Annotated in this window: 57 protein-coding genes (2 of these 57 only partly in view); 14 read left to right on the forward strand and 43 right to left on the reverse strand. The window is 69.6% G+C overall.

The features are described from left to right. The 5 genes from dapF to A5708_RS01110 all read right to left on the reverse strand — a co-directional run. Positions 1–559: the 5' portion of a diaminopimelate epimerase gene (dapF, locus tag A5708_RS01090; protein ID WP_065026852.1), read on the reverse strand. Its footprint begins 314 nt before the window's first position; 559 of the gene's 873 nt are visible here — the first part of the coding sequence; its start codon is at positions 557–559; the stop codon falls past the left edge of the window. A 4-nt stretch (positions 560–563) separates the two neighbouring features. Then, positions 564–1,523: a tRNA (adenosine(37)-N6)-dimethylallyltransferase MiaA gene (miaA, locus tag A5708_RS01095; protein ID WP_065026924.1), complete on the reverse strand. Its 960-nt coding sequence runs from the start codon at positions 1,521–1,523 to the stop codon at positions 564–566. An 8-nt stretch (positions 1,524–1,531) separates the two neighbouring features. Further along, on the reverse strand, positions 1,532–2,224 hold the full coding sequence (locus A5708_RS01100; protein WP_065026853.1) for a hypothetical protein: 693 nt from the start codon (positions 2,222–2,224) through the stop codon (positions 1,532–1,534). A gap of 54 nt (positions 2,225–2,278) precedes the next feature. Further along, positions 2,279–3,256: a DMT family transporter gene (locus A5708_RS01105; RefSeq protein ID WP_065026854.1), complete on the reverse strand. Its 978-nt coding sequence runs from the start codon at positions 3,254–3,256 to the stop codon at positions 2,279–2,281. Between the two features lie 236 nt (positions 3,257–3,492). Then, the gene (locus tag A5708_RS01110; RefSeq protein ID WP_196772488.1) at positions 3,493–4,422 is read right to left on the reverse strand and encodes a DMT family transporter; all 930 of its coding nucleotides are present in this window, start codon (positions 4,420–4,422) and stop codon (positions 3,493–3,495) included. 323 nt (positions 4,423–4,745) lie between these two features. Between A5708_RS01110 and A5708_RS01115 the strand changes: the two genes are divergently transcribed. Next, positions 4,746–6,074, forward strand: a complete 1,329-nt coding sequence (locus A5708_RS01115; RefSeq protein ID WP_081292769.1) for a DUF349 domain-containing protein — start codon at positions 4,746–4,748, stop codon at positions 6,072–6,074. Here A5708_RS01115 and A5708_RS01120 read toward each other — a convergent pair. The 4 genes from A5708_RS01120 to recA all read right to left on the reverse strand — a co-directional run bounded on the left by A5708_RS01120 (position 6,071) and on the right by recA (position 9,806). Next, a complete protein-coding gene (locus tag A5708_RS01120) occupies positions 6,071–6,697 on the reverse strand; it encodes a hypothetical protein (protein WP_081292775.1) in 627 nt (208 codons plus the stop codon). The two genes, A5708_RS01115 and A5708_RS01120, sit on opposite strands and share 4 nt — an antisense overlap. A gap of 8 nt (positions 6,698–6,705) precedes the next feature. After that, the gene (miaB, locus tag A5708_RS01125; protein WP_196772489.1) at positions 6,706–8,217 is read right to left on the reverse strand and encodes a tRNA (N6-isopentenyl adenosine(37)-C2)-methylthiotransferase MiaB; all 1,512 of its coding nucleotides are present in this window, start codon (positions 8,215–8,217) and stop codon (positions 6,706–6,708) included. Between the two features lie 61 nt (positions 8,218–8,278). Then, entirely contained in the window at positions 8,279–8,800 is a 522-nt protein-coding gene (recX, locus tag A5708_RS01130) for a recombination regulator RecX (protein WP_065026858.1), read from the reverse strand. Continuing rightward, positions 8,766–9,806, reverse strand: coding sequence for a recombinase RecA (gene recA, locus A5708_RS01135; RefSeq protein WP_065026859.1), 1,041 nt, complete (start codon positions 9,804–9,806; stop codon positions 8,766–8,768). Before recA ends, recX begins: the two co-directional genes overlap by 35 nt. Before the next feature lie 177 nt (positions 9,807–9,983). Here recA and A5708_RS01140 point away from each other — a divergent pair, with 177 nt between their 5' ends. Continuing rightward, positions 9,984–10,631, forward strand: coding sequence for a (2Fe-2S)-binding protein (locus A5708_RS01140; protein ID WP_065026860.1), 648 nt, complete (start codon positions 9,984–9,986; stop codon positions 10,629–10,631). A gap of 13 nt (positions 10,632–10,644) precedes the next feature. Here the strand turns inward: A5708_RS01140 and A5708_RS01145 are convergent, their stop codons facing one another. From A5708_RS01145 to A5708_RS01155, 3 genes are read right to left on the reverse strand one after another with little or no spacing between them, the layout of a single operon-like run. Next, complete coding sequence (locus tag A5708_RS01145; RefSeq protein ID WP_419538289.1) at positions 10,645–10,839, reverse strand: DUF3046 domain-containing protein; 195 nt, start codon at positions 10,837–10,839, stop codon at positions 10,645–10,647. A gap of 52 nt (positions 10,840–10,891) precedes the next feature. Further along, complete coding sequence (locus tag A5708_RS01150) at positions 10,892–11,164, reverse strand: hypothetical protein (protein ID WP_065026862.1); 273 nt, start codon at positions 11,162–11,164, stop codon at positions 10,892–10,894. 49 nt (positions 11,165–11,213) lie between these two features. Further along, positions 11,214–12,380 (reverse strand): glycosyltransferase, encoded by a 1,167-nt coding sequence (locus A5708_RS01155; RefSeq protein ID WP_065026863.1) that lies wholly within the window; start codon positions 12,378–12,380, stop codon positions 11,214–11,216. Positions 12,381–12,430: 50 nt separating this feature from the next. On the opposite strand from A5708_RS01155, the gene A5708_RS01160 reads away from it, so the two are divergent. Further along, positions 12,431–12,862, forward strand: a complete 432-nt coding sequence (locus A5708_RS01160) for a limonene-1,2-epoxide hydrolase family protein (RefSeq protein WP_065026864.1) — start codon at positions 12,431–12,433, stop codon at positions 12,860–12,862. Between the two features lie 9 nt (positions 12,863–12,871). Here the strand turns inward: A5708_RS01160 and pspM are convergent, their stop codons facing one another. The 4 genes from pspM to pgsA form a co-directional block, all read right to left on the reverse strand. Next, the gene (gene pspM, locus A5708_RS01165; RefSeq protein ID WP_065026865.1) at positions 12,872–13,681 is read right to left on the reverse strand and encodes a phage shock envelope stress response protein PspM; all 810 of its coding nucleotides are present in this window, start codon (positions 13,679–13,681) and stop codon (positions 12,872–12,874) included. Positions 13,682–13,691: 10 nt separating this feature from the next. Next, positions 13,692–14,519, reverse strand: coding sequence for a phage shock protein PspA (gene pspA / locus A5708_RS01170; RefSeq protein ID WP_065026866.1), 828 nt, complete (start codon positions 14,517–14,519; stop codon positions 13,692–13,694). 133 nt (positions 14,520–14,652) lie between these two features. Next, on the reverse strand, positions 14,653–14,979 hold the full coding sequence (gene clgR, locus A5708_RS01175) for a transcriptional regulator ClgR (protein ID WP_065026867.1): 327 nt from the start codon (positions 14,977–14,979) through the stop codon (positions 14,653–14,655). A 116-nt stretch (positions 14,980–15,095) separates the two neighbouring features. Next, entirely contained in the window at positions 15,096–15,668 is a 573-nt protein-coding gene (gene pgsA, locus A5708_RS01180; RefSeq protein WP_065026868.1) for a CDP-diacylglycerol--glycerol-3-phosphate 3-phosphatidyltransferase, read from the reverse strand. 65 nt (positions 15,669–15,733) lie between these two features. On the opposite strand from pgsA, the gene A5708_RS01185 reads away from it, so the two are divergent. Then, the gene (locus A5708_RS01185; protein ID WP_065026869.1) at positions 15,734–16,267 is read left to right on the forward strand and encodes an amino-acid N-acetyltransferase; all 534 of its coding nucleotides are present in this window, start codon (positions 15,734–15,736) and stop codon (positions 16,265–16,267) included. A gap of 79 nt (positions 16,268–16,346) precedes the next feature. On the opposite strand, the gene A5708_RS01190 is transcribed toward A5708_RS01185, so the two are convergent. Next, positions 16,347–19,031 carry a DNA translocase FtsK 4TM domain-containing protein gene (locus tag A5708_RS01190; protein ID WP_419538290.1) on the reverse strand — a complete coding sequence of 895 codons (2,685 nt, stop codon included), beginning with the start codon at positions 19,029–19,031 and terminating at the stop codon, positions 16,347–16,349. A gap of 2 nt (positions 19,032–19,033) precedes the next feature. Here A5708_RS01190 and A5708_RS01195 point away from each other — a divergent pair, with 2 nt between their 5' ends. Genes A5708_RS01195 through A5708_RS01205 form a run of 3 tightly spaced genes read left to right on the forward strand, consistent with a single transcriptional unit; the run spans position 19,034 to position 21,056 of the window. Next, positions 19,034–19,348: a putative quinol monooxygenase gene (locus A5708_RS01195; RefSeq protein WP_044484998.1), complete on the forward strand. Its 315-nt coding sequence runs from the start codon at positions 19,034–19,036 to the stop codon at positions 19,346–19,348. Next, complete coding sequence (locus tag A5708_RS01200; RefSeq protein ID WP_065026870.1) at positions 19,348–20,178, forward strand: mycofactocin-coupled SDR family oxidoreductase; 831 nt, start codon at positions 19,348–19,350, stop codon at positions 20,176–20,178. The genes A5708_RS01195 and A5708_RS01200 overlap by 1 nt, the downstream gene beginning before the upstream one ends. A 5-nt stretch (positions 20,179–20,183) precedes the next feature. Continuing rightward, positions 20,184–21,056, forward strand: coding sequence for an SAM-dependent methyltransferase (locus A5708_RS01205; protein WP_081292770.1), 873 nt, complete (start codon positions 20,184–20,186; stop codon positions 21,054–21,056). Positions 21,057–21,178: 122 nt separating this feature from the next. Here A5708_RS01205 and A5708_RS01210 read toward each other — a convergent pair whose 3' ends face one another. From A5708_RS01210 to A5708_RS01250, 9 genes are all read right to left on the reverse strand, one after another. After that, entirely contained in the window at positions 21,179–22,855 is a 1,677-nt protein-coding gene (locus A5708_RS01210) for a ribonuclease J (RefSeq protein WP_065026872.1), read from the reverse strand. Between the two features lie 19 nt (positions 22,856–22,874). Further along, positions 22,875–23,777: a 4-hydroxy-tetrahydrodipicolinate synthase gene (gene dapA / locus A5708_RS01215; RefSeq protein WP_065026873.1), complete on the reverse strand. Its 903-nt coding sequence runs from the start codon at positions 23,775–23,777 to the stop codon at positions 22,875–22,877. A 71-nt stretch (positions 23,778–23,848) separates the two neighbouring features. After that, entirely contained in the window at positions 23,849–24,601 is a 753-nt protein-coding gene (gene thyX, locus A5708_RS01220; RefSeq protein ID WP_065026927.1) for an FAD-dependent thymidylate synthase, read from the reverse strand. A gap of 10 nt (positions 24,602–24,611) precedes the next feature. Further along, entirely contained in the window at positions 24,612–25,688 is a 1,077-nt protein-coding gene (locus A5708_RS01225) for a restriction endonuclease subunit S (protein WP_065026874.1), read from the reverse strand. Further along, on the reverse strand, positions 25,685–27,091 hold the full coding sequence (locus tag A5708_RS01230) for a type I restriction-modification system subunit M (protein WP_065026875.1): 1,407 nt from the start codon (positions 27,089–27,091) through the stop codon (positions 25,685–25,687). The genes A5708_RS01225 and A5708_RS01230 overlap by 4 nt, the downstream gene beginning before the upstream one ends. Next, entirely contained in the window at positions 27,091–28,344 is a 1,254-nt protein-coding gene (locus tag A5708_RS01235; protein WP_196772485.1) for a winged helix-turn-helix domain-containing protein, read from the reverse strand. Before A5708_RS01235 ends, A5708_RS01230 begins: the two co-directional genes overlap by 1 nt. Before the next feature lie 25 nt (positions 28,345–28,369). Continuing rightward, positions 28,370–29,104, reverse strand: coding sequence for a cell division protein DivIVA (locus tag A5708_RS01240; RefSeq protein ID WP_065026877.1), 735 nt, complete (start codon positions 29,102–29,104; stop codon positions 28,370–28,372). Positions 29,105–29,176: 72 nt separating this feature from the next. Then, positions 29,177–29,701 (reverse strand): dihydrofolate reductase, encoded by a 525-nt coding sequence (locus A5708_RS01245; protein ID WP_065026878.1) that lies wholly within the window; start codon positions 29,699–29,701, stop codon positions 29,177–29,179. A 61-nt stretch (positions 29,702–29,762) separates the two neighbouring features. Next, positions 29,763–30,563 (reverse strand): thymidylate synthase, encoded by an 801-nt coding sequence (locus A5708_RS01250; RefSeq protein WP_065026879.1) that lies wholly within the window; start codon positions 30,561–30,563, stop codon positions 29,763–29,765. 154 nt (positions 30,564–30,717) lie between these two features. Between A5708_RS01250 and A5708_RS01255 the strand changes: the two genes are divergently transcribed. Continuing rightward, on the forward strand, positions 30,718–31,467 hold the full coding sequence (locus A5708_RS01255) for a dienelactone hydrolase family protein (protein ID WP_065026880.1): 750 nt from the start codon (positions 30,718–30,720) through the stop codon (positions 31,465–31,467). Here the strand turns inward: A5708_RS01255 and A5708_RS01260 are convergent. From A5708_RS01260 to A5708_RS01275, 4 genes are all read right to left on the reverse strand, one after another. After that, positions 31,456–32,670: a glycosyltransferase gene (locus A5708_RS01260; RefSeq protein WP_065026881.1), complete on the reverse strand. Its 1,215-nt coding sequence runs from the start codon at positions 32,668–32,670 to the stop codon at positions 31,456–31,458. The genes A5708_RS01255 and A5708_RS01260 overlap by 12 nt on opposite strands. A 153-nt stretch (positions 32,671–32,823) precedes the next feature. After that, positions 32,824–33,927, reverse strand: a complete 1,104-nt coding sequence (locus tag A5708_RS01265) for an acyl-CoA dehydrogenase family protein (protein ID WP_065026882.1) — start codon at positions 33,925–33,927, stop codon at positions 32,824–32,826. Continuing rightward, on the reverse strand, positions 33,924–35,123 hold the full coding sequence (locus A5708_RS01270) for an acyl-CoA dehydrogenase family protein (RefSeq protein WP_065026883.1): 1,200 nt from the start codon (positions 35,121–35,123) through the stop codon (positions 33,924–33,926). Before A5708_RS01270 ends, A5708_RS01265 begins: the two co-directional genes overlap by 4 nt. After that, positions 35,120–35,902, reverse strand: a complete 783-nt coding sequence (locus tag A5708_RS01275) for an SDR family oxidoreductase (protein WP_065026884.1) — start codon at positions 35,900–35,902, stop codon at positions 35,120–35,122. Before A5708_RS01275 ends, A5708_RS01270 begins: the two co-directional genes overlap by 4 nt. A gap of 134 nt (positions 35,903–36,036) precedes the next feature. Here A5708_RS01275 and A5708_RS01280 point away from each other — a divergent pair, with 134 nt between their 5' ends. Further along, complete coding sequence (locus A5708_RS01280) at positions 36,037–36,366, forward strand: hypothetical protein (RefSeq protein ID WP_007775027.1); 330 nt, start codon at positions 36,037–36,039, stop codon at positions 36,364–36,366. A gap of 13 nt (positions 36,367–36,379) precedes the next feature. On the opposite strand, the gene A5708_RS01285 is transcribed toward A5708_RS01280, so the two are convergent. After that, complete coding sequence (locus A5708_RS01285; protein ID WP_065026885.1) at positions 36,380–39,607, reverse strand: carboxyl transferase domain-containing protein; 3,228 nt, start codon at positions 39,605–39,607, stop codon at positions 36,380–36,382. After that, positions 39,604–41,136, reverse strand: coding sequence for a class I adenylate-forming enzyme family protein (locus A5708_RS01290; RefSeq protein WP_196772486.1), 1,533 nt, complete (start codon positions 41,134–41,136; stop codon positions 39,604–39,606). The genes A5708_RS01285 and A5708_RS01290 overlap by 4 nt, the downstream gene beginning before the upstream one ends. Before the next feature lie 39 nt (positions 41,137–41,175). Between A5708_RS01290 and A5708_RS01295 the strand changes: the two genes are divergently transcribed. Together A5708_RS01295 and A5708_RS01300 are read left to right on the forward strand one after the other, a co-directional pair. Then, the gene (locus A5708_RS01295) at positions 41,176–42,009 is read left to right on the forward strand and encodes a thioesterase family protein (RefSeq protein WP_081292771.1); all 834 of its coding nucleotides are present in this window, start codon (positions 41,176–41,178) and stop codon (positions 42,007–42,009) included. A gap of 45 nt (positions 42,010–42,054) precedes the next feature. Then, a complete protein-coding gene (locus A5708_RS01300; RefSeq protein ID WP_065026887.1) occupies positions 42,055–42,552 on the forward strand; it encodes a hypothetical protein in 498 nt (165 codons plus the stop codon). On the opposite strand, the gene A5708_RS01305 is transcribed toward A5708_RS01300, so the two are convergent. From A5708_RS01305 to A5708_RS01320, 4 genes are all read right to left on the reverse strand, one after another. Further along, entirely contained in the window at positions 42,549–42,950 is a 402-nt protein-coding gene (locus tag A5708_RS01305) for a flavodoxin family protein (protein WP_196772490.1), read from the reverse strand. The genes A5708_RS01300 and A5708_RS01305 overlap by 4 nt on opposite strands. Positions 42,951–43,000: 50 nt before the next feature. Next, on the reverse strand, positions 43,001–43,465 hold the full coding sequence (locus A5708_RS01310; RefSeq protein ID WP_065026889.1) for a hypothetical protein: 465 nt from the start codon (positions 43,463–43,465) through the stop codon (positions 43,001–43,003). Then, a complete protein-coding gene (gene dapB, locus A5708_RS01315) occupies positions 43,462–44,199 on the reverse strand; it encodes a 4-hydroxy-tetrahydrodipicolinate reductase (protein ID WP_065026929.1) in 738 nt (245 codons plus the stop codon). The genes A5708_RS01310 and dapB overlap by 4 nt, the downstream gene beginning before the upstream one ends. A gap of 82 nt (positions 44,200–44,281) precedes the next feature. Continuing rightward, positions 44,282–44,821 (reverse strand): hypothetical protein, encoded by a 540-nt coding sequence (locus A5708_RS01320; protein ID WP_065026930.1) that lies wholly within the window; start codon positions 44,819–44,821, stop codon positions 44,282–44,284. A gap of 191 nt (positions 44,822–45,012) precedes the next feature. On the opposite strand from A5708_RS01320, the gene A5708_RS01325 reads away from it, so the two are divergent. After that, the gene (locus A5708_RS01325) at positions 45,013–46,383 is read left to right on the forward strand and encodes an HNH endonuclease signature motif containing protein (protein ID WP_065026890.1); all 1,371 of its coding nucleotides are present in this window, start codon (positions 45,013–45,015) and stop codon (positions 46,381–46,383) included. On the opposite strand, the gene A5708_RS01330 is transcribed toward A5708_RS01325, so the two are convergent. Both A5708_RS01330 and A5708_RS01335 read right to left on the reverse strand, forming a co-directional pair. Beyond that, entirely contained in the window at positions 46,345–47,427 is a 1,083-nt protein-coding gene (locus tag A5708_RS01330; protein ID WP_065026891.1) for a dihydrodipicolinate reductase, read from the reverse strand. The two genes, A5708_RS01325 and A5708_RS01330, sit on opposite strands and share 39 nt — an antisense overlap. Next, on the reverse strand, positions 47,424–48,431 hold the full coding sequence (locus A5708_RS01335; RefSeq protein WP_065026892.1) for a Rieske 2Fe-2S domain-containing protein: 1,008 nt from the start codon (positions 48,429–48,431) through the stop codon (positions 47,424–47,426). Before A5708_RS01335 ends, A5708_RS01330 begins: the two co-directional genes overlap by 4 nt. Positions 48,432–48,552: 121 nt before the next feature. Here A5708_RS01335 and A5708_RS01340 point away from each other — a divergent pair, with 121 nt between their 5' ends. Both A5708_RS01340 and A5708_RS01345 read left to right on the forward strand, forming a co-directional pair. Further along, positions 48,553–49,203: a TetR/AcrR family transcriptional regulator gene (locus A5708_RS01340; RefSeq protein WP_065026893.1), complete on the forward strand. Its 651-nt coding sequence runs from the start codon at positions 48,553–48,555 to the stop codon at positions 49,201–49,203. Further along, on the forward strand, positions 49,203–49,709 hold the full coding sequence (locus A5708_RS01345; RefSeq protein WP_065026894.1) for a GNAT family N-acetyltransferase: 507 nt from the start codon (positions 49,203–49,205) through the stop codon (positions 49,707–49,709). The genes A5708_RS01340 and A5708_RS01345 overlap by 1 nt, the downstream gene beginning before the upstream one ends. On the opposite strand, the gene A5708_RS01350 is transcribed toward A5708_RS01345, so the two are convergent. The 5 genes from A5708_RS01350 to A5708_RS01370 all read right to left on the reverse strand — a co-directional run. After that, positions 49,696–50,772 carry a PDR/VanB family oxidoreductase gene (locus tag A5708_RS01350; RefSeq protein ID WP_065026895.1) on the reverse strand — a complete coding sequence of 359 codons (1,077 nt, stop codon included), beginning with the start codon at positions 50,770–50,772 and terminating at the stop codon, positions 49,696–49,698. The two genes, A5708_RS01345 and A5708_RS01350, sit on opposite strands and share 14 nt — an antisense overlap. Before the next feature lie 12 nt (positions 50,773–50,784). Beyond that, positions 50,785–52,542, reverse strand: a complete 1,758-nt coding sequence (locus A5708_RS01355) for an SDR family oxidoreductase (RefSeq protein WP_065026896.1) — start codon at positions 52,540–52,542, stop codon at positions 50,785–50,787. Then, on the reverse strand, positions 52,542–53,453 hold the full coding sequence (locus A5708_RS01360) for a metal-dependent hydrolase (protein WP_419538291.1): 912 nt from the start codon (positions 53,451–53,453) through the stop codon (positions 52,542–52,544). Before A5708_RS01360 ends, A5708_RS01355 begins: the two co-directional genes overlap by 1 nt. Before the next feature lie 121 nt (positions 53,454–53,574). Beyond that, complete coding sequence (locus A5708_RS01365; protein WP_065026897.1) at positions 53,575–55,038, reverse strand: flavin-containing monooxygenase; 1,464 nt, start codon at positions 55,036–55,038, stop codon at positions 53,575–53,577. A 21-nt stretch (positions 55,039–55,059) separates the two neighbouring features. Continuing rightward, positions 55,060–55,360, reverse strand: partial view of an SRPBCC family protein gene (locus A5708_RS01370; RefSeq protein WP_065026898.1) — the 3' portion only. It continues 161 nt past the right edge of the window; the window shows 301 of its 462 coding nt (coding positions 162–462); its start codon lies off the right edge, out of view; its stop codon occupies positions 55,060–55,062.

Raw genomic sequence — 55,360 nt, forward strand, 5'->3', positions numbered from 1 at the left:
CCGGCGCGGCCACGTCCAGCGCGGCCAGTGCGTCGGCCGTCAGTTGTGGGTCGACACAGGCCAGGTGCGGATTGCCCACGTCGACCGCCAGGCCGGAGAACCGCCGGCCCCCCACGACGGCGTCGCCGGGGCCCAGCGTGTTGGCCTTGCCCATGTCGACGCTGATGTCGGCGGTGGTCGCGTCGGCGCGATGCACTGCGACCGGCCGCGGACCGGCCAGGGATCCGACCACGAATTCGTCGCGGGATTCCATGCCGCTGGCGCGCAGGTAGTGCGCGAAGACCCGCACGCCGTTGCCGCACATCTGGGCGACGGACCCGTCGGCGTTGCGGTAGTCCATGTACCAGTCGCCGGCGTCCACCCCGTCGGGCACCCGGTCGAGCACGCCGGCCGACAGCGCCGCACCGGCGGTGGTGACCCGCAGCACCCCGTCGGCGCCCAGCCCGCGGCGCCGGTCGCACAGCGCGGCGACCCGCGCCTCGGTCAGGCCCAGCTCGGCCTGCGGGTCCGGCAGCACCACGAAGTCGTTTTGGGTGCCGTGACCCTTGGCGAAATTCACCTGCTCAGGATACGTGGCGCCAGGCCCGCACGGCGGCGTCGACGACCGCGGCGCTCTCGGCCGGGGTCGCGGCGCCGACGTCGAGCCACTGCACCCGGTGATCGCGGCGGAACCAGGACCGCTGGCGCCGGACGTAGCGCCGGGTGCCGAAGAAGGTCTGCTCGCGCGCGTCCCGCAGCTGATCGGCGCCGGGGCCCGCCGGACCGCTCTGGTCCAGCGCGGTCAGCACCTGCGCGTAGCCCAGCGCCCGCGACGCGGTGACACCGTCGCGCAGGCCCTTGTCCAGCAGCGCGATCACCTCGCCGACCAGACCCCGGTCGAACATGGCGTCGGTGCGCCGGGCCAGACGATCGTCGAGAAGCGTTGTGTCGCAGTCTAATCCGACGATGACCGTATCCCATCTTGGGGCGCCGATCCGGGGCGCGGAGGCGGCGAACGGCTGACCGGTCAGCTCGACCACTTCCAGGGCACGCACCGTGCGCCGGGCGTCGGTGGGCAGGATGGACGCGGCCGCGGCGGGATCGCGGCGGGCCAGCTCGGCGTGCAGCTCGCCGACCCCGATCTCGGCGAGCCGCTGCTCCCAGCGCGCGCGCACCGCGGGATCGGTGGCCGGAAACGACCAGTCGTCGAGCAGCGACTGGATGTAGAGCATGGAGCCGCCCACGATGATCGGCACCGCGCCCCGGGCCGCGATCGCTTCGACGTCGGCCGCGGCGGCGCCCTGATAGCGGGCGACGGTCGCGGTCTCGGTGACGTCGAGGACGTCGAGCTGGTGATGCGGGATGCCGCGCCGGGCGTCGACGGGCAGCTTGGCGGTGCCGATATCCATGCCGCGGTAGAGCTGCATCGCGTCGGCGTTGACGATCTCGACGCGGACGCCGAGACGCTCGACCCGTTCCGCGAAGTCGAGGGCCAACTGCGACTTGCCGGTGCCGGTGGGGCCGATGATCGCCAGCGGGCGCACGGCGGCCGTCACAGCTGCCAGGCGCCGGCGAAGTAGCCCACCCCGTAGGGCGCTCCGCGGTACAGCTCCTTGGCGGATCGGGGTCCGGGCTCTGCCAGGCCGGCCAGTACCTGAAATGCGACCCGGCCGTGGATCTGCTGCGGCAGGCGGCGCAGCGCGGCGATGTCCCCGCCGGCCAACGCGTCGTCCAGGGCCTGTTGGGCGTCGGTGTTTTCCGGGTCGTATCCGCCGGGGGCAGCCGGTGTCAGCGTGTTCGCGCCGTCGGCCACGACCAGCACCCCGACCGGCTCGGCCAGCAGGTCGACCTCGGCGCGCAGGTGTCTGCCCAGACTCAGCGCGGTGTCGGCGTCGTGGTCGGCGCGGTAGACGCGGACCTGCGCGCTGGCGTTCGGCTGCGCCTGGCCGCGTACCCACCCGGCGAGCAGCGCGCAGATCGGCAGTGTCATCGGCGGGGCGGCCTCGTCCGCCTGCGGGGAGAGCCGAACGCGGACGTCCGCGCCGAAACCCGCGAAGGTGCCGACCGCGTCGGGATCCAGCACGTCGTCGTCGGGTCCCGCCCCGATCACCACCCAGCGGTCGGGCAGCAGCGCGGCCGCGGCAAGCGTCGCCGCGGCCAGGTCGGCGACCTCGGCGACGGCCGTTCCGGCGAGTTCGGGGACAAGGACCGGCGCCGACGGGACGATCGCAATCGCGCTCAGCACGCCACCAAACTAACGTGGCGGCCCGGCGCTAGTGCGGCGTGCCGGGGCCGGACGTCACCGGCGGAAGCTGTCCGCCACGAGCAGACGGTCACTGAAGGGGCCGAAGTCGTCGACTTCGGTCATCTCTGGGGTCGGCATTTCTCGCGGGGCACCACCGGACCTCTGCTCGGCCTGGTCGATGCTGGCGGCTTCGCCGCGGGCCAGCGCGATCGTCGCGATGATGACCACGGCCACCGCCCCGATCAGCACGAACGCCCTGGGACCGCTGGCGTTCATCGTCTCGCCCAGCACCAGGACCCCGAGCAGGCCGGCGACCACCGGCTTGGCCACCGTCATGGTCGGGAGCGACGCGGTCAGCGCGCCGGCACGGAAAGCCGACTGCTGGAAGATCATCCCGACCAGGGCCACCAGCAGCCAGGGGAGGAATTCCGGCGACGTCAGCACGGCCATCGGGCCGTTCTCGGACATCTCCACAATGCCCTTGGTCAGCACCGCGAACAGCGCCAGCGAGGAACCCGCCACCACCGCGAGCAGCACGGCCGAGAACGGGCTGCCGGACCAGCGCCGCGCCGCCACCACGCAGGCCACCAGCAGCGGGATCATGACCATGGCGACGATGAGCCAGGTTCGCAGCAGGCCGCGCTGCTCGCCGGCCGCCGGGTCGCCGACGATGATGACGACCGCCAGCGCGGCGGCCAGGATGAGCGCCCACCCCCATTCGCGGGGCTTCACCCGGTGACCGGCAAGCCGCGCGTAGATGGGCAGCGCGAACAGCAGCGCCGTGACCTGCAGCGCGGTCACCATGACGACCGAGCCCCACGCCAGGGCGGCGGCCTGCAGGCTGTAATTGGTGATCGCGGCCAGGCCGCCCAGCCACCACCGGGTGTCCTTGAGGGACATGCGGAACAGCTCGAGGTGGCCGACCTGTTTGTCGGTGACCTCGTGTGCGGAGCGCTGCCGAACCACGTCGCCCACCGCGGATGCCAGCGCCGCGCACAAAGCTAATAACGCCGCGACATCGACTTTCGACATTTTCGACCCCTCCGCCTCACACCCGTCCGACCAGCTTTCCCCGAGGCGCAGCTAAATACACGCACAATTTGCGTTCAGTTCAACTACAAACTTATGACGTTCCACACGTTGCTAACTGCGCCGCAGGTAACCGTTCAACTAGTACTTCAGCAACCTATGTAACGCGTGGGACAACTCTAAGAGAACTACACAGGTAGCTGTGAGCGACAGCTAAGCCCGTTCGCTGCCAGCCCTTTTCACGCCTCGCCAGCCGTGCGCGATGGGATCAGCGTCACAACATCGCTTTGATCGTCCGGCGCGTCGTCGGCCGCGTTCATGGATGCGGCCTCTCCCCGGGCCAGGGCCGTGGTCGCGACGACGACCACCACCACCGCTGCCACCAGGGCGATTACCGCGGGGCCCTTGGCGCCGAGCGTCTCACCGAGCACGGTGACCCCCAGTACCGACGCGACCAGCGGCTCAGCCACCGTCATCGTCGGCAACGACGCGGTGAGCGCGCTGGCCCGAAATGCCGACTGCTGGAAGATCGTGCCGAGCACCGCGACCAACAGCCAGCCGTACAGCTCCGGGGTGCGCAGTAGCGCCCCCGGCCCGTCCGGGAGCACGTCGACGACCGCCTTGGTGAGCACCGCGAACAACGCCCACGACGACGCCGACACCAGTGCCAGCAGCACCGCGGCCAGCGGGCCCGACCAGAGGCGCGCGCCCAGCACGCAGAACGCCATCGCCGGCCCGATCACCATCGCGACCACCACCCAGGAATCCAGCGACGCCCGCTGGTAACCGGCGGCCGGTTCCCCGACGGTGACGAAGACCGCCACCGCGGCCGCCAGCAGGACCGCCCACACCCACTCGCGGCGGCTCAACCGATGCTTGGTCAGCCAGGCATAGACCGGCAGGGCGAACAGCAGCGCGGTCACCTGCAAGGCCTGCACCAACACCACCGAACCCAGGCTCAGCGCCACCGCCTGCAGCGTGAAGCTGCCCACCGCCGCGATCCCGCCCAGCCACCACCGGACGTCACGCAACGACATCCGCAACAGCTCCAGGTGGCCCACCTGGTCGTCGGTGATTTCCTGCGCGGAGCGCTGCCGGATCACGTCGCCGACGCCCGACATCAGCGCGGCGATCAGCGCGAGGAGCGCAGCAATATCCACCTTGGCGATGGTGACCTCCCATCGACGTGCGACCCCGACGAGAGCCGAAGGACAACGCTCACCAGGGTTCGACGAACTCCGATGCGGTGACGCGATAGCACGACCGTACCCGCCGGTGCGGAGACGGCGACGGTGCCGCGCGGCCGCCGGGCCGGTCGGGAATGGCAAGGTGGCGGCGCATGCCGGAGCAAGCTGCTTGAATATCGTTAAGCAGCTGTTGGGAGAACCCGGCCCCGGGCATCCGACAGAGGCAGGAGACGGTGCCGCTACGCGCGGCAGGCGCGCGGGACACGGACCGCGCGGAAGGGTTGTGAAAGGGTAGTGACGAGCGCATGACGGCTGACGAGCCTCGCGACGATTCAGCTCGGCCCGCGCCGCGTCCGGGACCGCGGCCCGGCCCCCGGCCGACACCGCGGCCCACCACCGCGCACCCGCTGGTGGTGCCGCCGCCCAGCAATCCGCACCAGTTCGGGCGCGTGGACGATGACGGCACGGTATGGCTGATCAGCTCCGCCGGCGAGCGCATCGTCGGCTCCTGGCAGGCCGGCGATCGCGAGGCGGCGTTCGCCCACTTCGGCCGGCGCTTCGACGACCTGGCCACCGAGGTCACCCTGATGGAGGAGCGCCTGGCCTCCGGGTCCGGTGACGCGCGCAAGATCAAGGCGCACGCGGCCGAGCTGGCCGAGTCGCTGCCGACGGCGGCTGTGCTGGGCGATATCGATGCGCTGGCTGCCCGGTTGACCACCATCGCCGAGCACGCCGAGGCGGCCGTCGCCGCAGAGCGCTCCCGGCGCGACGAGCATCGCGCCACCCAGACCGCCCGCAAGGAGGCGCTGGCCGCGGAGGCCGAGGAGTTGGCCGCCAACTCGACGCAGTGGAAGGCCGCGGGTGACCGGTTCCGCGCGATCCTCGACGAGTGGAAGACGATCAGCGGGGTGGACCGCAAGGTCGACGACGCGCTGTGGAAGCGCTACTCCGCGGCCCGGGAGGCGTTCAACCGGCGCCGGGGATCGCACTTCGCGGAGCTGGACCGGGAGCGCTCGGGGATCCGCCAGGCCAAGGAACGCCTGTGCGAGCGGGCCGAAGCGCTGTCCGACTCGACCGACTGGACGGCCACCAGCGCCGAATTCCGCAAGCTGCTGACCGAGTGGAAGGCGGCTGGTCGGGCGACCAGGGAGGTCGACGACGCCCTGTGGCGGCGTTTCAAGGCAGCCCAGGACGTGTTCTTCACCGCCCGCAACGCGGTGACGGCGGAGAAGGACGCGGAGTTCCGGGCCAATGCGACCGCCAAAGAGGCGCTGCTGGCCGAGGCGGAGAAGCTGGACACCAGCAACCACGACGCCGCCCGCGCGGCGCTGCGCACGATCACCGACAAGTGGGACGCGATCGGCAAGGTCCCGCGCGAGCGGTCCGCCGAGTTGGAGCGCCGGCTGCGCGCGGTCGAGAAGAAGGTGCGCGACGCCGGCGACACGGGCTGGTCCGACCCGCAGGCGCAGGCCCGGGCCGAGCAGTTCCAGGCCCGCGCCGAGCAATACGAACAGCAGGCGCAAAAGGCCGCGGCGGCGGGCCGCACCAAGGAAGCCGAAGAGGCCACGGCCAACGCCGAGCAGTGGCGACAGTGGGCGCAGGCGGCAGTCGAGGCGCTGACCCGCAAGCCCTAGCGGCCGTCAGACCCCGTCGTGCCGGGGTCGTCGCGGGTCTCCCCGGCGCTGCGCGTGGCCGGATCGTCCAGGCCGTCCAGCAGGGTGGCCGACTGCTGCGCCGCCGCGACGCGGCGCCGCTGCTCCTCGGCGGCGAGCTGCACGATGGTGCGCGACCAGACCACACGGGCCCAGTGGTAGGTGAGCACGAGCACGGTGAGCCAGGCGATGATCAGGCCCCAGCCCGGCCCCGGGTGCCCCGCGGCCACGGTCTGACGCGACCAGATCGCCAGCATGCCCGCGGCACCCGCGATGGCCGTGCCCGCCAACGCAACCCACGCCAGCGCCCAGCGCCGCGTCACCAGCGCCAGCATCGAGAAGCCGACGCCGAACACCAGCGCCAGCCAGGCGAACACCCGCGACGGCAGGCCGACGGCGGCCGCGCCGGCACCGTGGCTGCCGAACAACACGTCCCAGCCACGCACGTCACCGGTGTGCGGCAGGACGAAGGACGCCAGCAGCACGAACACCAGGATCGACACCAGGAAGGCCCGCGGGCCGGGGTCGATTCCGCGGGCCACGCGGCGTTCGGCGGCTTCGATCTCGCTCCGCAGGGCGCCGAGGTGTACGTCGTCGTTGTTCATCTCTTTTTTCACAGCGCACATCCAAGGGGTTCGGTCGGGCCGACGGGCGGCCCGACGGCGGGCATGCCGAGGCCGATGCCGCGCGGGCGCTGCCCGGCGGCCTGCGCATCACCCGCCCGGGTGCGGCGATGCGTGACGACGCCCGCGTCGGCGATGAGGTGGTGGGGTGCGGCCCCGGTGATCACCGTGGTGACGATGTCGCCGGGCCTGACGTCCCCGGGTGTGTCGACGGCGAAGTGCACCAGCCGGCCGTCGCGGGCCCGCCCGGTCATGCGGGCGGTGCGGCTGTCCTTACGTCCTTCGCCGGTGGCGACCAGCAATTCGACGGTCTGGCCGATCAGGGCCTGGTTGCCCTGCAGCGAGATCGCCTCCTGCAGCTCGATCAGCCGGTCATAGCGTTCCTGCACAACGGCTTTCGGGATCTGCCCGTCGAGTTCGGCGGCCGGGGTGCCGCGCCGCTTGGAGTACTGGAAGGTGAACGCGGCCGAGAACCGGGCCTGGCGCACCACGTCCAGCGTGGCGGCGAAGTCCTCTTCGGTCTCACCGGGGAACCCGACGATCAGGTCGGTGGTGATGGCCGCGTGCGGCATGGCGGCCCGGACGCGGTCGATGATGCCGAGGTAGCGCTCGGCGCGGTAGGACCGTCGCATCGCGCGCAGCACCCGGTCGGAGCCGGACTGCAGCGGCATGTGCAGGGCGGGGCAGACATTCGGCGTCTGCGCCATGGCCTCGATGACGTCGTCGGTGAATTCGGCCGGGTGCGGCGAGGTGAACCGCACCCGCTCCAGGCCGTCGATGTCGCCGCAGGACCGCAGCAGGCGGGCGAAGGCGCCGCGGTCGCGGGGTAGGGCCGGGTCGGCGAAGGACACCCCGTAGGCGTTGACGTTCTGGCCGAGCAGCGTGACCTCGAGCACACCGTCGTCGACCAGCGACCGAACCTCCGCCAGGATGTCGTCGGGGCTGCGGTCGACCTCTTTGCCGCGAAGCGACGGGACGATGCAGAACGTGCAGCTGTTGTTGCACCCGACTGAGACGGAAACCCAAGCAGCATAGGCGGATTCGCGTGCGCTGGGCAGCGACGACGGAAACTCCTGCAGCGCCTCGGCGATTTCCACCTGGGCGGCCTTGTTGTGCCGGGCGCGCTCCAGCAGCGTGGGCAGCGACCCGATGTTGTGGGTGCCGAAGATGACGTCGACCCAGGGCGCCTTGTGCAGCAACGCGTCCCGGTCCTTTTGGGCCAGGCAGCCGCCGACGGCGATCTGCATCTCGGGGTTGCCGCGCTTGCGCGGCGCGAGATGGCTGAGGTTGCCGTACAGCTTGTTGTCGGCGTTCTCGCGCACGGCGCAGGTGTTGAACACCACCACGTCGGCGTCGGCGCCCTCGGCCGCACGCTGGTACCCGGCCGCTTCCAGCAGGCCCGCCAACCGCTCCGAGTCGTGGACGTTCATCTGGCAGCCGTAGGTGCGGACTTGATAGGTGCGCGCCGGTGCGGCGTCCGCCGCCGCGGTCTCACGCACCATCGAAGTCACGGGGCCATGGTACGGCGACCGGTCGGCGCACGAGAAACCGCACGTCACCGGCCTAGACCCGGCGGCGCTCCCGCTCGGCGGCCAACTCGGCGAACACCACCTCGCACGCCATGTTCTGGCTGTAACCCCGGCGCGCGAGCATCCCCACCAGCCTGCGGGTCACCCGCGCGTCGTCGTCGTTCAGCGTCTCGCGGCGCAGCTTGGACCGGACCAACTGCTCCGCCCGGTCCCGCTCGGCGCCGGCATCGATCCCGGCCAGCGTCGCGGTGATCACGTCGTTGTCGACGCCCTTGGTGTGCAGCTCGGCGGCCAAGGCGCGCTTGCTTTTCCCCGCGTGCGTCCGGCGGGACTGCACCCACTGCTGGGCGAAGTCGGCGTCGTCGATCAAGCCGACGGAGGCCAACCGGTCGAGCACCCGTTCGCTGACGTCGTCGGGATAGCCGCGTTTGGCCAGCCGGCCGTGTAGCTCGGCCCGGGTACGCGCTCTCGCGGTGAGCAGGCGCAGGCACAGCGCCCGCGCCTGCTCTTCGCGGGAGGGCTCAGAAGTCGACGGGGGCGGGCAGGACGTCGTCATCGGTCACGACCGCGCCAATGCCGAGCTTTTCCTTGATCTTCTTCTCGATCTCGTTGGCGACTTCGTCGTTTTCCTTCAGGAAGGTGCGGGCGTTCTCCTTGCCCTGGCCCAGCTGCTCGCCCTCATAGGTGAACCAGGAGCCGGACTTGCGGATGAAGCCCTGCTCCACACCCATGTCGATCAGCGAGCCTTCCCGGCTGACCCCCTGGCCGTAGAGGATGTCGAACTCGGCCTGCTTGAAGGGCGGCGCCACCTTGTTCTTGACGATCTTGACCCGGGTGCGGTTACCGACCGCGTTGGTGCCGTCCTTGAGCGTCTCGATCCGGCGCACGTCCATGCGCACCGACGCGTAGAACTTCAAAGCCTTTCCACCCGTGGTGGTTTCGGGGCTGCCGAACATCACGCCGATCTTCTCGCGCAGCTGGTTGATGAAGATCGCGGTGGTGCCCGAATTGTTCAGCGCGCCAGTCATTTTCCGCAGGGCCTGGCTCATCAGCCGGGCCTGCAGCCCGACGTGGCTGTCGCCCATCTCGCCTTCGAGCTCGGCGCGCGGCACCAGCGCGGCCACCGAGTCGATGACCAGGATGTCCAAGGCGCCTGAGCGGATCAGCATGTCGGCGATCTCGAGGGCCTGCTCCCCCGTGTCGGGCTGGCTGACCAGCAGGGAATCGGTGTCCACGCCGAGCTTCTTGGCGTACTCCGGGTCCAGGGCATGCTCGGCGTCGATGAAGGCGGCGACGCCGCCGGCGGCCTGTGCGTTGGCCACCGCGTGCAGGGCGACGGTGGTCTTACCCGAGGATTCCGGGCCGTAGATCTCCACGACCCGGCCGCGGGGCAGCCCGCCGATGCCCAAGGCCACGTCCAGTGCGATGGATCCGGTCGGGATGATCGAAATCGGCTGACGCGTCTCGTCGCCGAGACGCATCACCGAGCCTTTGCCGTAGCTCTTTTCGATCTGGGCCATCGCCAGTTCGAGAGCCTTCTCGCGATCGGGGGCTTGCGCCATGGTGCCTCTCCTATAGTCGGTGTTCGTCTGACCGGTATCGGTCGGTTGGCGGTGACACTAGAGAAGGCCACCGACAAGTTGACTGGCCGAACGTTCCCCACAGTAGCCGAACAGGTGTTCGATTCAAGTTCGACACGCCGCGTGTGCAACATTGCGAAAGGCCGGCCCCGAAAACAGATGGACATTTCCGCGGAGCTGTCGGAAATCTCGTCCTACGGCGGATTCTTCGCGCTGACCGTCGGCGGCGAGGCCGCCGGATGGCACCCGGTCACCCGGTCCTACGCCGGCGGCTACACCGACCTGATCGACGCCACCGTCGCGCGTTATCGGACGTCGGAGCGCCGGGTTGGGGCGTCCCTGGTTCAGCTCGGCCACGCCGCCCGGCTGTGGTCCCCCGTCCTCGCGTGCGCCCTCGGCCACGGCGTCATCCCGGATCTGGCGCGGCTGCAACGGGCCGACGACGGGGCGCGGCTGCGGCTGCCCGAACCCGTCGGAGACCCGGTCGACCGCGACTCGTTGCCCGACGCGCTGTACCGCGTCGTCGTGCGCGAGCACATGGAACCGCTCGCGGCGGGATTACGGGTCAAGGTGGCACCCGATCTGCTGGCCGGCAACATCGCGTCCGCCCTCGTCGGGACCGCGCAGGCGTTGGTGGCGGTGCGGCCCGACCTACGCGAGCCGGTCGCCGCGGTCACCGGTTCGCTGCTGAACACGGGAGCGCTCGCCGGCACGATGACCGGCAGCGATCTCGGGTGGCGGCGGCGCAGCTGTTGTCTGCTCTACCGGACACCCGCCGGAGCCAAATGCGGGGACTGCGGGCTCTGATCCGCCGCCTGGTTCACCACTGTTCCCGGGGCACGTCGAAGTCCACGCACAACGCCCGCCAGACGTCGCGGGGCTCGATCCCGGCCTCGATGGCTTGGGCTGCCGTGCGGCCGTCGAAGCCGGCCAGCACGTGATCCACCAGCACCGAGGACCCGTAGGTGGTGCCAAAGCGCAGGACTACCCGCTCGTGAAACTCCGTTAGCCGCACGTGAGTCAACATACCCAGCCCGCAGGCATCGGACACCTGAGCGCGAAGCGCGCTACCTCCAGCTGGCCGGCAAGTCGATGATGTGGTTGGGGCAGTCCTCCTGGGCCGCGATCGACATCACGTCGCGCGCGCGTTGGGCCGACATGGTCGCGCGCAACTGCATGAAGGCGTATTCGGCTGGGGCGAGTCCCTGCTGGGCGGCGGCCGGATCGTCCATCAGCTGGCAGGCCTGCTGTTCCTCGGGACTGTCGGCGTGCGCGACGGCCGCGCCGGCCAGCGCGGCGGCCAGCAGGGCGCCGGCGGCGAATGTCGTGATGATCCTCATCGGGTGCCTCCCGCCGAAGCATAAGGCGACCCGGGCGGCGCGCTGCGGATCATCCGGCCACCGCCAACGCGTCGCGGCACACCCGGACCGGGTCGGCGACGTCGGCGATGCCCGCGGCCGCCGCCTGCGCCGCCGCGCGGTAGCCCGGCGACGCCAGCACCTCGTCGACCGCCGCCACCAGCGCGCCGGCGGTCAGCGGCCGGATCAACCGAGCGCTGCCCTGGCGCTGCACCCGGTTGGCGATCTCCCATTGGTCGCCGCCGCCGGGCACCACCACCAGCGGCACGCCGGCCAGCAGCGTCTTGGCCACCATGCCGTGGCCGCCGCCGCAGATCACCAGGTCGGCGTGCGCCAGCAGCTCGTCCTGGCGTCCCAGCCCGACCGTCGCCCACGGCGGCACCGCCAGTTCCGGTCCGTCCAACCGCGACACCAGCAGCCGCGACCCCGCCGGCAGGGTCTCCCCCGGCGTCAGGCACCCCAGCGCGACCTCGGCGAGGCCCTCGGTGCCGATCAAGGCGGTCGACGGCGCGATGACCAGCACCGGCCCGGAGCCGGCCGGGACCTCGAGGATCCGGTCGGTCGGCTCGAAGTGCAACGGCCCGACGACGACGGCCTCGGCGGGCCAGTCCGGGCGGGGCACCTCCAGCGCGGGCAGCGTCGCGATCAGCCGGCGCAGCGGCCCGGGGTCGCGCGCCGGCAATCCGATCTCGACGCGCGAGTTCGCGCGCTGCTGCAGGCCGGTGCGCACGGATCGCGCCGTCAGCGCGCGCATCGCGGCGTCGCGCAGCCGGCCCCGGATGCCGGTGCCGGGCGCCAGCCCGCTGCCGATCGGCGGCAGTCCTTTCGACGGCAGGTACAGCGGGTGTGGGTTGAGTTCGATCCACGGGATGCCCAGCAGCTCGGCGGCCATGCCGCCGCCGGCGGTGATGACATCGGACACCACCAGGTCGGGCGCCAACTCGCGCAGCGCGGGCACATTGAGCACGGCCATCCGCGCGGCGCGCCGATGGATCCTGGCCCCGGCGTCGACGTCGTCGTCGGTGGCCGCCAGCCCGTCCAGCGCGGCGGCGTCGATGCCGGCGCCGCGGGCGGTGTCCAGCCATTCGGCGCCGGTGAACAGCGTGGGCTCGTCGCCGGCTTCGGCGAAGCGCCGGCACAACGCGATCGCCGGGAACGAATGCCCGGGATCCGGCCCGGCGACCACGGCGACGCGCATCGTGCTTACCCTGCCACAGCGCCCGGTTGCCACGCGCCTACGCTGGCAAGATGACCGAGCTGACTGGCACGACCGTTGCGAACACCCGCACGGTCGAAGGATTCCTGAACGCCCTGCAGGACGCGGATTACGACGCCGCCGGCGCCGCGCTGGCCGACGATCTCGTCTACGAAAACGTCGGCCTGCCCACCATCCACGGCCGGGCCCGGGCCATCAAGCTGTTTCGCCAGATGGAGGGCCGCGCCGCCTTCGAGGTGAAGATCCACCGCATCGCGGCCGACGGCGGCGCGGTACTCACCGAACGCACCGACGCGCTGATCTTCGGCCCGCTGCGGCTGCAGTTCTGGGTGTGCGGCGTATTCGAGGTCCAGAACGGGCGAATCACGTTGTGGCGGGACTACTTCGACTTCTTCGACATGCTCAAGGCCACCGCGCGCGGCCTGGCGGCGCTGGTGTTGCCGTCGCTCAAAGCGACGTTCTGACCCAGGCGCCTACCCGGTGCCGCGCAAGCCGCCGAGTTCGTCGAACGCCTGCGCCCAACCGACCAGTCGATCGGTCGCCCCGGCCAGCTCGGCGCGGTAGTGCTGCGACGCGGCCGATCCGTCGCCGTTCGCCGACGACACCAATTGCGCTGCCGCGGTGACCATTTCGTTGTACTGGCGGACGCCCGCACCCAGCTGGGCGGTAAACGCGTTGATGGTGGGCACCAGATACGACCGCGATTCCTCGCTGGCCTGCGCCGCCCGCTCCATCGACACCACCTGAGCGGCGGTGGACGCCATGGCTGCCGAGGTCCGGGTGGCGGCCGCGGTCAGGTCGCGGATCTCGGCGGTCGGCAACATCGCGCCCCGCTCGATCACCGCCAGCAGCGAGGAAAACCCGCGCTCGGAGGCGCCCAGCGCGTACATCGCGGGGCGCGCCGCCGAACCCGGGGGTGGCAGCCGGCGCGCGCTCGTGGTCCGGGGCGTCGGCAACGGCTCGGACTTGAGCCAGCGATAGCGCAGCAGCAACAGCGTCGCCGGGATGGCCATGAAAACCGCGACGCCGCCGGTGATTTCGAGTAGCAAGGCGAACCAGCCCCAGGCCGCGAGCAGCATCGTCACCGCGGCCCAGAACACGCATCCGGCGCTGAAGATCAGTCCCCACCGCAGCGCGCGGCGACGCCGCCGCAGCAGCCGGGCGCGCGGGTCCGCGGCCGCGCTGATCCTGCGGGCCACCAGGTCGGACAGGTCGGCGGCGGTGGCCAGGCCGCGGTGCAGCAGCGCGCGCAACGGACCGGGCCGCGTCGCCTTCACCGCCATGACACTTCGGCTACTGGCCAAGTGGCTTCTCGGGGACCGAGCCGCCGGCGCTCTCCGCGGGCGCGGGAGAGGCGGGCGTCGTCGTGGCGGCCGGCGTCCCGCCCGTCGGCAGGGCCTCACCACGCATCGAGGCGCGGATCTGCTCCAGGCGGGAGTGGCCGGCCATCTGCACCCCGGCCTGCTCGACCTCGAGCATCCGGCCCTGCACCGAACCCTGCGCGAGCTCGGCGGCACCGATCGCGTTGGCGTATCGCCGCTCGATCTTGTCGCGCACCTCGTCGAGGCTCGGGACGTTGCCGGGGGCGGCCAGATCGCTCATCGACTGCAGCGAGGCGCTCACCTGCTCCTGCATCTTGGCCTGCTCGAGCTGGCTGAGCAGCTTGGTGCGCTCGGCGATCTTCTGCTGCAGCACCATGGCGTTCTGCTCGACGGCCTTCTTGGCCTGCGCGGCCGCGCCCAGCGCCTGGTCATGCAGCGTCTTGAGGTCTTCGACGCTCTGCTCGGCGGTCACCAGCTGGGCGGCGAACGCCTCGGCGGCGTTGTTGTACTCGGTGGCCTTCGCGGCGTCACCGGCCGCGGTGGCCTGGTCGGCCAGCGTCAAGGCCTGACGCACGTTGACCTGGAGCTTCTCCACGTCCGCCAGCTGACGGTTGAGCCGCATCTCGAGTTGCCGCTGGTTGCCGATCACCTGCGCGGCCTGCTGGGTCAGCGCCTGGTGCGTGCGTTGCGCTTCCTCGATGGCCTGCTGGATCTGGACCTTGGGGTCTGCGTGCTCGTCGATCTTGGCGTTGAACAGCGCCGCGAGGTACTTCCACGCCTTGACGAACGGATTGGCCATGAGTTAGCTCCACCTTCGCTTCTTGAGGATCCGGATGGTCCCCGGATGGGCCTGAGGGGCTCCGCGCCTGTCGCTCAATTTAGTGGGTCGGCGCCGATCGCCCCACCCCTTACGCGGGATCGGTCCCCGGCGCTCAGGCCAGCGCCAACGACGCCACCGGCGGAATGACGACCTTGATGCTGGTGCCGCTCGCCCCGTCCGCGGCGGCGCCGACGGCCGCCTGCTCCTCGGTGGCCATCCGCTCGCCGGCGTGGGTGAGAACCGACGACAACGGGACGTCCAGCGCGTCGCAGATCGCGTTCAGCAGCTCGCTGGACGGCTCCTTGCGGCCGCGCTCCACCTCGGACAGGTAGCCGAGGCTCACCCGCGCCGAATCGGACACCTCGCGCAGCGTCCGGCCCTGTGTCGTGCGGGCCTCGCGCAGCACGTCGCCGATGACCTCTCGCACCAATGGCGGCATCCCGCCCTCCTTCGTCCAGTCGGCCCTGCGCGGCACGTACTCAGCTTGCCTCCGGCAGGTGCTCATTAGGTGAACGCCGACAACGGTGGTCTGGTTCCCGTCGGATGCCGCCGAAATCAGGCGGGCGTGCGGCGCACTTCCCGGACGGTCGACACGACGTAGTCGATCCCGGTGATCACCGTCAGCACGATCGCCACGCCCATCACCACCGCCGCGATCACCCGGAACGCCCCCGGCGTTGCCGCCCAGGGCAGCACGAACAATCCGATGGCCAGCACCTGCACCACAGTCTTGACCTTGCCGCCCCAGCTGGCCGGAATGACGCCGCGGCGGATCACGGCCAGCCGTAACACGGTGACCCCGAATTCGCGGGCCAGGATCAGCACGGTGACCCACCACGGCAATTCCCCGAGCATCGACAGCCCGATCAGCGCCGACCCCACCAGCGTCTTGTCCGCGATCGGATCGACGAACGCGCCGAACTCGGTCGCCATGCCGTAGTTGCGGGCCAGCAGGCCGTCCAGCCGATCGGTGATGCAGGCGGCCGCGAAGATGACGAAAGCCACCACGCGGAAGCCGTTTTGGTGGCCGTCTCCGGCGAAGAGCGCGAGCAGGAAGATGGGCACCAACACGAGCCGCAACAGGGTCAGCGTATTGGCGAGGTTGGCGATGTTCGCGCGGCCTACCATCGGACCCGTCTGCGGCTGCCCCGACACGGCAACAGAATAACGGTTGACCAGCGCACCCGTCCCAGATGTCGATACTGTTAGCCGTGACCCAAAGTCCGCAGCGCCCTCGTCCGCTGGTTCGGCGCGCGCGAACGTCCGACGTGCCGGCGATCAAGCACCTGGTCGACACCTACTCGGGAAAGATCCTGCTGGAGAAGAACCTCGTGACCCTCTACGAGGCTGTCCAGGAGTTTTGGGTGGCCGAGCACGAGGGCCAGGTGGTCGGTTGCGGCGCACTGCACGTGATGTGGTCGGACCTCGGCGAGGTCCGCACCGTCGCGGTCACCCCGGCGCTGACCGGACACGGCATCGGCCACGCGATCGTCGACCGGCTGCTCGAGGTCGCCCGCGAGTTGCAGTTGAAGCGGCTGTTCGTGCTGACGTTCGAGACCGAATTCTTCGCCCGCCATGGATTCACCGAGATCGAGGGGACGCCGGTCACGGCCGAGGTGTTCGAGGAGATGTGCCGCTCCTACGACATCGGTGTCGCGGAGTTCCTGGACCTGAGCTACGTCAAGCCGAACATCCTCGGCAACTCGCGGATGCTGCTGAGGTTGTAGCGGCACTGGGACTAGGCGCGCCGGGCGTGAACCGAACGGAGGGATTCGGGCCGTTTCTGCCTTGCGTTCGCGCCCGGCGCTAGTCCTCGGGGTCCCCCCCGTCGGCGTCGCTGCCGCCCCGGATCAGCGCCAGCGTTCCGGCCAGTTCGTCGGGCTTGACCAGCACCTCGCGCGCCTTGGAGCCTTCCGACGGCCCGACGATGCCGCGGGTCTCCATCAGGTCCATCAGCCGGCCGGCCTTGGCGAAGCCGACGCGCAGCTTGCGCTGCAACATCGAGGTCGAACCGAACTGGCTGGACACCACCAGCTCCACGGCCTGCAGGAACACGTCCATGTCGTCGCCGATGTCCGGGTCGACATCGGTGCGTTCGCCGGTGGGCTTGGCGGTGGTGACGCCCTCGGTGTATTCGGGTTCGGCCTGGTCCTTGCAGGCGGTGACGACGGCGTGGATCTCCTCATCGGTGATGAAGGCGCCCTGCAGCCGGATCGGCTTGTTGGCGCCCATCGGCAGGAACAGGCCGTCGCCCATGCCGATCAGCTTTTCGGCGCCGGCCTGGTCCAGGATGACGCGGCTGTCGGTCAGGGACGACGTGGCGAACGCCAGCCGGGAGGGCACGTTGGTCTTGATCAGACCGGTGACTACATCCACCGACGGGCGCTGGGTGGCCAGCACCAGGTGAATGCCTGCGGCGCGGGCCTTTTGGGTGATCCGCACGATGGCGTCCTCGACGTCGCGGGGCGCCGTCATCATCAGGTCGGCCAGCTCGTCGACGATCGCCACCACGTACGGGTAGGGCCGGTACTCCCGCTGGCTGCCCAGCGGCGCGGTGATGGCACCGGAGCGGACCTTCTCGTTGAAGTCGTCGATGTGCCGCACCCGCGACGCCTGCATGTCCTGGTAGCGCTGCTCCATCTCCTCCACCAGCCACGCCAGCGCGGCCGCCGCCTTCTTCGGCTGGGTGATGATCGGGGTGATCAGATGCGGAATGCCTTCGTACGGCGTGAGTTCCACCATCTTCGGGTCGATCAGGATCATCCTGACCTCTTCCGGGGTGGCGCGCGCCAGCAGCGAAACCAGCATCGAGTTGACGAAGCTGGACTTGCCGGAACCGGTCGAGCCGGCGACCAGCAGGTGCGGCATCTTCGCGAGATTGGCCGAGATGAAGTCGCCCTCGATGTCCTTGCCGAGCCCGATCACCAGCGGGTGGTGGTCGCGCCGGGTCGACGGGGCGGTGAGCACATCGGCCAGCCGCACCATTTCTCGGTCGGTGTTGGGCACCTCGATGCCCACGGCCGACTTGCCCGGGATCGGGGCGAGCATGCGCACGCTCTCGGTGGCCACCGCGTATGCGATGTTCTTCTGCAGCGCGGTGATCTTCTCGACCTTCACGCCCGGCCCCAGCTCGACCTCGTAGCGGGTGACGGTCGGCCCGCGGGTGCAGCCGGTGACGGCGGCGTCGACCTTGAACTGGGTCAGCACCTCGGTGATGGCGTCGGCCATGACGTTGTTGGCGGCGCTGCGCTTCTTGGGCGGATCCCCCGCTACCAGCAGGCTCAGCGAGGGCAGCGTGTAGGGCCCCTCGACGACCCGGTCCAGCTCGACCGTGTCGTGCTTGTCCGCCGACCGCCCGCGCTTGCGGCTCCGTGAGCCCTGCAGGGCGGGCTGGACGGCGGGTTCGGGCACGGTGGGGATGTCGTCCTGGAGCGCGGCCTGGGCATCGTCGTCCGGCGACCACGCAGGCGGCGCCTGGTCCGGGACGGAGGACGCGTCGTCGTGGTAGTTGGCGGGCTCCGCCTCGGCGTCGTCGTCGAACTCGTCGGCATAGTCGTAGGGCTCGTCGTCGTAGACCTCGTCGACGAACCGGGTGTGGAACAGGTTGCGCATCACCACGGGCACCTCGCGGATGGTGGTGCCGGTCAGCAGCAACAGGCCGAACATGAAGCCGATGAACAGCAACGGCGCGGCGATCCAGGGCGTGAGCCCGTCCGAGAGCGGCCCGCCGATGGCGAAGCCGATGAACCCCGCCGCGCGGCGGCGCGCTTCAGGGTCTCCGGGCGAACCGGACCACAGGTGGCGCAGGCCGAGCACCGACAGCGTGATCAGGCTGGCGCCCAGGATCAGCCGGGGGCGCACATCCGGGTTGGGTTCGGTGCGCATCAGGGTCACCGCCACCGCGGCGGTGACGACCGGCAACGCCAGCACCCCCGCGCCGATGAAGGTCCGCAGCAGCGTGTCGATCCACGTGCCGACGGGTCCGGCGGCGTGGAACCACGAGCTCGCGGCGACCACCACGGAAAAGCCCAGCAACAGCAACGCGATGCCGTCGCGGCGATGCCCGGGGTCGATGTCGTGGGCCCGCCCGATCGACCGGGCCGCGCCGCCGGTCCCCCGGGCGGCCATCAGCCAGATGGCGCGCGCGGCGCGCCCGCAGGTCAACCCGGCGCCGACCAGCGGCGCATGGTTACGCCGTCTGGCGGCCTTGCTGACCTTCTTGCGGGGCGCCGCCGGGCGCGCACCCCGGGACCCGCTGGTGCGCGAAGTGGCCTTTGACCTGCTCGTTCGGCCTCCGGAGCGGGCGGCGGTCTTGCTGGGCATGACGGCAAGCGTAGTCGCAACGGCATCATCTACACCACCCGCCACACTGGTAACGATCCGGCTTGTCGGGCATGGGGCCAATCGGCCGCCAAATCGCGTGAGTAGGGTGACATTCGGTTGCGAGAAGTCGTGCTCGTCACCCACCCCCACCGCGCCCCAGGAGGCCATCAATGCCCGTTGTCGTCGTCGCCACCATGACCGTCAAACCTGAGTCGGTCGACACCGTTCGCGACATCCTCACCCGGGCGGTCGAAGAGGTGCACGACGAACCGGGCTGCGAGATCTACTCGCTGCACCAGTCGGGCGAGACCTTCGTCTTCGTCGAGCAGTGGGCCGACGCCGAGGCGCTCAAGGCACACAGCACCGCGCCGGCGGTCACCAAAATGTTCACCGCGGCCGGCGAGCACCTGGACGGGGCCCCCGACATCAAGATGCTGCAGCCGGTCCCGGCGGGCGACCCGGCCAAAGGACAGTTGCGGCCCTGATGACCCGCTCGTCGCAAGGGCCCCTGAAGGGCAAGGTCGCATTCATCACCGGCGCGGCGCGCGGTCAGGGCCGCGCGCACGCGGTGCGGCTGGCCGCCGACGGCGCGGACATCATCGCCGTCGACCTGTGCGACCAAATCGCCAGCGTCCCCTACTCGCTGGCCACCGCCGACGACCTGGCGGCCACCGTGAAGCTGGTGGAAGACACCGGCGCCCGCATCGTCGCCCGGCAGGGCGACGTCCGCCACCGCGACTCGCTCTCGGCGGCGCTGCAGGCGGGGCTGGACGAGTTCGGCCGCCTGGACATCGTGGTGGCCAACGCCGGGATCGCCCCCATGCAATCCGGTGACGACGGCTGGCACGACGTCATCGACGTCAACCTGACCGGGGTCTACAACACCATCAAGGTCGCGATACCCACGATGGTCAAGCAGGGCACCGGCGGGTCGATCGTGCTGATCAGTTCGAGCGCGGGGCTGGCCGGGGTCGGCAGCCCGGACGCCGGCTCCGTCGGCTACGCCGCCGCCAAACACGGGGTGGTCGGGCTGATGCGGGTCTACGCGAATCTGCTTGCCGGGCAGATGATCCGGGTCAACTCGATCCATCCGTCCGGCGTCGAGACGCCGATGATCAACAATGAGTTCACCCGCGAGTGGCTGGCCAAGATGGCCGCCGCGACGGACACGCCGGGAGCCATGGGCAATGCCATGCCGGTCGAGGTGCTGGACGTCGAGGACATCGCGAACGCGGTGGCGTGGCTGGTGTCCGACCAGGCGCGCTACATCACCGGTGTGACCTTGCCGGTCGACGCGGGATTCCTGAACAAGTAGCCGCCATGGCACGAAACCCGGTCGCGCAGACAGCATTTGGCCCGATGGTGCTGGCCGCCGTCGAGCAGAACGAACCGCCCGGACGCCGCCTGGTCGACGACGACTTCGCCGAGCTCTTCCTGCCCGGCACGCTGCGGTGGCTCGTCGGCGCGACCCGTTTCGCACCGGTTCGCCGGCTGATGATCCGCGGCTCGGAGTTCACCGGTCCGGGCTTGTGGGCGAATCTGGCCTGCCGCAAGCGCTTTATTGCCGACAAGCTCAAGGAGTCGCTCGACGACATCAACGCCGTCGTCATCCTCGGGGCGGGGCTGGACACCCGCGCCTATCTCTTGACCAGGCGGGTGCGCATCCCGGTGTTCGAGGTCGATCTGCCGGTGAACGTCGCCAGGAAGTTCAAGACGGTGCGCCGGGTGCTCGGGGAGCCGCCGCTGTCGGTTCGGTTGGTGGCGTTGAACCTCGAGCATGACGACCTGCTCACCTCACTCGCCGAGCACGGCTATCGCACCGACTACCGAGTGTTCTTCATCTGCGAAGGCGTCACCCAGTACCTCACCGAGGCGACGGTGCGGCGCACGCTGGAGGGTCTGCGCGCGACCGCACCCGGCAGCCGTTTGGTGTTCACTTACGTCCGTCGGGATTTCATCGACGGCACCAACCGGTACGGCACCCGCACGCTCTACCGCACCGTGCGCCAGCGGCGGCAGCTGTGGCACTTCGGCCTGCAGCCCGACGAGGTCGCCGCGTTCCTCGGCGAGTACGGCTGGCGGCTGGTCGAGCAGGCCGGTCCCGACGAGCTGGCCCAGCGCTATGTCGAGCCCACCGGCCGCAAACTCAAAACCTCGCAACTGGAGTGGTCGGCCTACGCCGAAAAGATCTAGCGGGTCACCTCGAAGTGGTGAGCCGCTTCACCCGGCTACAACCTAAGGTGGCGACCCGCTGCGCCCGGCTGCGCCCGGCTGCGCCGCGCTTGCGATCGCCACGGCCCCGCTCGCGATCGCCACTAGACCTCGATGACGGTCGGCACGATCATCGGCTGCCGGCGGTAGGTCTCGCCCACCCATTTGCCGACGGTTCGCCGCACGCCCTGCGCGATGCGGCTCGGATCGGTGATGTTCTCGGCCAGCAGCGCTTCCAGCTCCTCCTCCACCCGGCGCACGGCGGGCTCGAGCGCCTTGGGATCCTCGGAGAATCCGCGCGAATGCAGGTGCGGCGGGACGACCGGACGCCCGGTGCCCCGCGCGACCACCACGGTCACCGCGACGAAACCCGACGACAGAATGAGCCGCTCGCCCAGGGTGATGTCGCCGACGTCGCCGTTGATCAGGCCGTCGACGAACATCTTGCCGACCGGTACCGCGCCGGCGATCGAGGCCTTGCCCGCGACCAGGTCGACGCTCACCCCGTTCTCGGCCAGCAGGATCGACTCCTCCGGCACGCCGGTGCGGGCCGCCAGTTTGGCGTTGGCGCGCAGCATGCGCCACGTCCCGTGCACCGGCATGACGTTGCGCGGCCGAATCCCGTTGTACAGGAACAACAGTTCCCCGGCGTAGGCGTGGCCCGAAACATGCACGCGCGCTTGGGCGTTGGTAACGACGCGGGCTCCGATCTTGGCGAGCTCGTCGATGACGCCGTAGACCGCTTCCTCGTTTCCCGGGATCAGCGACGACGCCAACACCACCAGATCACCCGCGGTCAGCGTGATGCTGCGGTGTTCGCCGCGCGACATCCGCGACAGCGCCGACATCGGTTCACCCTGGGTGCCGGTGGTGATCAGCACCACCTTCTCGGCCGGCATCATCTCGGCGGCGCCGATGTCGATCACGTCCGAGTCGGCCACCCGCAGGAATCCGAGTTCGCGGGCAATGCCCATGTTGCGCACCATGGATCGGCCGACGAACGATACCCGCCGGCCCAGAGCGACTGCGGCATCGATGATTTGCTGAACACGATCCACGTTGGAGGCGAAGCACGCCACGATGACGCGGCCGTCGGCGCCGCGGATCAGGCGGTGCAGCGTCGGACCCACTTCGCTTTCCGACGGTCCGACGCCGGGGTGCTCGGAATTGGTTGAGTCGCAGAGGAACAGGTCCACCCCGGCGTCGCCGAGCCGGGACATGCCGGGCAGGTCGGTCGGCCGGCCGTCCAGCGGAAGCTGGTCGAGCTTGATGTCGCCGGTGTGCAGGATGGTTCCCGCGCCGGTGTGCACGGCGATCGCCAGCGCGTCGGGGATGGAGTGGTTGACGGCGAAGTACTGGCATTCGAACACGCCGTGCGTGCTCCTCTGGCCCTCGGCCACCTCGACGAACACCGGCTTGAGCCGGTGTTCGCGGCACTTCGCGGCGACCAGCGCGAGGGTGAACTTCGAACCGACCACCGGGATGTCGGGGCGCAGCTTGAGCAGAAACGGGATGCCGCCGATGTGGTCCTCGTGCGCGTGGGTGAGCACCAACGCCTCGACGTCGTCGAGCCGATCCTCGATGTGGCGCAGATCCGGCAGGATCAGATCGACCCCGGGCTCGTCGTGGGTGGGGAACATCACGCCGCAGTCGATGATCAACAGCCGGCCCAGATGCTCGAAAACCGTCATGTTGCGGCCGATTTCGCTGATGCCGCCAAGAGCAGTGACCCGCAACCCTCCCGCGGCCAACGGGCCTGGCGGGGCGAGGTCTACATCCACTTCTCGGAAACTCCTCGGGTCACCGCAGCACCGAGGCCGCACGCATATCGGCGGCCAACGCGTCGAGTTGTTCTGGCGTCGCGGGCATTTGCGGCAACCGCGGATCTCCGACGTCGATGCCCTGCAGCCGCAGGCCCGCCTTGGACATCGTCACGCCACCCAGGCGGGCCATCGCGTCGCACAGCGGGGCGACGGTGGCGTTGATCTTGCGGGCGGTGGCGGTGTCTCCGGAGCCGAAGGCGGACAACATTTCCCGCAGCTGCCCCGCCGCCACGTGGGAAATCACGCTGATGAATCCGGTGGCGCCCATCGCCAGCCACGGCAGGTTCAGCGCGTCGTCGCCGGAGTAGTAGGCCAGGCCGGTCTCGGCGATGATCTGGCCACCACTGTGCAGGTCGGCCTTCGCGTCCTTGATCCCGACGATGTTCGGGTGGGCGGCCAGCGCGCGGATGGTCTCGGGCTGGATCGGTATCACCGAACGCGGCGGGATGTCGTAGAGCAGCACCGGCAACTCGGTCGCGTCGGCGACGGTGGTGAAGTGGGCGATCAGGCCGCTCTGCGGCGGCTTCGAGTAGTACGGGGTGACCACCAGCAGCCCGTGGGCGCCCTCGGCGGCGCAGGCCTTGGCCAGCCGGACGCTGTGGGCGGTGTCGTAGGTGCCCGCGCCGGCGATGACGCGGGCCCGGTCGCCGACCGCCTCCAGCACGACGCGCAGCAGCTCCCGCTTCTCGTCGTCCGTGGTGGTCGGGGACTCGCCGGTGGTTCCGGAGATCACCAGGCCGTCGCAGCCCGCGTCGATCAGGTGATTGGCCAGCTGAGCGGCCGCGGCGGTGTCAACGGAGCCGTCGGGGCGAAACGGTGTGACCATCGCGGTCAGCACGGTTCCCAACCGCGCTGGGGCGTCAAATCCGACCGTGCTCACGGTGTTCAGGTTACCTGGCGCCAGCAAGGTATTTAGCACCCACGTGACGCGCGCCGTTGCGCGTCGGCGCGTCAGGCCTCGGTCGCCAGTGGGCTGGTCGCGACCTCCGTGCCGTCGGCAAGCGTGGAGATCTCGAAGTCGGCGAACACCGCGGGTGCCACACCCGCCAGCTGGCGCAGGCACTCGATGGCGAGCCGCCGGATTTCCACGTCGGCGTGCTCGCTGGCGCGCATGGCGATGAAGTGGCGCCAGGCCCGGTAGTTGCCGGTCACGACGATGCGGGTTTCGGTCGCGTTGGGCAGCACGGCGCGGGCGGCCTGGCGGGCCTGCTTACGCCGCAGCACCGCATTGGGTTGGTCGGCGAATCTCGCTTCGAGTCTCGCCAGCAATTCGGCGTAGGTGGCGCGGCTGGCGTCGGCGGCCGCGGCCAGGATCTGCCGCAGTTCCGGATCGTCTTCCATCCCCGGCGGCACGACCACGTGCGAGTCCTTCTCGGGCACGTAGCGCTGGGACAGCTGCGAATAGGAGAAGTGCCGGTGCCGGATCAGCTCGTGGGTGCACGATCGCGAGATGCCGGTGATGTAGAGCGACACGCTTGCGTGCTCGAGCACCGAAAAGTGGCCGACGTCGATGATGTGCTTGATGTAGCCGGCGTTGGTCGCGGTCTTGGGGTTGGGTTTCGACCAGCTTTGATAGCAGGCCCGGCCGGCGAACTCGACCAGCGCGGGGCCGCCGTCGGCGTCGGTGCTCCACGGCACGTCCGGGGGCGCCAAGAAGTCGGTCTTGGCGATCAGTTGCACGCGCAGCGGCGCGATCTCGGCCACGGCGCTCACCTTAAGGCGTGCCGGGCTGGTCGGCGTCGCTGACCCGCACCCTGCCGCGGATCAGCGACGGCAGCAGGGCGTCGCGGAGCCCCGCCAGCCGCGCGCTCTCGGTGCGGCGCACGTGGCACAGCGCACCCAGCCCGGTGAGCGTCCGCAGCGCCTCGGGGCTCAACCGGCGCACGTCGGGGACCGATACATCCAGCAGATCGCGGGGCTGAATTCGCTGATGGCTGCCCGAGGTTCCCGCGACCTGCCGCTGCAGCCGTTGCGAGACGTCGGGTTGCCGCAGCGCCGACCACAGCGCGGAGGAATCGATGCCAACCGGCAGCAGCACGACGAACTCCGTGCTGGCCACCGCCATGTCCGACGGCAGGCCCACCACGTTCCAGATCCGCGGGATCCGCGGGTTCAGCTTGGCGAACAGGACGCACGGCTGGGTCAGCAGCAGCTTGGCGCTGCGCACCTGCGCCGCGCCGACCAGGTCGGGTCTGGCCCCGTCGTCGAACGCCGGGAGGCTGAAGTGGGCGATGCGGGCGTCGAACTCGCTGACGTTGCGGGTCGCCGTCGACCGGGTGGCCAGGCTCGACAGCCGCACCCGATCCGGTGCCGATTCGGCGAGGGCGACCATCAGGAGTTCCGCCGTCTCGATCACCCGGTCGTTGGCGGCGATTCTGTCGTCGAACGCGCCGAGCAGTTCGGCGATCCGCCGCCGTTCGCGCGCGGCGACGGTCCACACCGGAACGTGGTTCAGGATTCGCTGGTTGAGCAGGGGTTGCCCCGATCCGGATCGATGATCGGCCAGCCGGCAGGTCTGCAGGGCGTAGTACCAGTACCTGGTCTCCTGCGGGTCTTTGGCGCGACACACCAGTGCGTTCTCGGTGACCCAGACGTCGGAGTCGCAGTAGCGCAGGCTGCCGCAGTACGACCCGACGCGGCCGAGCACGATCAAGGGCCCGGTGGCGTTGTGCTCGGCGGCGTAACCGATCGCGCCGTTGGCGCCGTAGACGGGGACGCGCCCGTCGGAGTCTCGCGGCGGGGCGCTGCTCCCGGTGCTGAAGTCGAGGTGCTCCCCCAGGACGGTCTTCACCGCAGCCGCTTCACCTGTCGGCGCACCACGTTTTCCGCGCGGGCCGACTCGTCCAGCGCGGCCAGCAGGTCGTCGGTCAACCGCGCGATCTTGTCGTCGACGGGTTCGCCGTCGTCCGGCGTGCTGGGTGCCTCCACGTAGCGTCCCGGCGTCAGCGGGTAGCCCGCGGCCCTGATGGCGTGCACCGGAACGGATTGACAAAACCCCGGAACATCTTGATAGGCAATGCCTTTGGCGAGGGCGGACGCCGTTCCCGACCACCCCTGGTAGGTGTCAGCGATCCGGGCGATCTCCTCGCCCGTCAGCGCGCGCTCGGCCCGATCCACCAGGTAGCCCAGGTCGCGTGCATCGATGAACAACACCTGCCCCGACCGGTGTGCCTTGTCCATGGCGAAAAACCACAGGCACACCGGTATTCCGGTGCTGCGGAACAGCTGCGCGGGCAGCGCGACCATGCACGACACCAGGTCCGCATCGATGATCCGGGCCCGGATGTCGCCCTCGCCCATCGCGGTCGACGACATGGAGCCGTTGACCATCACCACGCCGGCCGTGCCGCCCGGGCCCAGCTTGGACAGGATGTGCTGAATCCAGGCGTAATTCGCGTTGGTCGCGGGCGGAACGCCGAAGCGCCAGCGCGGGTCGCCCTCGTCGCGCGACCAATCTTTGATGTTGAAGGGCGGATTCGCCAGCACGTAGTCCATCTGCACGCCGGCGTGCAGATCGGTGGCCAGCGTGTCGGCACACCGCGCCCCCAGGCCCGAGTTGTCGATGCCGTGCACGGCCAGGTTCATCTTCGCCATCCGCCAGGTCTGCTCGACGCTTTCCTGTCCGTAGACGGTGACTTTCGCGGGATCGCCGTCGCGTTCGGCGATGAAGTGTTCGGTCTGCACGAACATGCCGCCCGAGCCGCAGCATGGGTCATACACCCGCCCGCCCGCCGGTTCGAGCACCTCGACGAGCAGCCGCACGACGCTTGGCGGAGTGAAGAATTCACCGCCACGCCGGCCTTCCGCGCGGGCGAAATTGCCCAGGAAGTACTCGTACACCTCGCCCATCAGGTCCCCGGCCCGCCCGCCGTCGTCGCCGATTCGTGCGCCGTCGAGCACGGTCACCAGGTCGGCGAGGCGACGTGGGTCGAGGTTTTCGTACAGCCGGGGCAGCGTCCCGGCCAACGCCGGGTTCGCGGTCATCACGGCGTCCATCGCGTCGTCCGCCAGGCGGCCGAGGCCATCGGATGTGACGTTGTCCGCCAACGCTTTCCAGTCCGATTCGGAGACGTGCTTGAGGAACACCAAGCCCAGGATCACGTCCTTGTACTCGCCGGCCGACAGCGAACCGCGCAGCTTCTCGGCCGCCTTCCACAGCGTGGCCTTGAGCTCCCTGGACGTGGACGCCGGCATCAGCTGACCCGCTTGGCCGCCGCGCGCAACTCGCCGGACAGGTCGCCGCGCCCGGCGACGCTGAATCCGCCCAGGCCCAGCCAGGACGCCATGGACTCGAGTTCACCGGCCAGCGTCGCGGCAACTCGGGGCCTGGGGGCGTCGGGCTCGCCGAACGCGCCGAGTACCCGCAGCGAGTTGGCGGCGCGGTCGGCCTTGAGGTCCACCCGCGCCACCAGCCGCCCGTCCATCAGCAGCGGCCACACGTAGTAGCCGTATTGGCGCTTGGCGGCCGGGGTGTAAATCTCGATGCGGTAATGGAATTCGAATAATCTCTCGACGCGCGGGCGGAAGAAGATGAGCGGATCGAACGGGCACAGCAGCGCGGTGCCGCGGTCGGCGCGGGGCACGGTGCGGCCCGCCCGCAGGTAGGCCGGGGCCGACCACCCGTCGACCTCGACCGGCTCGATGTCGCCTGTGGCCACCAGCGCGGCGATCGCCGGCTTGACCTGCTGGGCCGACAGCCGAAAGTAGTCGCGGATGTCGGCCTCGGTGGCCACGCCCAGCGCGGCGGCGGCCCGCAGCGCGAGTTCGCGGATCGCCTCGTCGTCGTCGACCTCGCGGGCCAGCACGGCGGCCGGCAGCACCCGCTCCACCAGGTCGTAGTGCCGAGCGAAGCCCACCCGGGTGGCCGTGGTGAGCACTCCGGCCGAAAACAGTGCCTCGGCCACCCACTTGGTGTCGCTGCGGCTGCCCCACCAGCTTCCTTTGGGCCCACGCGGTCCGGCCTCGAGATGGGCCTCAATCTGTCCGGCGGTGCTGGGTCCGAGCTCGCCCACGGCGGCGACGATCTTGTCGGCGAGTTGCGGGTTGGCCTTGACGACGTGGGTGCCCCACCGGCCATGCGTGTACTGGCGCATCCGCCAGCGCAACAGCGGCCAGTCCTCGACGGCCATCAGCGCGGCCTCGTGCGCCCAGTACTCCGCCAGCAGCCGCGATGACCGCGGGCCCCAGGCCGCGCGGTCGAGCACCTCCCGGTCATAGGGACCGAGCCGGCTGAACACCGGGGCGTAGTGCGCGCGCACCGCCACCGAGACCGAATCTAGTTGCAGCACTTGGATTCTGGAGATTAACCGCTTCAGATGCGCGCGCGTGATCTCGCCACCGGGGCGGGGGTCGGTAAATCCTTGGGCCGCAACGGCTATCCGCCGGGCTTGGGCGGCCGACAGCCTGCGGGTTGGCACGGCGCCGAGAATACCTCTTGGGTGCGACAACCCTCGGCGGCCGGGCCGGCGTGGCTCAGCCCGCGGCGACCTTGCGGTCCAGCGGTTTCAACACGCCCTCGTCGTCCGAGTCGTTTTGTTCCTCGTAGGCCGCCTCGAGAGCCTTCGGTACCTCGTCGAGGTCGCGGTACACGCCCATCAGCTGCTCGAGGATCTTGATGCGCCGGGCCGTCGCCTCGTCGACCGCGCGCCGGGCCTTGTCCCGGTAGTGATCGGCGCCCTTTTTCGCGTCGCCGAGCAGCTGCTCGCACTCCCGCTCGGCGTCCTGGCGCGCCTTCTCGATCGCCGATTGCGTGTCGGCGCGCATCTCGGCCAGCTCGGCGTCCAGCTTCTCCTTGGTCTCCTGGTACTCGGTTTCCAGGGCTTTCTGCTGCGCGGCCATGTCGGCGAGCACGTCGTCGCGCTTTCGCTCCGCGGCTTCGGCCTCGGCCTCGGCCGCCGCGATCAGCGCATCCGCCTCGGCCCGCGCCTCGGCCTGCATCTCGGCCACCTCGTCGACCGCGCGGCTCAGCATTTTGGCCATCCGCTGCTGCACCGCGTGCGGCGACGGCGAGGTGTCCGTGAGCGCGGCCACCTCCTTGCGCAGCGCGGCCGTCTGATCGCCGGATTCCTGCAGCCGGGCGCGCAGGCTCTCGACGTCGTCGAGCAGCAGCTGCTGCTTGGTGGTCAGCATCTCGATGTGGGCATCAACCGCGGCCGCGTCGTAGCCCATGAATTTTCGAGAGAACGTCTTCACGGGTTCGGTTTTCACTGCCAATTCCCCCTTCTCTCCAAACGCCTGGTTGACGCTGTGCGCCCCGCCCCCGCGTCCGAGTATGTCAGGTCAGGCCGTGGGCGCGAGCGGGTGCGCGGAGGGCCGCCGATAGCTGTGGAAGCGATACCGCAGTCCCGAGCGGCTGGCCAGCCACGCCCCCGTTTCACCCACCCAAGTGTCGTCCAGCATCGGCGCCAGCGCATCGTCGTCGTCGCGTCGCAAATCGATTTCGATCTCGGTGACCTCGCAGCGGGTGGCGTAGGGCAGCGCCAGCAAATAAATCTGCTCGCCGCCGATGACCCAAGTCTCGGGGCCGCCCGCGCCGTGGGCGAGGGCCTCCTCCACGGTCCCGGCCACCTGCGCGCCGTCGGCGACGAATCCGGTGTCGCGGGACAGGACGACATTGCGGCGGCCCGGCAGGGGGCGCACCTTCGCCGGTAACGAGTCCCAGGTCCGCCGGCCCATGATCACCGGGTGTCCCATGGTCACCTCTTTGAACCGGGAAAGATCTTCCGGCACGTTCCAGGGGATGTCGCCACCACGCCCGATGACGCCGGAGGTCGACTGAGCCCACACCAGGCCCACCTCGGTCATATGCGCTGCTCCTTGATCCCGGCTTGCAAGCCACCCGAGCCGGCCTCGTGGCCGGCGCGCGTCATACCGCGACAGGGGCTTTGATCGCCGGATGTGGGTCGTAGTTCTTTACGACGACGTCGTCGTAGGTGTAATCGAAGATCGAATCACGGTCTCCCAGAACGAGTTCCGGGTACGGCCGGGGGTCGCGGCTCAGCTGCAGCCGCACCTGCTCGACGTGGTTGTCGTAGATGTGGCAGTCCCCGCCCGTCCACACGAACTCGCCGACCGCGAGGCCGGACTGGGCGGCCATCATGTGGGTCAGCAGCGCATAGCTGGCGATGTTGAACGGCACACCCAGGAACAGGTCCGCGCTGCGCTGGTAAAGCTGGCAGCTCAGCCGCCCGCCGGCCACGTAGAACTGGAAGAACGCGTGACACGGCGGCAGCGCCATCTGCGGAATTTCGCCGACATTCCAGGCCGACACGATGATGCGCCGCGAGTCGGGATCGGTGCGCAGCAGTTCGAGGGCCGCGCTGATCTGATCGACGTGCTCGCCCGACGGTGTCGGCCAGGACCGCCATTGCACACCGTAGATTGGCCCGAGATCGCCTGTGCCGCTTGCCCATTCGTCCCAAATGGTGACGCCGTGTTCGTGCAGCCAGGCGACGTTGGAGTCGCCACGCAGGAACCACAGCAATTCGTAGATCACCGACTTGAGGTGCACCTTCTTGGTGGTGAGCAGCGGGAAACCGGCCGCCAGGTCATACCGCAGCTGCTGACCGAACAGGCTGCGAGTGCCGGTGCCGGTGCGGTCGGATTTGGCCGTTCCCTGATCGAGCACCAGGCGGAGCAAGTCCTCGTAGGGCGTCGGGATCGGCACGCCGCCAGCTTAGCGGCGATCGCAAGCGCGGCGTGGCCGGGCGCGGCGGGTCGGCGCCAATGAATTCAGCGGCGATCGCAAGCGCGGCGTGGCCGGGCGCGGCGGGTCGGCGCCGATGAATTTACCTCTAGGCCCGCGGAGTAGAACGGGTGCCATGCCGAACATCATCGACGTCGTCACCACCCCCGATGGCACCTGCACGGTGCACCTGTTCACCCCCGACGGCCCGGAATCCCAAGTGCCGTGGCCCGGTGTGGTCATGTATCCCGACGCCGGCGGCGTGCGCGACACGTTCCAGCAGATGGCCGCCAAGCTGTCCGGCTTCGGCTACACGGTGCTGCTTCCCGACGTTTACTACCGCACCGCGGACTGGACGCCGTTCGACATGGCGACCGTGTTCAGCGACGAGAAGGAGCGCGGGCGCCTGTTCTCGATGATCGGCAGCGTCACCCCGGACCGGATGGCCGCCGACGCCGGCGCGTTCTTCGACTATCTGGCCGCCCGTCCGGAGGTGGTCGGCGAGCGATTCGGGGTGTGCGGCTATTGCATGGGCGGCCGGACGTCGCTGATGGTGGCCGGGCGGGTGCCCGACCGGGTGGCCGCGGCGGCGTCCTTCCACGGCGGCGGCCTGGTGGCCGACACCGACGACAGCCCGCACCTGCTGGCCGACCGGATGAGCGCCACGGTGTACGTGGGCGGCGCCCAGAACGACGCGTCGTTCACCGCCGGTGACGCCGAGCGGCTCGACAAGGCGCTGACGGCGGCCGGCGTCGAGCACACCATCGAGTGGTATTCGGCCGGCCACGGGTTCGCGGTTCCGGACAACGCGCCGTACGACGCCGCCGCGGCCGAGCGGCATTGGGACGCGATGACGGAGCTGTTCGCGTCGGCGCTACCGCGCTAACGCGGTCATCAGCAGCGTCGCGGCCACCGTGGTGCCGTCGGTGCGGATCGTGGCGGCCACGGATCTCGCCCGCGCACAGGTCCGGTCGGTCAGCACCGCCTTGAGCGCGGTCGACAGCGACTCGGTGGTCGGGGCGGGGCCGTCATGGGCGGCGCCGATGCCCAGGTCGCGCACCCGGGTCGCCCAATAGGGCTGGTCAGCCCCCTGGGGTATCACCACCTGCGGCGCGCCGGCCCGGGCGGCCGCCGTCGTGGTGCCGGCGCCGCCGTGGTGCACGACGGCGGCGACCCGCCCGAACAGCGCCTGGTGGTTGACCTCGCCGACGGCCACGCAGTCGTCCCGACCGTCGATCGGGGCCAGGTCGGCCCAGCCGCGCGAGACCACGGCCCGGCGGCCCTGCGCGCGGACCGCCTCGATGGCCGTCCGCGCGATGTCATGCGAGGCGCGCATCGGCATGCTGCCGAAGCCCACATAGACCGGCGGTGTGCCCGCGTCGAGGAATTCGATTAACTCGGGCGGCAGCGGGCGTTCGTCGCGCAGCAGCCAGGCGCCGGTTTGGACGACGTCGAGCTCGGCGGGCTGCCATGGATCCAGGATCGGATCGGTCGCCAGCCACGGGCGGTCGGTCAGCGCGTAGTCGCGCAGGTTGTCCAGCGGCGGCAGTCCGATCGCCGCCCGGTGACCGTCGAGCGTCGCGCCGAACGGCTCCTGCATGTGCAGGCCGTCGAGTTGCCACAGCAGCAGGTTGTCGACCGTGCCCGGCGGGAACGGCCCGTTGGCGTACGTCGGCGGCGGGTGGTGCGGCGACGGCAGGATGGTGGGCTGGTAGCTGACGTAGACGTAGCGGATCCCCAGGCTTTCGGCCACCGATCGGGCGGCGGCGGCGGCCGGCGGGAAGCCCGCCACCACCATCGCGTCGCAGCCCTCGGCCGCGGCGGCCACGGCGTCGAATTGCACGGCGATCAGTGCGTCCAGGTGCCGGCGCAGGTCCGCCTCCGACGGCGTCGCCCCGGTCTTCATCGCTCGCAGTGAGTCGCCGAACGGCAGCAGCGGCACCTCGACACGGGCCAGCAGCTCGACGAATTCTGCGTCCGGCGGCGCGCTCACCCGCGCGTCAACGCCGAGCGCCCGCAGGTGCACCGCGAGCGCGGCGAGCGGTTCGACACCTCCGCGCGAGTCGTACGCCGACAGCAACACCCGCATTCGCGTCACTCCCACCTGCCTGGTCGGCAAACTCTATCGCCGGCCGGGCGCCGGGGTACCGGCCTCGCAGCAAATTCCAGCGCCCCGGCCGGCTTTTCGCCAGCGCACGCGTAAAAATCACCGCGAGCTCAAACATGGCAGCGGCGCCGAACCTCAGAAGGCCGGCAGGTCCACCAATTCGGCCAGGCGGGCGCGGTGACGGTAGGCGGTGCCGAATGCCAACTGGTCGCTCTTGGCCCGCTTGAGGTACAGGTGTGCCGGATATTCCCAGGTCATCCCGATGCCGCCGTGCAACTGCACGCACTCCTCGGCGGCGTGCACGGCGACATCGCTGCAGTAGGCCTGGGCGATGGCCGCCGCCGCATCCGCGTCGGTGCCGTCTCCGGCGCAGGTGTCGGCCGCGTAGCGGGCCGCGGCCGTCGCCGCACCGACCTCGAACCACAGGTCGGCCAGCCGGTGCTTGATCGCCTGGTAGGAGCCGATCGTGCGGCCGAATTGCCTGCGCTCCCTGGCGTACTCCAGTGTGGTCTCGAAGCACCATTGGGCGACCCCGAGTTGCTCGGACGCCAGCAGGGCCGCCCCAGTCCGGATGGCTTCGGCGATCGGCGCGTCGCCGGCCCCGACCCGGGACGACGGAGATCCCGAAAACGACACGGTGGCAAGGGGTCTGGTCATGTCCAGCGCGAGCGCCGGGGAAATTTGCACGCCCGCCGCGTCGCGGGCGACGGTGTGTAGCTCGAGCCCGTCGCTCCCGGCGACCGGGACCACCAGCACATCGGCGGCGTCGGCCCCGGCCACGCTGGTGACCGTCCCGCTCAGCCCGTCGGCGCCGCCGCTCACGCCCGTGATCGGGTCGCCCGGTGCGCTCGACAGCGGCACCACCAACGCCGCCGTCAGCTCGCCCTGGGCCAGCGCCGACACGGTCTCGGTGTCACCGGCCCGCAGCAGCGCGATCGTGGCGAGGACCGCGCTGGGCAGGAACGGCACCGGCGCCACGGCCCGGCCGATCTCCTCCATGACCACGGCGGCCTCGCGGGCGCTGGCGTCGGCGCCGCCCAGCGACTCCGGAACCAGCAGGCCGGCCACACCCAGTTCGGTGGCCAGCGTGCGCCACACTCCCGAAAAGTCTTGCGGTTGCGGGCCATAGATACGCGTGACCGTTTCGGGTGGGCACCGCTCGGCGAACAGCTGACGGACGCCGGCCCGCAATGCATCTTCGGTGTCGGAGTACAACAGGTCGGCGGTGTGTGCGCTCATCGGGGCAGGTCCTTCCACGCGACGTCTTTGTCGACACGATGTTCACCCGGCAGGCCGAGGATGCGCTCGGAGATGGTATTGCGCAGGATTTCTGACGTGCCGCCTTCGATCGAGTTGCCGCGCGCCCGCAGGTAGCGGTAGCCGGGCCCGCGACCGACCAGGTCGACCGTCTCGGGCCTGCGCATGGTCCAGTCGTCGTAGTACAGCCCGGATTCGCCGTGCAGCTCGATCTCGAAGCCCGAAATCGCTTGCGCCAGTTTGGCGAAAGCCACCTTCATGCCGGCGCCCTCAGGGCCGGGCTGACCGGTGGCCGCCTGTTGCCGCAACCGTTCACCGGCGAGCCGAAAGACCTCCGCCTCGACCCACAGCCGCATCAGCTGGTCGTGCATCGCGGGGTTGCGCAGTGCGGGCTCGTCGCGCCAGGCCGCGGTGACCTTGCCGATGTGGCCGCCTTCTCGCGGGACGCCGGCACGCGACCCGATGGCGACGCGTTCGTTGTTGAGCGTGGTGGTCGCGACCCGCCAGCCGCCGCCCTCCGGGCCGAGGCGATTGGCATCGGGCACCCGGACGTCGGTGAGGAACACCTCGTTGAATTCCGCCTCGCCGGTGATCTGTCGCAACGGCCGGATATCGACCCCCGGTTGCGTCAGGTCGCAGAGGAAGTAGGTCAGACCGTGGTGTTTCGGCACGGTCGGATCGGTCCGGGCGACCAGGATGGCCATCTGCGCGTGTTGCGCCTGCGAGGTCCACACCTTCTGCCCGTTGACAATCCAGTCTTGGGGGTTATGGGCGTCTCGCACCGCACGGGTGGCAACCCCGGCCAGGTCGGATCCGGCGCCAGGCTCGCTGAACAGCTGGCAGTAGATCTGCTCACCGGTGAACAACGGGCGCAGGAACTTTCGCTTCTGCTCGTCCGTGCCGAAGGCCGCGATCGTGGGCGCCGCCATGCCCATGCCGATGTAATTCTTGCGGGTGCCGCCCACCGGCGCGCCGGCGGCGGCCAGCCGGGCGTCGACGCGCTCCTGAGCGGTGCGCGGCAGATCGAGCCCGCCGAAGCCGTGCGGTAGATGTACCCAGGCCAGCCCCGCATCGTATTGTGCGCCAAGGAAATCCCGTGGGTCGCTGGTCGCCGGATCGTGTTCGTCGAGCAGGGCCTGCACCCGCGCGTCCAGGTCGGCCGTATCGACGGCGGTCATTGGCCGCCGCCCGGGGCGGACTGGAATCCCTGTGCGGCGCCCAGCAGCAGGCCACCGTCGATCACCATGGTTTCGCCGGTGATCCAGCTGGCCGCGTCGGAGACCAGGAAGCCGACGGCCGCGGCCACGTCGATCGGCTCCCCGATGCGCCCGAGCGCGATCGACGACGCCAGCGGGTCCTCGTGGTCCTTCCACAGCGCCTCTGCGAGCCGGGTGCGCACCACACCCGGGCATATCGCATTGACCCTGATACGTGGCGAAAGTTCCAGCGCCAGTTGCTTCGTGACGTGGATCAGCGCGGCCTTGGTGGCGTTGTACATCCCCATCGCCGGCGATTGATGCAGGCCGCCGATGGAAGCCGTGTTGACGATCGCCCCGCCGTGCTCACCCATCCACGACTTGACCACGAGTGAGGTCCACAGCAGCGGTGCCCACAGGTTGACATCGAAGATCTTGGTGAAGCGGGCGTGATCCTGGTCGATCAGCGGACCGTATGCCGGATTGGTTCCGGCGTTGTTGATCAGGATGTCGACGCTGCCGAAACGCTCCAATGTGAGCTCGACGCAGCGGCGCGCCGCGTCCTCGTCGACCGCGTGGGCGCCCACCCCGAGGGCCTGCTTCCCCACCTGGGCGGCGGCCTCGTCGGCGGCCTCCTGCTTGCGCGCGGTGAGCACCACGTTGGCCCCCGCGGCCGCCAGCTGCTGGGCGATCGACAGCCCGATTCCGCGCGACGCGCCGGTGATGATCGCGGTGCGGCCGGTCAGATCTTGTGAGGTCATGGTGTCGGGCCTTCCGTCGCGGTGAGAGCCGCCGTTGCGCAGCGGGAACTTCGGTTGCTGTCGAATTTTATTCGCGATGTTTTGAACATGTGTTGAGGTGGTATGCCACGCGCATGCTATCGAAATTGACACTCATGAAACCGCTGGTTGTTGCCGGGGCTGTCGCTGCGGCCATCGCCGCCGCGCCTGCGGCCGCTGCCGACGTCTACGTCGCCGGACCAGCCGCCAATTCCCCCGCGCCGACCCACGTGACCTTCAAGGACGACCCGGGCGGCGGCGGCTGCGACGCCAACGGAAACTGCGGCTCCGGTGGCCAGTTCAACGGTCCCGGCGGAGGTCCCGGCGGCCAGGGCTGCGTTCCGGGCGTCGGCTGCGGCTCGGGCGGTCAGAACGCGGGCCCGGGCGGCATCCCGGGCGGCACCGGCTGCCTGCCGGGCGTCGGCTGCGGCTCCGGCCACGCGTAATCGCTGAATCCCCTCAGCCTCCCGAGAGCCTGGTGATCCAGGCCCGGGAGGCTGCTGGGTCTATGACGTCGTCCAGTTCGAACGTGGTGGCCGCCCGCAGCGCCTTACCGTGCTCGTAGGCCGCGGCCACCAGGCGCTCGAACAGGCTCTGCCGCTCGGCGGGATCTTCGACTGCCGCCAGCTCTTTGCTGAACCCAAGGCGCACAGCGCCTTCCAGGCCCATGCCGCCGATCTCGCCCGTCGGCCAGGCAACGGTGAAGTGCGGCGCGCGGAATGAACCGCCGGCCATCGCCATCGCGCCGAGCCCATATCCCTTGCGCAAGATGATCATTCCCAGCGGCACCGTCAGCCGGGCACCCAGGACGAACATCCGCCCGAACCGGCGAACCGCCGCTTGAATCTCCGCGTCGGGCCCGACCATGAAGCCCGGGGTGTCGCACAACGAGATCACCGGCAGCCCAAACGATTCGCACAGGTTAAGGAAGTCGCCCACCTTGTCGGCCGCCTCGGCGTCGATCGCGCCACCCAGGTGGTGGGTGCTGTTGGCGATCAACCCGTACGGCACTCCCTCGACGCGCACCAGCGCGGTGACGATGCCCACGCCGTAGTCCGGCCGCAGCTCCAGCACCGAACCCACGTCGACGATCGCCTCGACGGCCCGATGCACGTCGTAGGCGCGTAACCGGTTCTGCGGCACCACATGCCGGGCCAGCCGCGGATCGGGCGCCGTCCAGTCGCTCAGGGTGCCCTGAAAATACGAGAGGTATTGCCTGGCCAGCTCGACCGCGTGCGACTCGTCCCGGGCGACCAGGCTGACCACGCCGTTGCGGCGCTGCACCCCGATCGGCCCGATCGCCTCCGGCGGATACACGCCCAGCCCGCCGCCCTCGATCATCGCCGGGCCGCCCATCCCGATGTTCGCGTCCGGCGTTGCGATGATCACGTCGCACACGCCGGCCAGCGCGGCGTTGCCGGCGAAGCATCGGCCCGATACGACCGACACCAGCGGCACTTTGCCACTCAACGCCGCCAGCATCCGGAAGGTCGGGACGTCCAGCCCGGCGGCACCGCCGACGTCGGTGTCCCCCGGCCTGCCTCCGCCGCCTTCAGCGAACAGCACCACCGGCAACTGCTTTCGCGCGGCGAGGTCGAACACGCGGTCGGTCTTGGCGTGGTTGCGCATGCCCTGCGTACCGGCCAGCACGGTGTAGTCGTAGGACACCACCACGGCCTGCGCCGCGGCCCGCCCGAACCGGTCCGCGCCGATGGTGGCCAGCCCGGCGACCAGTCCGTCGGCCGGGGTGTTGGCGATCAGGTCCTCTTCGGAGCGGCGGCTGCGCTGCGCCGCAATGGCCAGCGCACCGTACTCGACGAAGCTGTCGGGATCGATGAGGTCGGCGATGTTCTCCCGCGCGGTGCGCCGGCCTCGGCTGTGCCGCTTGGCGACCGCGGCCTGGCGGCCCTCGTCCAGCGTCAGGGAATGCCGGTGTAAAACCTCGTCCAGGTCGGCTCGTGGCCGGTCGAGATCGGTCGCGGCCGAAAGAGACTCGCCGCCTCCAGGCGCCTCCGTGCGGGTGAAGACCAGCAGCGGGTCTCCGGTCCCGACCACTTGCCCGGGCGTGACCAGGACCCGCACGGTTCGCAGTGCGTCCGGCGCGACGAGCACGTGCTGCATCTTCATCGCTTCCAGGACGACCAGCTGGCCACCCGCGACGTATTCGGCTCCCTCGGCCGCCACCTCGACCACGGTCCCGGCCAGCTGCGCGCGCAGCGCATCCTCGCCGGGATAGAGCTCCACCGCCGCCACCCGAGGTCCCTGCCCGTGCGACTGCGCGGCGCGGGCCAGTTCGGGCAGCCTGTCGTCGAGGAAACCGGTGCCCACCCACCCCGATTCGATCCGGTCGTCGGTCAGCAGCTCGCGCAGGAATCCGATGTTGGTGTGGACGCCCTCGATGTCGAATTCGGCCAGCGCGTTGCGCGCCTTGCGCACCGCCGCCTGCCACGATGATCCGTGCACGTCCACGATGAGCTTGGCCAGCAGCGAATCGTACTGGGGACTGATCACCAGCCCCGCCCGGCCGTACGTGTCGACGCGAACGCCGGGGCCGCTGGGCGGGGAGAAGGCGGTGAGCGTGCCGGCCGAGGGAATGACGGAGAAGTCGGGCCCGAAGGTTTCCGTGTTGACCCTGAGCTGAATGGCGATGCCGCGGCGAGCGGCCGGCTCGCCGATGACTTCCATTCCGTCGGAGGCGATTCCGGGGGCCAGCCCCAGCTGGTAGACGGACGCCCCGCCGGCGATGGCCAGCTGGACGGCCACCAGGTCGAGCCCGGTGGTTTGCTCGGTGACGGTGTGCTCGACCTGGATGCGCGGGTTGACCTCGAGGAAAACGAATTCGTCCCCGGTGACCAGGAATTCGACGGTGGCCAGCCCCCGCAGGCCCACGCGCGCGCACAGCCGCACCGCCGCCTGGTGCAGGGCCCTGCGCAATTCGTCCGAAAGACCTTGGGCAGGAGCGATTTCGACCAGCTTCTGGTAGCGCCGCTGGATGCTACAGTCGCGGTCGCCGACGGCGTGCGCGTGTGTCTGGTGCCCGGCGGGCGCGGCGACGACCTGCACCTCGATGTGGCGGGCGTCGGCGAGCAGCGCCTCGGCGAACAGCGCGGGGTCGCCGAACCCCAACCGCGCTTCGGCGGCACAGCGCTGGTAGGCGTCGTCGATCTGATCGGCGCTGTGCACCTTGCGCATTCCGCGCCCTCCGCCGCCGGCGAGGGCCTTGATCATGATGCCGCCGGCGTGCGCGGCGAAGAATGCCTTGATGTCCTCGACACTGCTCGGCCCCTCGGTCGCGGGCAGCACCGGCACCCCGGCGGCCATCGCGGCGCCGCGGGCCGACGTCTTGTTGCCGAGCAGCTCGAGCACCCGGGCGTCGGGACCGACGAACGTGTAACCGCCCGCCGCGCAGGCGGTGGCGAATTCGGCGTTCTCGCTGAGGAACCCGTAACCGGGGTGGATCAGGCTCGCACCGGAGCTCTTCGCCGCCGCCAGCATGGCGGTCTGGTCCAGGTAGGCGCGAGGGCCGCCGCCCGGCAGTCCGATCGCCTTGTCGGCGGCGTGCACATGCGGGCTGTCCGCATCGTCCTCGGCGTAGACCGCGACCGTCCGCATGCCCAATTCGATTGCGGTGCGGATGATTCGAAGTGCGATCTCGCCGCGGTTGGCGACCAGCAGGCTCGCGTTCATCGCAGCGGCTCGCCCCACTGGACCTGCTCGCGCAGCCTGGCCTTGAGCAGTTTGCCGCCGGCGTTGCGCGGCAGCGCGTGGGAGACCACCGTGACATATTGCGGCACTTTGAAATCGGCCAGCTGGCTGCGGCAGTGGTCGAGCACCGCCGGCACGTCGATCTCGTCGTCACCGCCGAACAACACCGCCCCCACCTTCTCCCCCATGACCTCGTCGGAGACCCCGAGCACGCACGCATCGGCCACGTGGGGCGCCGCCAGCAGCACGGCCTCCACCTCGACGCTGGAGACGTTCTCGCCGCCGCGGTTGATGATGTCCTTGAGCCGGTCGACGATGTGCACCCGGCCCGCGTCGTCGACGCGCACCACGTCACCGGTGTGCAGCCAGCCGTCCGCGAAGGTGCTGGCGGTGGCCTCCGGCCGGTTCCAATAGCCCGTGGTCACATTGGCGCCCCGCGCCACCAACTCGCCCACGCCGGCGTCGTCGCCGAACGGGATCACCCCGAGGTCCACCGACGGGACGGCGTAACCGACGGAGTCGGCGTGCTCGACGGCCTCGCTGTCGGGCAGCACGGTCATCAGCGACGCCGTCTCCGTCATGCCGTAGCCGTTGAACACGGTGGCGTGGCCGAACGCGTCCTTCACCGACCGCACCAGCGACGGGGCGATCGGGGCGCCGCCGTAGCCCACCCACCGCACGTTCGACACGTCGAGCGTCGCAAAACCGCTGTGCCGCAACAACAACGAGTAGATCGCCGGCACCGTGACCATGACCGACACGCGCTCGACGGTCAGCGCGGCGAGCAACGCGTCCAGGTTGAGGGCGGGCATGATCACCGAGGCTCCGCCGAGCCGGGCGGCGGCCAGCAACTGCGTGTTGCAACCGGTCACGTGGAACAACGGCACCGAGATGAGCGTGCGCATCGCCTCGCCCAGATCCCGCGGCTGCTGCAGGCAGCGGATCGCGTTCTCGGTGTTGGTCAGGAATGCCTCATGCGTGGTCGGCACGCCCTTGGGGTGGCCGGTGGTGCCCGAGGTGTAGAACAGGGCGGCCGTATCGGCGCGGCCGAGTTGCTCGGTAACGTAGGGCTGCCCGTCGGGCAGCGCGGCGCCGGGCGCCAGATCCACGTGCGCACCGGAGTCGGACAGGACGAACTCGACCTCGGGTTGCGCCGACCGCGTATTGACCGCCACCACAACGCCACCGGCCATCACGGTGCCCCAGAACGCCAGCGCCCAGTCGATTCCGGCGGGGTAACGCACCGCGACGCGGTCGCCCGGCTTCAGGCCGCCGGCGCGCAGCCCGCCGGCGACGCGCGCCGCCCGGTCCCAGAGCTGCCGGTATGTCAGCCGGTTCGCACCCAGCTCGACCAGGGCCTCGGCGTCCGGACGGGCGTCAACCTGTTCGGCGAGCATGTCCAGCAGGGTGGCGGGCAGCGCGTCATAACGCGGAATGTCGTCGGAGCCGCGTGAGACTCCGGTCAGCGGGAACGGGTTGTGGCCGCGCGGAATTTCGATCACTGGAGGCATGCCCGGTCCTTACTATCCTGCTGCCCTATCGTGATAGCGGTGACGATCGAGGATTCCGCCATCATGCCCGAGGCGTTTTTCACCGTGGACGGCGACTCCTATGTTCCGGGCCGGATGACGCAGGGCCCGTGGGGCGCGGCCATGGGCGGCCAGATCGTCGGTGGCCTGTTGGGTTGGGGCATTGAGCAATCCGGCATCGACGCGGGCCTGCAGCCCGCCCGGTTCACCGTCGACCTGTTACGCCCGGCCCTGATGGAGCCGGTGCAGATCCAGACCACGGTGCAGCGCGAGGGCCGGCGCATCAAGTTGGTCGACGCCAGCCTGGTGCAGAACGGCACCGTCGTGGCGCGGGCCAGCGCGCTGTTCCTTCGCCGCGGTGATCATCCCGACGGGCAGGTGTGGTCGTCCCCCGCGCAGATGCCGCCACTCCCGACGTCCTCGGACGGCTTCGGAGCCGAGATGCCGTTTCTCATCTGGGGGTATGGCGCCACGCTCGAGGGCAGCCCCGGAATCGCCGCCGGCGAATGGGAGCAAACCCATTCCCAGAAGTTCGCCTGGGCCCGGCTGTTTCGCCCGATGGTGCACGGCCACCCACTCACGCCGTTCACCCGCCTGGCCTTCGTCGGCGACATCACCAGCTCGCTCACCCATTGGGGCACCGGCGGATTGCGCTACATCAACGCCGACTACACCGTCACCGCGAGCCGGTTGCCCGACGGCGAATTCCTCGGTCTGGCCGCCCAGAGCCACTACGGCACGGCCGGCGTCGCCACCGGCGCCGCGACGCTGTTCGACCGGCACGGGCCGCTCGGCACCAGCTCGGCGCTGGCCGTGGCCCAACCCGCGGACGCCTTCAAACCGACCTACGCCTAGGCGGGTGCCCTGGACTCACGAGCCGTTTCACGGGAGCCTTGAGTGGTGAGCCAGCGCGCACCGGACAATCGCCTCGCGGCATCCGCCGTCGCCTTCCTCGGCTATACGGCGGTGATGCTCGTGCTGGAACGTCGCATGCGTCGCAGCGGCGGCCCGGGGATCATCGCATTTGAGTTGGCCGGCAGCGCGTCTCGGGCCGAAGACATCATGACCCGGTGGGGCAGCGACGGTCGGCGGGCCGCGCGCCTATCGCTGTGGCTCGACTTCGGCTACATGGCCACCTACGGCGTGTTGACGGCGCTGCTCGTCGAACGCGCGCGCCGGCGCCGGGGCCACCCGCCCGGTCTGCCCGCCGCAGTGCTCGTCGCCGTCGCGGGTGATGCGGCGGAGGGAGTTTCACTGCTGAGGGTGTTGCGCGGGAAACGTATCGGCGTGCATGCGCGGCGCGCACAGGTCGCCGCACTGATCAAGTTCGCGGTCCTCGCGGGGACATTGGGATACGCCGCCACGGGATCGGTCCGTCGTGACGCGGTCAGCGGCTAGTCCATCAGCTGCGCGGCGACCGTCGCCCCGAGGTTCCAGCATGCCTCGACGTCGTCCTTGCTTGGCTTGCCCGAAACTACAACGGTCTCTGCGACTTTCGCCCAACCCAGGCCCGTCGTGATGGTGTCGACGGCACGCTCGGCGCCCTCGGTGCCCTCGTTGCCGTGCAGGTATAGCCCGAATGGTCGACCGCGAGTGGAGTCGAGCAGCTGGTAGTAGGCGCAGTCGAACGCGTGCTTGAGGGCCCCCGAGATGTAGCCGAGGTTCGCCGGGGTGCCCAGCAGGTAGCCGTCTGCGGCCAGCATTTCGGCCGGCGAGACCGTGAGCGCCGGGCGACGCAGCACCTCCACGCCCTCGATGTCGGGGTCGGTGGCGCCGGAGACCACCGCCTCGAACATCTCGTAGGTGTGCGGCGACGGCGTGTGGTGCACGATCAGCAGCGTCTTGCTCACGGGCCGGCCTGCAGGTTGACGGCCGTCTTCATGGCCTCGCGGGCGCGGCGGCGATCGCCCGCGTAGTCATAGGCGCGGGCCAGCCGGTACCAACGCCGCCAATCGTCCGGATGGTCTTCCACCTCGGCGCGCACCGTGGCGAACAGTTCGTCGGCCGCGTCGCGCTGGATGCGGCCCGACGGGCGGCGCGGCAGCGCGCTGGTGTCCAGTTCCATTCCGTCGGCCGCGATCAGCCGCGCCAGCTTCTGATGCGCGAATCCGGCGCGCAGGGTGGCGATCATCGCCCACAGCCCGATCACGGGCAGGATCAGCACCGCGAGTCCGAGGCCGACGGCGGCGACCCGGCCGGAGCCGATCATCGCGACGGCCACGCGCCCCAGCAGCACGAAGTACACCAACAGCGCGACGCACATGAAGGCGACCAGCAGTTGGGTGCGCACCACCCGCGCGGTGTCGCTCATTGCAGATTGAGCAGGGCCTCGAGACCCACCGTCAGGCCGGGGTGTTCCTTGATCCGCCGCACGGCCAGCAGCACGCCGGGGACGAACGAGGTCCGGTCGATGCTGTCATGACGGATGGTCAGCGTCTCCCCCTCGGTGCCGAACAGGATCTCCTGATGGGCGACCAGCCCGGCCAGCCGCACCGAGTGCACGGGGATGCCGTCGACGTCGGCACCGCGCGCGCCCGGCAGGCTGGTACTGGTGGCATCGGGGTTGGGCGGCAATCCTTTTCGCGACTCGGCGATCAGCTTCGCGGTGCGCGTCGCGGTGCCCGACGGGGCGTCGGCCTTGTGTGGATGGTGCAGCTCGATCACCTCCGCCGAGTCGAAGAAGGGCGCGGCCTGCTTGGCGAAGTGCATCGACAGCACCGCCCCGATGGCGAAGTTCGGCGCGATCAGCACCGACGTGCCTCCGCTGCCGGTGAGCCAGTCCTGCACCTGCTGCAGCCGCTCGGCGGTGAAGCCCGTGGTCCCCACGACGGCGTGAATTCCGTTGTCGATGACGAACTTCAGGTTGTCCATCACCACGTCGGGATGGGTGAAGTCGATGACGACCTCGGTGTTGCCCTCAGTCAGCAGGCTCATCGGGTCGCCGGCGTCCACTTCGGCCGACAGGCTCAGATCCTCGGCGGCCTGCACCCCCGCCACCATCGCCGATCCGACCTTGCCCTTGGCTCCCAGCACTCCTACCCGCATGGCCTTCACCCTAGACCGGGAGAATTCTGCGCCGCGGCGTGCGTTATTCCATGCCGGCTCGAACGGGGGTTTGTCACGCCGATCAGGTGTGGACGATCCAGGCCGCTTCGGTGTAGGGAGCGGGTTGGTCGGGATCGTTGATCGTGATGTACAGGTCGCCTCCCGTCGGCATAGCGAACCCGACGAATCCATGCGCAGTCTGGCCGTCGTGAAGGCCGCCCGTTTGCAACGGGGGCATCTTGTTCAGTCTCTGGTAGTCGACCGCCATCGTTGCCGGCTCGGGTGTGTCGTTGCCGCCGCCGTATCCGGCGAACATATAACGCTGGTTGAAATGGAAGAACTTGTGGGACGTCGCGGTGATGGTCAGCTCCACCACGTTGCACGCGGAGTCATACGTCGGAGTCGCAAAATGAGAGGCGCACCCCGGCGGTAACCACGTTGCACTGTCGACCGTGATGTCGGCGGTCGCGCCGCCCGCGGCCCGCGCATGCACGGGCACGCCCATCTGACCGATCGGGAACGGTGGGCTCTCGGACGCGGGATCGGCCGAACCGGAGGGGCACGGGCATGCGGCAACGACCACGGCGACCGCGGCTGCCGCACTCAGAGATCCCGCGCGCACCACGGGTGGTTACCCGCGGCGCTGCCAGGAGAAACGCGGGACTGCCTGAGGCCCGCGTCAAGCCAATCCGGTCCCCCAAGACCGGATTTCGTTGTCCACAGTTCGGGGTTTATCCACAGCCGCGACCCGGTCCGTCTCACCTCGTCACACCGCGGACTCACCTCGTCACACCGCGGACATAATATTCGAACATGCATTCGATTGAAGTGCCGGCCGAGGTGTCGGCCGCCCTGGCCGCGCTGGACGCGGCCGACGCGGCCATCCAAGCGCTGGACTTCGATGTGCTGAGCCCCGCCGTCCGGCTGCGGGTGCTCGAACGGATGGAGGCCTCACGCCGGCGGCGGATCGCGGTGAGCCACGATGTCATCGCCGGCTTAGCTGCCGAGGATCCCGCCGACATCGGCGGCCCGGTGCACAAAGTCGTCGCCGACTGGCTGCGGATCAGCTATGCCGAGGCGTGCCGTCGGCTTCGCGATGCCAAAGAGTTGTCTGTGCGGCTGACCCTCACCGGCCAGGAGCTTGCGCCGCAGTTGCCCGCCACCGCGGAGGCCTGGCGCGATGGCGCCCTCGACGGTCAGCACCTGCGGGTGATTCAGACCTTTGTCCGGGACCTACCGGAGTCCATACCCGTTGCCACGGTGGAGAACGCCGAGCGATTCCTGGCCCGGCAGGCGCGGACGTTGCGGCCGGACCAGCTGCAGAAGCTCGCGCACCAGGTGGCGCTGCGGATCAATCCCGACGGAAGATTCTCCGACGTCGACCGCGCACGCCAGCGCGGCTTCACCTGGTGCGGCCAACGGCCCGACGGGATGAGCGTCGGGAAGCTGATCGCCTCGCCGGAGCTGCGCGCCAACCTCGATGCCTGGCTCTCCCGGTTCGCAGCCCCCGGAATGTGCAATCCCGACGACCAAACCCCTTGTGTTGCTGGCGAACCCGACGATGAGCATGCGCGCGGCGATAGGCGCAGTCCCGCGCAGCGCCAGCACGACGCCCTCAACGCCCTGGTGCGCGGTCGGCTGGGCGACCCGAAACTCGGCCGGCACAACGGGTTACCGGTGACGGTCATCGTGTCGACGACACTGCAGGAGCTGACGTCGGGCACCGGGCGCGCGACCACCGGTGGCGGAACGCTGCTGCCGATGCCCGATGTGATCCGGATGGCGCGCCACGCCTACCACTACCTCGCCGTGTTCGACGAGCACACCAGTCGCCCGCTGTATCTCGGCCGGTCCCGGCGCATTGCCACACCGGATCAGCGCATCGTTTTGTACGCGCACGACCGCGGCTGCACGCACCCCGGCTGTGACACACCCGGCTACTGGTGCGAAGTGCACCATCTCGATGACTGGGCGGCCGGTGGCACGACCGACGCGGAGAACCTCACCTTCGCCTGCGTGCCACACCACAAGCTGGCCGGAAAAGGCTGGCGCACAAGCAAAACACGTCGGGGTGACACCGAGTGGAGACCGCCGCCGCAGTTAGACCGCGGCGCGCGGACAAACGACTTTCACCATCCCGAACGCCTATTTCTTGAACCGCCCGGCGAATCCGCGCAGGGGTAGGTCGGCGCTTGTGATGAGTCCCGGCGGCGCCGCGACCACCGACTTGATCGAGGCGAGCGCGGGCATGCCGGTGACGGTCATGCCGATGGAGGCGAAATTGTCCGGGTTGGACAGGTCGACGCCGGGCTTGGGAAAGATCATGTGCTTGTTGTAGATGCAGGGGTCGCCCTGGATCTGAGTGATGTAGCAGCCCTTGATGTTCCAGCTGGGGTCGGTGTGCGGGGTCATCTGCCATTCCAGGTGCGTCTCGACGCGCGGCACGCCGTCGACCATGCCCTGATACTTGATGTAGTTACCGCCCAGCGAACCCTTGGGCAGGGTGTACCAGCCCAGGTCGACATCCTTGGTGCACGCCCCCAGCTCGTAGCTGAACTTGACCTCGTCGAGACGCAGGTCGAAGCAATCGGCCATCATGTACACGCTGTCGGCGAAGACGCGGGTGTACTTCTCCAGCTTCGAGGGGATTTCAGGGTCGTCGACGGGCTGGCCGTACCCCACCTCGATCCAGGTGTCCTTGGAGTGGTGGCATGACACGTCGACCGATTCGATGGTGGTGACGTTCTCGATGTCGGCGACGTCGGCCGAGCACACCACGCCCAGGATCTGGTTCAGCCCGGGGTTCATCCCGGTGCCGTAGAACGTCGCGCCGCCCTTCTCACAGGCCTCGGCCAACAGTTGGGTGACGGGCTTGCCCGACGGGTGTGGGTGGTTCTTGTCGCGATGCCAGCCGGTGATCCAGTCCGCGGTGGTGACGATGTTGATGCCCGCCTCGAGCACTTCGACGTAGAGGTCCTCGTCGGGGAACACCCCGTGGAAGGTCAGCACGTCCGGCTTGGCGGCGATGATCTCCTCGATCGTCCCGGTGAAGGCCACCCCGTTGGGCGCCAGGCCGGCGAACTCTCCGGCGTCCTTGCCGACCTTCTCCGGCGAATAACAGTGCACGCCAATCAGTTCGATGTCGGGCTGGGTGGCGATCCGCTTGATCATCTCGGTGCCGACGTTTCCGCTTCCGACCTGAAAGACGCGAACCGGTGCTGCACTCATTGCCTTGAGCCTTCCTGCGATACGAACGCCTCGGGATAGAACTGCTTGGCCCACTTGCGAATTGCGGTGAAGCCTTCGTACTCGTCGGGGGCCAGGGCCGGCGGATCCGAATAGCGCTGGTGCCGCCAGATCTCGATGTCCTGCTCGAACTGGCGGATGACTTCGCGCCCGAATTCGTCGGCCTTTGCGGCGGCGCGGTCGGGATCTTTGTGCGGCGTCCGGCCGATGTAGACCATGAAGCGCACATCGGAGGTGAACTCGTCGATCGGCGTGATCGCCGAGATGGTGCGGTTGTCGATCATGCCCCAGCTCTTGGTGACCGCGATGCCCAGGCCGCCGTTGATGGCCTGCACACCGCTGTTGACGTCCTCGATCCTCTGCCCGTCGTCGCCTTCGAACGTGATGGTGAAGTCGACGTAGGACACCGGCTCGGCGAAGTCGTGGCGGGTGAACACCGGCACGATCGGGGTGTTGTGCACGAACTTGAAGTGCGCGAAGTCCACCCCGTTTTCCAGCACGTATTGCGGGTGCAGTTCCAGGGTCTCGCGGTAGAGCCGCTGCTGCGGGTAGTAGTCGGCGGCGCTGCTGCCGTCCTCGAACGCGGCGAACACGTCCGGTGCGTCGAAGTACGGTTCGCGGCCGTCCAGGTCGTGCCAGATGTACACCGACGAGTTCCGCTCGACCACCGGGTAGGTGCGGATGCGACGGCCGCGGTTGGGTCGATCCTGGTACGGGATGCAGACGTTGCGGCCTTCCCGGCTCCACTGCCACCCGTGAAACGGGCACTGCAGCACCTCGCCGACGACCTTGCCGCCATACCCCAGGTGCGCGCCCAGGTGTTCGCAATAGGCGTTCATCACCGTCAGCTCGCCGGATTCGGCGCGCCAGGCGACCAGCTCCTGGTCGAAGTACTTCATCGTGTGCACGTCGCCGACGCCGATCTCGTCGGACCAGGCGACCTGGAACCAGCCGGTCGGTTTCATCGACAACGGTGGCTTAGCCATCGAGCCCTGCCATGTGAGCCGCCCTCCCTCGCGTACGAACTATAGGCGGCGCCGCGACAAAATCAAAGTACCCTCTATGAAACCCGTCGTTCGAACCGCCGCCAGTGGATAAGATCGGCGAATGACCCCTCAGAGCAGCGCCGCCGGCGTCGCGGGCCGGCGCCCGAATCGGCGGGGCAATGCGACTCGCGAAAGCATGCTCGAGGCGGCGTTGCGCTCGCTGGCCTCCGGCGAACCGGGCTCGGTATCGGCCAACCGCATCGCCAAGGACATCGGCGCCACGTGGGGTGCGGTGCAGTACCAGTTCGGTGACACCGATGGGTTCTGGGCGGCGGTGCTGCACCGCACCGCCGAGCGGCGCGCCGCGACGTTCTCCACGCTGTCGACGCCCGTCTCGCCGGACGCGCCGCTGCGCGAGCGGGTCGGCGCGATCATCGACACCCTCTACCGCGGCCTGGCGTCTCCGGATTCGCGGGCGATCGAAAACCTGCGGGCCGCGCTGCCGCGCGATCCCGACGAGCTCGAGCGGCTCTACCCGCGCACGGCGGCCGAGCTCTTTTCCTGGGGCAAAAGCTGGTTGGAGACCTGCCAGCACGCGTTCGCCGGTCTGGCCGTCGATCCGGACCGGGTCCGCGAGGTCGCGGCCCTGATCCCGGGCGCGATGCGCGGCCTGGTGTCGGAGCGACAGCTGGGTTCCTACGCCGACCTGGACATGGCGCGCCGCGGCCTGACCAACGCTCTGGCCGCCTACCTCGAGCAGTCCCGACCGTAATGGCCGACATCACGATTTGCGAGGCCACGCCAATCGATTTCGCCGATGTGGCCGCGATGCACTATCCGGTTTGGCGCCAGTCCTGGTCCGGCGTGCTGCCGGATGCCGTACTCGACACGCTCACGTCGCCGAAGCGCTGGGCCGTGCTGCTTTATCCCCGAGACCTCGGCCGGCCCGGCTGGCGGATGTGGGTCGCCGAGGCCGGCGGGCGACTGCTCGGCATGACGATTTTCGGGCCGGACCTCGACGACCCCGAGCGGCTCGAACTCGATGCGCTCTACATCTCGCAGGCGAGCCAGCGGCATGGCGTCGGCGGCATGCTGCTCGCGAAGGCCCTGAACTCCGATCCGGGCAGTGACGTCGGGTTGTGGTGCGCGGAGGCCAACGCCGTGGCGCGGCGCTTCTACGAGAAGAACGACTTTCACCTCGACGGGCGCACGCTGGACTGGGAGCCGGCGCCCGGCGTCAAGGTGCCCCACCTCGGCTACCGCCTCAGGCGTCGATGACGACTCGCTCGCCGTCGGCGCGTGAGACACACACCAGCATGCCATCGTCCCCCGGCGCGGCGCGGCCGCGGTGATCCACTTGTCCGGCAAGCACTTTGACCCTGCAGGTCCCGCAGAATCCCTGCCGGCACGAGTAGGGGGTGGTCGGGTCCCGATCGAGCATGACCTCGAGTGCGGTCCGATTCGCCGGCACCGCGAGCACCTGCCGTGATCGCGCGAGCTCCAGCTCGAACGGCACCCCGTCGACGACGGGCGCAGGGCTGAACCGCTCGTAATGCAGTGGCGCACCGGCATGCTCGTTGCGGGCGATGCGGACGGCCTCCAGCATCGAGCTCGGCCCGCATACGTAGACGGCGGACGACGGCCCCGCTCCGTCCAGCAGTTCCGCCACGGTGGCGAAGCGGCCGCGCTCGTCGTCGGCCCACACCGTCACCCGGTCCGGACCCAGCGACACGACCTCGTCGAGCAGCGGCATGTATTCGCGGCTGCGACCGGTATAGATTGCGCGCCAATCGATTCCGCGCTGCGCGGCCACCTGGATCATCGGCAGGATGGGCGTCACCCCGATGCCGCCGATGACGAACAGCACCTCGTGCTCGGCGGTGCCGAGGTAGAAGGCGTTGCGCGGGCCCTCGAACCGGAGCGTGTCGCCCACGGCGAACGCCTCATGCATCTCGATGGATCCGCCTCCGCCGTCGGCGATCCGGCGAACGGCGATGCGGTAGTCGGTGCGTCGCCCTGGCACACCGCACAGCGAGTACTGCCGCCGCCGGCCCGAGGGCAACAGGACATCGATGTGGCCGCCGGGCGTCCAGGACGGAAGCAACCCGCCGTCGGGATCGGCCAGGGTCAGCGCGACGACGTCCGGGGCGACGAGCTCGCGCTTGGTCACCACCGCTGACAGCTTGCGCTGCACCGGTTTCACCCGCGCCGGCGACCACCGTGACACCGTGGCGAACCCCTCGAACACCGCCCGCACGCCCCACAGCAGCGACCCGAAGCGGTCGTGATCGCGCCGTCCGTACAGGTCGGCCGGTCTGCTGGCCCAAATGCTCTCCGGCACCGAATCCGCCCCCTACTTCTGCCGAATGTCCAGGCGCGCGAACAGTCGGATCGCCCCCGGGCTGATGCGCCGCATCGCATAGCCGATCCGCGACTCCGCGGCGATCGGCAACACGGCCGGACCGGTCTTGACGGCCTTGACGATCGCCTTCGCGGTGGCTTCGGGGGTGAAGTTGCGGCGCCGGTAGGCGGCGTCGGCCTTGCCCCGCGCCCGCTCCTGCTGGTCCGCGCTCATCCCCGCGTAGATCGTGTTCTTCGCGATGTTGGTGTTGACGAACCCGGGGCACACCGCCGTGACGCCGATGCCCTCGTCGGCGAAGTCGGCCCGCAGCGATTCGCTGAGCGCCAGCACGGCCGCCTTGGTGGTGCTGTAGGCGACCATGGACTTCGACGGCAGGTACGCCGACGCCGACGCCACGTTGATGATCGTTCCGCCCTCGCCGCGCTCGACCATCTGCGCCCCGAACGCCCTGCTGCCCGAGATGACGCCGCCGACGTTGACGCCCATGATGTCTTCCCAGTTCGCCGAGCTCGTCTCCAGGAACCGGCCCGCCATCCCGATGCCGGCGTTGTTCACCAGAATGTCGACCACGCCGTGCTCGTTGCGTACCTGCGCGGCAAGCTCATTCATGGCGGCCTCGTCGCTGACGTCGACCTGGTAGGTCGCGGCCTCGGCGCACGCGGCGCGCACGGCGTCGGCGGTGTCGTTGGCGGCGGCCAGGTCACGATCGGCGAGCACGATCTTGCGGGCGCCGTGCCGGGCCAGCTCCACCGCGGTGGCCCGGCCGATTCCGGCGCCTGCGCCGGTGACCAGGGCGAGTTTGCCGCGCACCTCGCGCCGTTCGCCGCGTACCTCGGCCGCCCCGGCGGGGGGCGCGCCGGCGACGTTGCGGTCGACCCACTCGGCGGTCAGCCGGGCGATGACGTCCGGACGCGACGTCACCACCCAGTGCCCGCCCTCGATCTCGATCACCCTGCCGCCGTTGGGAATTGCACCGGTGAACCGTTGCAGCGCGGGCGTGACGAAGATATCGCGGCGTGGTACCAGGGTCTGCACGGCGACCGTGGTCTCGGGGAGTTGGCGTCCCGGTGCCAGCATCGGGGCGGGCATGTTCTGCCGGTACAGGTTGAGCCCGTACACATAGTCGGTGACCGAGCGCAGGGTGTCGTGGCGCTGGCTGCGCGTGCTCGACCGGCCGATGCGCTCAAGCGCCTCAACGACTTTCACGCCCACGTGCGAGCGAAACGACAGTTCCGGCACGCCCGGGCACAGGAAGAAGCCGATGTAGCCCGACGAGATCAGTTGCCTGATCACCTGCGCCACGGCCCGCGGCGTGCGCGCCGACCGCAGAAACGCGCCGGCGTAGTTCAGGTGCGGGCCCGAGATCGAGGTGAAGGTCGCGACCTTGTCCATCACCGAGTCGTCGGTGACCGCCGCCCATGCCTGAATCGACCCCCAGTCGTGGGCCAGCAGGTGCACCCGCCCGACGCCCAGGCTGTCGATCACCGCGCCGATGTCGGAGACCAGCTGCGCGAAGAGGTATCCGGATCTCGTTGCGGGACGGGTGGATTCACCGGCCCCGCGCACGTCGTAGGCCACCACGTTGTAGGGCTTGCCGGCCAGCTCGTGGGCCACACCGTCCCAGACGTGGTGGTTATCCGGAAAGCCGTGAATTGCCAAGAGGGTTGGGCGCGCCGGGTCGATGTCGGTGTACCGGTGCACGGCCAGCGTGACGCCGTCGCTGGCGGTGATGGTCGACGTGACGGTCATCAGTGCGAGGCGCGCGCGGCGGGTGAGATGGCCAGGTAGTCGACGGCCTGTTCCAGTCCACCGAGCTGAGAGGGGTGAAACCCGGGCCGGTAGTAATTGCCGATCGCCCTGATGAAGCGCAGCGGCCCGGGCACCAGCCCGCGGCGTGCGGCGGAGAAGTAGTCGCGCCAGCGCGGCTTGGTGCGCGGCGGCAGGTGGGGGTCGAGCGAGTACATGAATCGCACGCCGCGGATCCACAACAGCAGCATGGCGGGCGTCACCACGAGCTGGGCGCGCACCTGCCGCCAGTAGCCGCCCTGCAGATGCTTCATGGTGTCGAAGGCCACCGCCTTGTGCTCCACCTCTTCGGCGCCGTGCCAGCGCAGCATGTCCAGCATCACCGGGTCGGTGCCGATCTTGTCGTGCGCCGGCGAGTCGAGAATCCACTCCCCGAGAATGGCGGTGTAGTGCTCGATCGCCGAGACGATCGAAACCTGCTCGAGAAGCCAGGCCTGCTGGCGGCGCCCGCTCCAATCGGGCCGGGGCCCGAGCAGCTTGTCGAACAGCCACCTGATCTGGCCGGTGTAGGGGGTGAGGTCGATGTCGCGCGCGGCGAAGTGGGCGAGCACGTTCGCGTGCGCCTGCGAATGCACGGCCTCCTGGCCGATGAAGCCCTGGACGTCCAGCCGCAGCTGGTCGTCCTTGATCAGCGGCAGCGTCTGCTTGAACACCTCGACGAAGAACTCTTCGCCGGCGGGCAGCAGCAGGTGCAGCACGTTGAGGACGTGGGTGGCAAACGGCTCGCCGGGCACGTAGTGGAACGGCAGCTGCGTCCAGTCGAAGTCCACATCGCGGGCCTCGAGCACCAATCGCTCGTGGTCCAGCGAGGCGTCGTGTGGACCCGCTGCCTGGTTGTCGACGGTCAGCATCATGCCCCCTACCTCTGCGTTCGGCCCTCGATCACGGTGTTGCGGTGAGCGTCGCGCGTCCCAAGTATAGGGACGCCGGACAGATATGCGAAACCGCCGGTACTGGGTTCTTCGGCGATTGTCCTCAGCCGGCGGCGACGTGCCGGCGCAGGTCGTATTGGCCGGGATCGGGGTTGGCCAGCATCCGGCGGTGTTCGGCCGGGGTGAGCGGCCACACTTCGGGCACGCCGTCCTTGTTGAGGTACCAGCTGTTACAGCCGGTGGTCCACACGGTGTCCGGCATCGCGGCGCGCAGCTTCGCGTTGAACCGCTCGGTCGCCGCGGCCGTCGGCTCGATCGTGTCGAACTCGCGGCGGCGCCAGCGCTCGATCCAGCCCAGGATGTGATCGGCCTGCGATTCGGCCACCGTCGTCAGCGCCAGGTTCCCCACCGGGCTGTGCGGCCCCAGCATCATGAAGAAGTTGGGGAACCCGGACAGCGCGACGGTTTGGTAGGCCCGCGGCCCGTCACGCCAGACGTCGTTGGCGCGGATGCCGTCGCGACCGATCAGCTCCATCGGCCGGAAGAACGCGTGCGTGTCGAATCCGGTGGCGAGCACGATGATGTCCACCTCGTGCAGGACGCCGTCGGCGGTGACGATGCCGCGCCGTTCCACATGGTCGATGCTCGCCGTCACCAGGTCGACGTCGTCGCGCTGCATCGCCCGGTAGAAACCGTTCGACATCACCAGCCGCTTGCACGCCGGCGTGTAGTCGGGAGTCAGCGACCGCCGCAACTCGGGATCGCGGATCTCCCAGAGGCTGGCCCGGCACAGCGCCGCCATGATCTTCCGGCGCAGGCCCGGCTTGGTCAGCCCGACCGAGAAGTAGTCGTATCCCAGGCTGTAGATGCGATACGCCAACCCGTCCAGCCACGGCATCTTGCGCCGGGTGATTCCGGTGAAGCCGCTGTAGCGCGGATTCGCCAGTCGCAGCACCCATTGCGCGGTGCGCTGGAACAGCGCAACGTGGCCGGCCACCCCGGCCAGACCGCACACCAGCTGCACGCCCGTCGATCCGTTGCCGACGACGGCGACGCGCCGCCCCTGCACGTCGACGCCGTGATCCCAGCGCGCCGAATGGAAAACGTTGCCGCCGAAGTCATTCAGGCCCGGGATCGACGGCAGCCGCGGGTGATGCAGCACGCCGGTGGCCGAGATCAAGAAGTCGACGGTCGATTCCTCCCCGGCAGCGGTGCGCAGCACCCAGCGGCCGTCCTCGAAACGCGCGTGGGAGATCTCGGTGCCGAAGCGGATCCGGTCGCGTAGCGCGTAGCGGTCGGCGATGTCCCGGAAATAGGCCTGGATTTCGCCGCCGGGTGAGAACAGGTGCGACCAGTCGGGGTTTCGGGCGAAACTGTACTGGTAGATGCGCGAGGGGATGTCGCAGACCAGGCCGGGATACGTGTTGTCCCGCCAGGTGCCGCCCACCTCGTCGGCCTTCTCGTACACGGTCACATCGCTGATGCCGCTGCGCAGCAAGGCAATTGCGACGCAGAGCCCCGACATGCCGGCTCCGATGACGGCTACGGCGGGATCACGTCGCGTCATCGGAACTCCCGGGTTTTTCGGCTATTCGGTCTCGGCGCGCTGCTTGAGGCGCTGCAGTGTGAGCCGGATGTGCTCGGCATTGGCGGTCACCCGGTCGCTGACGCCGGTGGCCTTGCCGGCGACCTTGCGGAACCAGCCGGGCCTGCGGTCCCAGGTGCTCTCGGTGACCTCGCACCCGCCGTCGGCCGTTGCGATGTCGTATTGCCAGCGGGCGACCGGAATGATGGTGTGGCTCACGTCGAACGCGAAGCGACGGCCCGGTTCGGCGTCGGTGATCGTGCACTTGGTGCTCCAGCGCCGGCTGCCGCTCCGGTTGTGGCCG

Origin of the sequence: Mycobacterium colombiense (assembly GCF_001672755.1) — a bacterium.
Lineage (GTDB): Bacteria > Actinomycetota > Actinomycetes > Mycobacteriales > Mycobacteriaceae > Mycobacterium > Mycobacterium colombiense_C.

Excerpts from the sequence above, each read along its gene's own strand:
- A5708_RS01105 (WP_065026854.1), bottom strand. The coding sequence starts at position 3,256 with ATGTCGAAAGTCGATGTCGCGGCGTTATTAGCTTTGTGCGCGGCGCTG.
- A5708_RS01115 (WP_081292769.1), top strand. The coding sequence starts at position 4,746 with ATGACGGCTGACGAGCCTCGCGACGATTCAGCTCGGCCCGCGCCGCGT.
- A5708_RS01120 (WP_081292775.1), bottom strand. The coding sequence starts at position 6,697 with ATGAACAACGACGACGTACACCTCGGCGCCCTGCGGAGCGAGATCGAA.
- miaB (WP_196772489.1), bottom strand. The coding sequence starts at position 8,217 with ATGGTGCGTGAGACCGCGGCGGCGGACGCCGCACCGGCGCGCACCTAT.
- recX (WP_065026858.1), bottom strand. The coding sequence starts at position 8,800 with ATGACGACGTCCTGCCCGCCCCCGTCGACTTCTGAGCCCTCCCGCGAA.
- recA (WP_065026859.1), bottom strand. The coding sequence starts at position 9,806 with ATGGCGCAAGCCCCCGATCGCGAGAAGGCTCTCGAACTGGCGATGGCC.
- A5708_RS01140 (WP_065026860.1), top strand. The coding sequence starts at position 9,984 with ATGGACATTTCCGCGGAGCTGTCGGAAATCTCGTCCTACGGCGGATTC.
- A5708_RS01150 (WP_065026862.1), bottom strand. The coding sequence starts at position 11,164 with ATGAGGATCATCACGACATTCGCCGCCGGCGCCCTGCTGGCCGCCGCG.
- A5708_RS01155 (WP_065026863.1), bottom strand. The coding sequence starts at position 12,380 with ATGCGCGTCGCCGTGGTCGCCGGGCCGGATCCCGGGCATTCGTTCCCG.
- A5708_RS01160 (WP_065026864.1), top strand. The coding sequence starts at position 12,431 with ATGACCGAGCTGACTGGCACGACCGTTGCGAACACCCGCACGGTCGAA.
- pspM (WP_065026865.1), bottom strand. The coding sequence starts at position 13,681 with ATGGCGGTGAAGGCGACGCGGCCCGGTCCGTTGCGCGCGCTGCTGCAC.
- pspA (WP_065026866.1), bottom strand. The coding sequence starts at position 14,519 with ATGGCCAATCCGTTCGTCAAGGCGTGGAAGTACCTCGCGGCGCTGTTC.
- clgR (WP_065026867.1), bottom strand. The coding sequence starts at position 14,979 with ATGCCGCCATTGGTGCGAGAGGTCATCGGCGACGTGCTGCGCGAGGCC.
- pgsA (WP_065026868.1), bottom strand. The coding sequence starts at position 15,668 with ATGGTAGGCCGCGCGAACATCGCCAACCTCGCCAATACGCTGACCCTG.
- A5708_RS01185 (WP_065026869.1), top strand. The coding sequence starts at position 15,734 with ATGTCGATACTGTTAGCCGTGACCCAAAGTCCGCAGCGCCCTCGTCCG.
- A5708_RS01190 (WP_419538290.1), bottom strand. The coding sequence starts at position 19,031 with ATGGCCTCCTGGGGCGCGGTGGGGGTGGGTGACGAGCACGACTTCTCG.
- A5708_RS01195 (WP_044484998.1), top strand. The coding sequence starts at position 19,034 with ATGCCCGTTGTCGTCGTCGCCACCATGACCGTCAAACCTGAGTCGGTC.
- A5708_RS01200 (WP_065026870.1), top strand. The coding sequence starts at position 19,348 with ATGACCCGCTCGTCGCAAGGGCCCCTGAAGGGCAAGGTCGCATTCATC.
- A5708_RS01205 (WP_081292770.1), top strand. The coding sequence starts at position 20,184 with ATGGCACGAAACCCGGTCGCGCAGACAGCATTTGGCCCGATGGTGCTG.
- A5708_RS01230 (WP_065026875.1), bottom strand. The coding sequence starts at position 27,091 with ATGCCGGCGTCCACGTCCAGGGAGCTCAAGGCCACGCTGTGGAAGGCG.
- A5708_RS01245 (WP_065026878.1), bottom strand. The coding sequence starts at position 29,701 with ATGACCGAGGTGGGCCTGGTGTGGGCTCAGTCGACCTCCGGCGTCATC.
- A5708_RS01255 (WP_065026880.1), top strand. The coding sequence starts at position 30,718 with ATGCCGAACATCATCGACGTCGTCACCACCCCCGATGGCACCTGCACG.
- A5708_RS01260 (WP_065026881.1), bottom strand. The coding sequence starts at position 32,670 with ATGCGGGTGTTGCTGTCGGCGTACGACTCGCGCGGAGGTGTCGAACCG.
- A5708_RS01265 (WP_065026882.1), bottom strand. The coding sequence starts at position 33,927 with ATGAGCGCACACACCGCCGACCTGTTGTACTCCGACACCGAAGATGCA.
- A5708_RS01270 (WP_065026883.1), bottom strand. The coding sequence starts at position 35,123 with ATGACCGCCGTCGATACGGCCGACCTGGACGCGCGGGTGCAGGCCCTG.
- A5708_RS01275 (WP_065026884.1), bottom strand. The coding sequence starts at position 35,902 with ATGACCTCACAAGATCTGACCGGCCGCACCGCGATCATCACCGGCGCG.
- A5708_RS01280 (WP_007775027.1), top strand. The coding sequence starts at position 36,037 with ATGAAACCGCTGGTTGTTGCCGGGGCTGTCGCTGCGGCCATCGCCGCC.
- A5708_RS01285 (WP_065026885.1), bottom strand. The coding sequence starts at position 39,607 with ATGAACGCGAGCCTGCTGGTCGCCAACCGCGGCGAGATCGCACTTCGA.
- A5708_RS01290 (WP_196772486.1), bottom strand. The coding sequence starts at position 41,136 with ATGCCTCCAGTGATCGAAATTCCGCGCGGCCACAACCCGTTCCCGCTG.
- A5708_RS01305 (WP_196772490.1), bottom strand. The coding sequence starts at position 42,950 with ATGTTCGAGGCGGTGGTCTCCGGCGCCACCGACCCCGACATCGAGGGC.
- A5708_RS01310 (WP_065026889.1), bottom strand. The coding sequence starts at position 43,465 with ATGAGCGACACCGCGCGGGTGGTGCGCACCCAACTGCTGGTCGCCTTC.
- dapB (WP_065026929.1), bottom strand. The coding sequence starts at position 44,199 with ATGCGGGTAGGAGTGCTGGGAGCCAAGGGCAAGGTCGGATCGGCGATG.
- A5708_RS01325 (WP_065026890.1), top strand. The coding sequence starts at position 45,013 with ATGCATTCGATTGAAGTGCCGGCCGAGGTGTCGGCCGCCCTGGCCGCG.
- A5708_RS01330 (WP_065026891.1), bottom strand. The coding sequence starts at position 47,427 with ATGAGTGCAGCACCGGTTCGCGTCTTTCAGGTCGGAAGCGGAAACGTC.
- A5708_RS01335 (WP_065026892.1), bottom strand. The coding sequence starts at position 48,431 with ATGGCTAAGCCACCGTTGTCGATGAAACCGACCGGCTGGTTCCAGGTC.
- A5708_RS01340 (WP_065026893.1), top strand. The coding sequence starts at position 48,553 with ATGACCCCTCAGAGCAGCGCCGCCGGCGTCGCGGGCCGGCGCCCGAAT.
- A5708_RS01345 (WP_065026894.1), top strand. The coding sequence starts at position 49,203 with ATGGCCGACATCACGATTTGCGAGGCCACGCCAATCGATTTCGCCGAT.
- A5708_RS01355 (WP_065026896.1), bottom strand. The coding sequence starts at position 52,542 with ATGACCGTCACGTCGACCATCACCGCCAGCGACGGCGTCACGCTGGCC.
- A5708_RS01360 (WP_419538291.1), bottom strand. The coding sequence starts at position 53,453 with ATGATGCTGACCGTCGACAACCAGGCAGCGGGTCCACACGACGCCTCG.
- A5708_RS01365 (WP_065026897.1), bottom strand. The coding sequence starts at position 55,038 with ATGACGCGACGTGATCCCGCCGTAGCCGTCATCGGAGCCGGCATGTCG.